This is a genomic window from Rossellomorea sp. y25 (assembly GCF_038049935.1).
GTDB lineage: Bacteria > Bacillota > Bacilli > Bacillales > Bacillaceae_B > Rossellomorea.
The window spans coordinates 4,322,843-4,380,513 of record NZ_CP145886.1 but is presented as its reverse complement, the minus strand read 5'-3'; the positions used below and the strand labels follow the sequence as shown (position 1 = coordinate 4,380,513).

The following is a 57,671-nucleotide window of genomic DNA, read 5'->3' as shown; positions in this document are numbered from 1 at the left end:
GCTTGTTCATACAGGGTTCTCCAAGGTCACCTGCAATCTCGAACTGATCAATGACGGCACACTTTTCAACTTTAGCGATCGTCACGCTTTGAGATTTGCGGTATTCCACATTGTTGTTGATGGCATAGGTGGATACCATGGCTTGCCCGACCTTACAATCACCTTTGGAAAATTCAAATTGGAATTGGATCGACATATCCAAATCCGAGTATAGAGGATTTACTTTCATGCTTATGTTATTCATCATGAAGCCCCCTTTCTTTTATTGTACTTTTATCCTATCAAATTTTATTGAATAAGGTATTTGGCACCAGAAAGCAATACAGGGGATATTTGTTTTGAATTAACGGCGATAGGTCTCGTTTTCACCATTAATATAACTCGAGGCATATTCTTAAAAGAATATTTTGAGGGACGGACCTGTGTGTTACTCTTAGTGTAGGGGAGTTTCTCCATTTAGCGGCAATGTTGATCCGAAAGAAATGAAAACCCTTACTTTGCGGGCTTCAAAGAAATAAAAAAGCCTCCAGGCTCTGGAGACGAATAGTATTAATATACAGGTGGTAATTCTTTCTTCGCGTATACAGGCGGTAATTCTGCAGCTGTTTCCACGCTCGATTTAGAATAAACAGGTGGAAGTTCTGCTGCCACATCTGTGCTCGATGGAGAATATACAGGTGGAAGCTCAGCTGATTGAATGGAAGTGGCCTGAACGGCTCCAAAAGCTCCTAAAAGTAAGGCAGAAGCGGTAGCGAATGTTAACAAACGTTTTTTCATGGGTATTTCCTCCCTTTTTCAAATAGAGTAATTTTAGGTATCATTGATTATAGAGTTATAATAATATTAAACCATATATTAAAAATGTGATGAGAGGCATTCTAGGGGCTTATGGACCATTTTTAGCACCGAAAGATAGCTCATTCGCTTTTTTTGAAAGAAAAATATAATTATAGGAATATTTTTTTAGGAGAGATGTAAATGGACTTTAGTGTTGTAGGTCAAAAGATAAAAGAATTACGTAAGAACATCGGTCTTTCCCAAGAAGAGCTGGCGGAAGGAATATGTACCCAGGCTCAGATCAGTAAGATTGAAAAAGGTGATGTGTTCCCTTACGCCTCAACACTATTCTTAATCTCAAGGAAGTTGGGTGTAGACGTGAACTACTTCTTTGATATAGGAATGACACCCCGTTTAGACTATGTACAAGAAGTCAGCAAGCAGCTTCAGATCGCAAGAAGAAGCATGAACTATAAGGAAATGAAAGAAATCGTAACCGCAGAAGAAGAGAATCCTCTGTTCTTTAATAATAATCGGAATCTTCAGTTACTTCAATGGCATAAAGGAATTTATCAATACGAACTTAATAAAAATGTGGAGAAAGCAGAGGAGATCCTGAGAGAAGCCATCTCTCTGTCCCATACGACAGATAAAATCTGGACAGAACGTGAAATTGAGATCCTTCTCACCATTGGGGTCATGTATTCTGAAGAAGGAGATTGGAAGAAGGCTCTCGAAATCTATCAGGAAGTGAAAACACATATCCTTGCTCTTCCCAATCTTCATGACTTCACGCTTAGAACAAGACTTTACTACAATATCGCCAGAGTCCTTACACGATTGAAGAATTTTGATGAGTCCATCCAGTATTGTAATGAAGCGATCGATTGGTGTGTACTGAAAGACAATATGTACCTTTTGGGAGAACTTCACTATCATATCGGCTACAACTATGAGCTTCAAGGAATCCTTAAAGACGCACAGAAATACATGCAGAAGGCACTCATCGTATTCGAGCTTCAAGGTGACGACAAGTTCATTCAATTTATCCGCAGTAAAATTGAAAACTTCACACCCATTAGAGAGTAACCGCATACAAAAAATCTAATTTAAGATTTGGGTGAAGAGACAATGGATCATAAAAAAAGAAAAAAATTCTTATTCATAAGTACTTTCTTAGTGATTTCAGGCATCATCATCATTCTCTTAGTAGCTTACTTCCTAATCCAATCCGTTAGAGAAACCTTCTACCAGAACGCCTTTGATAAAAGATATGATTTCGTCTCCTTACAAGAAGAGGGTATGGTCGATGCAGTCCAAGTCTTTCATGGTGTGAAATTGAATACGTATGTGGAAAGTGAAAGCAATCCTGCCACCATCATCTTTGAAATAAACGATGAAGTGGAGGCGAAGCTGAAAGGGCATAAGGTACATCCTGAAGAAGAAGGGATGAAACCTTACTCAGGCTTTATTCATTACAAGCTAATGAAGGATAACCAAACAGGAAAAGAAGCATTTATCGCCAGCCTGGACACGACTCCTTCTAAAGAGGACGACTCAACGACCAGCTTCAGAACCTATACAATCAATGAAAATGGAATCGTAAAGAAGAGTGACTTTACCGAGGATACGAAATCAAAGCTTGAGACTCAGTGGATAAAAGGAATCTCGGATGAAACCCATGGGTATTATACGGACTTACCTTATCAAGATGGGGCAAAAGCGTCGCTGCTCTTTCTCTCGCTTTTGGGTCTACTCTCTATTACAGGTGGTGTCTGGTTGGGAAAATCACTATTAATCAAAGAAAAAGGGGCAGCTGCATAATGTATCTGTCCTTTTACCTTTCCCGTCCAAAATAAAAAACCGACCCCAAAAAGGCCGGTTTCATCCATATCAATTCAAATCCAAATGATCCTTCAAATCACTCTGTACTTTTTGTTTCTCTTCTTCAGGAACGATGTAGTAGTAAATTCCGCCAAGTTTGGCACCTTCACCGGCAATTTGACTTTGAGAAATATCTTTTGTCGCCGATTTGTAGTTCTTCTGTATGTCGACCATCTCATCAAGGGTCAGGTTTGTTTTCACGTTCTCCCCAATGGCTCCAAAGATATCTCCATAGTTCCATAGGGACGATACGCTGGCGCCTTCTTTAATAACCGCCTGGATGACTTGACGTTGTCTTGCCTGACGACCGAAATCTCCACGTGGATCTTGTTTTCTCATACGAGCATAAGCAAGAGCTTTGTCGCCACTTAACGAAAGCTGGCCTTCATTAAAGGTATAGCTACCAGAAGAGAAAGTGAATTCATTATTTACGGTTACTCCACCGACAGCATTTACAATGTCCTTGAAACCTTCCATATTGATCTTTGCATAATAATCAATCGGAATATCCAGGAATTCTTCTACTGTGTCCATGGCCATTTCGACGCCACCGAAAGCGTAAGCATGGTTGATTTTATCTTCCGTTCCCCTGCCTACGATTTCGACGAGTGTATCACGAGGTATACTTATCATCTTCGTTGTTTTCTCGTGAGGGTTCACCGTCACGACAATCATAGAATCTGAACGACCTTTGTCGCCATCTCTTTCATCTACTCCTAACAGTAAAACAGAGAATGGGTGTTTTTTATCGAATTTTACTTCTTCCGTTCGCTTCTCAGACTTCGGACGGTCAATATTTTCATTCATCGTTTCAGCTGTCTTATTCAATGAATGATAAATTGAATAGGCGTAACCGCCGACAGCTACTAGTAATAGAAGAACGATGATTCCGACGACTTTCGGCCACTTGCGCTTTTTGTGATGTTTATCTGCTCTCAAAATGTTTCCCACCTATAAATAATAAATTTTACACATAAGAAAAATATACTAGAAATAACGGCAAAAGGGAATACATTAGTAAATTTTTGTCTGTTTATGTCAGAAGTATCAGAATACAGGAATGAATTGTCGACTGACACTCAAAAACTTGGATTTATTTGGTATTATTAGAGGGGAGAATAAAATAGGGAGGGAGTCATTTGATTAAAAAAACCGGCATAACCATCTTATTCATCATCCTTTCATTCAGCCTGGTAAAAATGGACACAGCAAAGGCAAATGTAAACCGGATAAGTGGAGAAAATCGCTTCGATACAGCTGTGCAGATTTCGTTATGGGGATGGGATCAATCCGACACGGTGGTGCTTGCAAACGGACAAACGTTCCCCGATGCCCTGGCAGGGGGACCGCTCGCTTATAAAATGAGTGCACCGATTCTATTAATCTACAAAAATCGTTTACCCTCTGAAACGTTGCAGGAAATCGAGCGTTTAAAGGCAAAGCACGTCTACATATTAGGTGGAACCGGCGCAATCGATGCAACCATTGAAACACAATTGAAAAAGAAAAACATGAAGATTACAAGAATCGGAGGAGACGACCGTTTCCAAACAGCCGCCAAAATCGCCAGTTACTTACCTTCCAAGAAAGCAATCGTAGCAAACGGACGGAACTTCCCGGATGCGCTGGCAGTCGCTCCTTACGCCGCCAAAAATGGCATCCCGATTGTATTGACGGAATCCAGCACTCTACCGTCATCTACCCTGAAGGTAACAGAGCAGAAACAAGAGACCATTATAGTCGGAGGTGACGGAGTGATCTCTGCCAAAGTAGAATCAAAACTCCCCGGCACAACCAGATATGGCGGTGTCGACCGTTATGAGACCGCTAAGAACATAATAGAAGGTCTTCCGATGAAAAAGGAAAGAGCTTATGTAGCAACGGGGACAAACTTCGCTGATGCCTTATCGGGGTCTGTACTGGCAGCAAAAGAAAACGCACCAATACTATTAGTGAAGAAAGAGGCTGTTCCTTCAACAATAAAAAGTCTGGTAAACTCTTATGACTCATTCTCCATTCTTGGAGGGAACAACGCCGTCTCGTCAGGTGTCGAGGAAAAGTTAACAGGAAGCCTGGAAGAGTTTCGTTTCCAAGGAGTTCATATCAATGCCACTGAAGAATTCCTTCGATCTTCCTTAGGAGATCCACAGCGAATCGATGAAAGTAGATTCAGCTTTGACTGGTATGTCTATAATCTGGATCCCAAGAAGTACATCCAATACGGTGTATTTAAAGGGATAGTGGTGGCGGTCTATTCAAACTCGGATAGCTGGGTGTCACGATCCGGACTTAAGCTTGGTCTCGGCAATACAGAAGTTGAAACCAAATTAAATCAAATAGGAGCCAGTCACAATCAGACTAACGACTATTATTACGATGAAATGCTTATTCGTACTTATTATGATAAAAATGATGGGAATACACTTTCCGGGCTCTTACTCATGAGAGAAGATTTCACGATCACAAATCCGGACGTGAATATAACGGAACTAAGAAACAGCATGGAGAAGCAGATCCTCGACCAGGCAAATGCATTACGGGCACGACATCTTGTGGCACCCCTTCAGGCGGATGCTAAAGCTCAAGAGGTAGCCAGAGCCCACAGTAAAGACATGGCCATAAGAAACTTCTTCAGTCATGATAACCCTGATGGTCTATCATCCTTTCAAAGGATGGATCAGGCTGGAATCTCATATTCATCGGCAGGGGAAAACATCGCGGGGGGACAGTTCAATGCCATCGCTGTTCATGATGCCTGGGTCAACTCATCCGGCCATCGCAAAAACATCCTGAGTCCTCTCTTCAAAAAGCTGGGGACAGGAGTATACTTCGGCGGGGAGTATGGCGTGTACTATACTCAGGATTTCTTCACTCCATAAAAAAATAGGCCCCGATGGCGTAAATGTCATCGGGGTCTATCTTTCTACAAATCATAAAATCTCTTAAATCCATCAAACTTCGATTTCCAATAAGAGTTACTTAAGCTGGAAACCTGGACGCCGTTGTCCCCGGCATGGATGAATTCATTGTTTCCGATATAAATGCCTAAGTGAGAAATGCCTTTTTTATATGTATTTTCGAAGAATACAAGGTCACCCGGCTGAGGTGTATTCACGTAGTAGGAGCGACTGTAGTATCCTTCACTGGATAGACGCTTTACACCATTGGCACCGGCTTCTTTAAAGACATAATAGATGAAGCCGCTGCAATCAAAGCCGCCGGCCGATGAGCCTCCCCATACATAAGGGGTCCCCATATGAGACGTTGCCTCACTTAATAATCTATCAACGGAAAAGGACGAAGATTGGCTTGGTGCCGGAGCTGCTGGGGGCTTGACTGCCTCAGCCGTTCCCTTCACCTTCAGGACCTGTCCGATGCGCAGGAAATCACTCGAAAGATTATTCCAGCTTCTTAACTCACTTACACTCACACCAAATGTTGCACCAATATGAGACAGGGTATCTCCCGACTTAACGGTATAGCTTGTCATGGAGCTATCTGGTTTAGGCGGAGCAGGTTGTGCCGGTGCCGGAGTGGCAGGAGCCCCTGATTTCGACACTTTCAGGACTTGTCCAATCGATAAGAAATCACTCGAAAGTCCATTCCAACTTTTAAGTTGGGCTACCGTCACACCAAACTTCATCCCGATATGAGACAACGTATCCCCAGATTTCACTGAATAACTTGTCACCGAACCGTCTTGTTTAGGTGGAGCCGGAGCGGGTGCCGGACTGCTTGGAGCAGGCTGGGAACCCGTTTTCGATACTTTCAACACTTGACCGGGATAGATCAGATGATTATTCAAACCATTCCAGCTCATTAAATCGGCAAGGGAAATCGAATGCTTACCGGCAATCTGTCCTAATGTATCCCCGGACTTAATCGTATACGTTTTAGCGGACGTCTGCCCTGTGTTTTGCTTTGGAGGCGCAGGTGCTTGTGGCGATTGGGCGCCGCTCGCGGCAACCTTCAATACCTGATTAGGAAAAATCATTTCTGACTGCAGCTTGTTCCAACTCTTCAAGTTGGCAACGCTTGTGTCATATTTGTTTGCGATCAGCCAAAGGGAGTCGCCTGATTCCACCTTGTGAGTGCTTGCCGAGGCATAGCTAACAAACGAAGACGAGAGTACAGCCGTAGCTGCTACAGAAACCAATGTCTTTTTCACGTACACTTCTCCTTTATTGTCATAGTTTGATAGATAATACCGTCATTTTATCACATAATTTGGTGGAAAAAACTAAATTATTCCTAAAATAGTAAAAAATTATTCCTTTTCTACCAGGAAGTCTATGATTCCTTTGGCCCAGGCTGTGTGTCCCTGCTCATTCGGGCTGCTGGCATCATCCAAGTACGTTTTAATCTCTTCATCTTCTACACCTGGCCAGTTGGACCAGTGATCAATAAACGGAATATCATTCTCTTTCGCGTATTCCTGAATTTGAGAAACCTGTACAGCGTAATTTTTAGGCTGATAAATAGGCTGTGGGGGTGTAAGGACAAATGCTGACCCAGGTGATAACTCTTTTACTTCATCTATGATCGTGCTGATGCTTTGAAGAGTGTCCTCGATCGTAACGTTTCCATTATCTTTAAAGACGAACGGCTCAAAAATGACGAGCCCAGGCTGTAAATCCCCTACTTCTTCATATCTTTCCTCACGCACGAACTCAAGTGTATTGGTTTCAAAGGATAGACTCTGAATTGAAACAGTGTCCCCGTACTCGTCTTCTAAAGCGTTCGCTACTTTGTCGTTCCATCCTTCCTCAATGGAATCCATTTCGGTTGATCCCATCAGAACAATATTGAAGGGTTCTCCAGTTTCTAGCTTCTCTTTATAAAGGGAACGGGCATCTTCCGGCCAATTGACCGTAGTAGGCAGATAATCCCCTTCCTCTGTTTCAAGGGATGTGGGCTCACTCTTATCAGATTGACCTTGCTTCTCCGGACTTGAAGACGAATCCGCAGACGTGGAACCCGTTGTCATCGACTTCCAGTGAAGATTCCCATAAACAATAACCCCACCACATAATATAAGTAGGAAAAAAATAAATACCTTTTTCATTACGAACCTCCTATGAGTAAATAACTTGGAAAATGGAGCCAAATTCGAATAGCCCCTTCCAATAATAAACAATCTGTTGTTTAATAGATAAGTAACAAAAGATTTCAATTATATTAAAATTATGACAAGATTCCCTAAAAATAACAAGAACTTATGATATAATATGACGAGATTTTTATTTTTTAAGAATTATAGGAGGCTATCATGGAAGAAACCATCAGTTTAAAGGAGCTCATTCAGACGTTGAAGAAACGCATGAGTCTCATCATCATACTGACCCTAATGGCAGTATTGGTAAGTGCGGCCATCAGCTATTTTGTCCTCACACCAATCTATCAATCGTCTACTCAATTGCTTGTGAATAAATCGAATCAAGATCAACAGAATTCATTTAATGTAGGGGAAGTGCAAACCAACCTACAATTGATCAATACATATAATGTCATTATGAAGAGCCCGGCTATTCTGGATATTGTGATCGATGATCTTGAGTTGGATATGACGACTGGAGCTCTAAATGAAAAAGTAACGGTTCAAAGTGAAAAGGATTCCCAAGTCGTGAACATCTCCGTACAGGATGAAGATCCTAAACAAGCGGCGGCTATTGCGAATAAGATTGCCGAAGTCTTTCAAACAGAAATTGTAAAAATTATGAACGTGGATAATGTGAGTATCCTTGCAAAGGCTGAACTTGGAGAAAATCCATCTCCGATTAAACCACAACCGTTATTAAATATTGCCATTGCGCTAGTAGTCGGTTTAATGGCCGGAGTGGGGCTTGCATTCTTATTAGAATTCTTGGATAACACAGTGAAAACAGAGCAAGACATCGAGAAAGGTCTCGAGCTTCCTATACTAGGGGTGATCCCGACGATCTCAGACAGTGAATTTCAGAAGGTAGCTCACCGTCAGGAAAGAACGTCAAGACGCAGAGGTGAAAGTGTCGGTGTTTAATAAACAGAAGAAATCAATGAACGCAAATATACGTAAGCTAATCGCGAAAGCGAATCCAAAGTCTCCCGTATCGGAGCAATTCCGTACAATTCGTACGAACATCCAATTCTCATCAGTCGATCAGGAATACCGTTCAATCATGGTATCATCTGCAGGTCCAGGGGAAGGAAAGTCCACAACTGCCGCGAATTTAGCAGTAGTTTTTGCTCAGCAGGGTAAGACCGTCCTGTTAGTTGATGCAGATATGAGGAAGCCAACCGTTCACTATACCTTTAACTTCCCGAACACAACAGGATTAACGAATATTCTATCGAGACAAGTGACACTGAAGGAAGCCGTTAAAGACAGCGGTGTGGACAAGCTTCATATTCTCTCAAGCGGTCCGATCCCACCGAATCCAGCTGAGCTATTAAGTTCAAGGGCGATGGAGCAATTCTTTGTCGATGCTTATAACGAGTATGATTTGATTATATTTGATACACCACCCGTACTTGTAGTAACAGATGCACAAATTATGGCGAACCAGTGTCATGGAAGCATCCTTGTCGTTTCAAGCGGAAAGACAGAAATGGAACCCGCGAAGAAAGCAAAAGAGCTATTGCAATCGACAAAAGGAAAGCTGCTTGGATGCGTACTTAATAATAAGAAAGCTTCAGAAACAGACTATTATTACTATTATGGAAATTAAGGTTTATTCGACAAAATTCACCCCTTTACAAATATACCTAGTGGTGTAAAATGGTAGTCGGTGTAGAATTAAGTCGAAAGAACTAGAAAGAGGAGGAGTTAGTAATGATTGACATACATAGCCATATCCTTCCGGGGATAGATGATGGTGCCAGTACGATTTACGACAGTATCGATATGGCGAAGCAGGCTGTCTCAGAAGGAATTCATACAATCATTGCGACTCCTCATCACCGTAATGGAAAATACGACAATGTGAAGTCGGACATCCTTCCCCTTGTGAAAGAAGTGAATGATCGGTTAAGGGAAGAACACATTAACCTTCAAGTACTTCCCGGACAGGAATGCCGCATTTATGGTGAAATTTTAGAAGATTACCAAAAGGGTGACATCTTGCCTTTAAACCAAGTATCCCAATATCTTTTCATTGAGTTCCCATCGAGTTCAGTTCCGCGGTATGCGGAAAAGCTTCTCTACGACATTCAGGTAGCAGGTCTGACCCCGGTCATCGTTCATCCAGAGCGTAATGCGGAGTTGATTGAACGACCGGAAAAGCTTTATAAGCTTGTACAAGGAGGAGCCGCAACTCAGCTAACAGCATCCAGCCTTACAGGATACTTCGGCAAGAACATCCAGAAATTCTCACAGCAAATGATCCAAGCCAACCTGACACACTTCATCGCATCAGACGCTCATAACATACGTAATCGCACCTTTAAAATGGAAGAAGCGATGGATTATATAGAGAAAAAGTACGGAATAGACATGGTCTATTACTTTACAGAAAATGCAGAATTGCTGATCGATGGAAAAAATATTTATAAAGAAATACCTGAATTGATCAAAAAGAAGAAGTTCCTCGGAATCTTCTAAAAGAATCAAACACAGGTAATCCTAAGGTACTATTGTCGTTATTAAATCAGAATCAAAAAGGTGCGCACAGACAACAGTAGAATTTTGGGAATGTCTCCTTACCATTATCATTGGAGGCACTCGATCACACCGTGGGCGGAGAGGAAACTTTGCCTTAGACGCTCGTCGTCAGTGGTGGGATGTGAGGAAGGGTTAGATGCCCACATCTACTATAATAATAGAATACAGTAAAGAGAAACAATGAAAACGCTTTATGTATTTTATTCATATTATGGTATAAATAAGTTTATATGTAAAATCAAGGAGAATGCACGCTTGAAAGATTTTAGTTCCATGTCTAAAAGTATCAAAAAAGCAATAAGATATATTTATCAGGATGTACCGGTAGAGCGACTAGAAGAAATAAGAAAACTAATCAACCAAGCCATTGAAAAAAGATTAAATGATCAAAAGTAAACCTAGATACCTAAGGAAAGGATATACATTTGTATCTTTCCCTTAGGTATTTAATTTGTCAAAATAACTTAGAAAAGAAGGGATTTATGTGAGTTATACAAAACGGGTATCATTGCTGATGCTGCTGGATTCTTTGATCGTGTTAACAGCAATTTATTTCGGTTATTATCTCCTTCATCCAACGTTCAGCCTGTACACGTTACCTACACTCGTCTTTAGCTCATGCGCATTACTGGCAAGTCACCATGTATTCGCATTTCTAGATCGTCTTTATCAGAAAGCATGGGAATACGCAAGTGTCGGGGAATTGGTTGCGATCATTCGAGCGATTACATTTTCAATCGTGGCCACTGGTATTCTACAGTTTTTTGTGAACGGGGATATATATGTTCGGGTACTAGCAGTCACTTGGATGCTTCATATCATACTTATAGGTGGATCACGATTCTCATGGAGAATGTACAGACACTATTACATAAAGCCGAAACAGGAAAAGAAACGGGCGTTAATCATCGGGGCTGGGTCAGCAGGGTCCATGCTGGTCCGACAATTGATAAAGAGCCAGGATACGGATTTGCTTCCAGTTGGATTTATTGATGATGATCCTAAAAAAATGAAACTTCAAATTTATGGTGTCACAATACTAGGCGGCACCAAAGATATACCAACATTGGTTGAAAAGCATCAAATTGATAATATCATCATTGCCATTCCTTCTCTTCGCAAGGGTCAAATACAAGAAGTGTATCAACAGTGCAGTAAAACCTCTGCAAAGACACAGATCATGCCGATGATTGAAGATATCGTTTCAGGTAAAGTTTCCGTCAATCAATTCCGGGAAGTACAGGTGGAGGACTTGCTTGGCCGTGAACCGGTTGAACTTGACACTGAGAGCATCTCGAAGAAAATTTCAGGTAAAACAGTACTAGTTACAGGTGCTTGTGGTTCAATCGGCTCTGAGATTTGCCGCCAAGTGAGTAAATTTAAACCTAAGAAACTTTTATTATTAGGACATGGTGAAAACTCTATTTATACAATCGATATGGAACTAAGAAATAGATACGGAACAGAATTGAAAGTTGTCCCTATCATCGCGGATATACAAGATCGAAACCGGATTTTTGAAGTGTTTGAAGAGCATGCACCTGAGGTAGTGTACCATGCGGCAGCCCATAAGCATGTACCGTTAATGGAATATAATCCGAAAGAAGCGGTTAAGAACAATGTAATTGGTACAAAGAATGTGGCAGAGGCCTCAGATACATTTGGGGTGAATACGTTCGTTTTAGTTTCTTCTGATAAAGCAGTAAACCCTACAAATGTGATGGGATCTACGAAACGCATTGCTGAGATGGTCATTCAAAAATTGAACAAAGAAAGTCAAACAAATTTTGTTGCGGTGCGCTTCGGGAACGTATTAGGCAGCAGAGGAAGCGTAATACCATTATTTAAGAAGCAAATTCAAGCTGGCGGTCCGGTTACGGTTACTCATCCTGACATGACAAGATACTTTATGACAATCCCAGAAGCGTCCCGTTTAGTCATGCAGGCTGGAGCTTTAGCGCGTGGTGGAGAAATATTCGTCCTGGATATGGGAGAACCAGTGAAAATCGTTGACCTTGCAAAAAATCTTATTAAGTTATCTGGTTATAAATTAGAAGAAATTGGGATTAAGTATGCGGGGATTCGTCCTGGTGAGAAGATGTATGAGGAATTATTGGGTGAGAATGAAGTCCATGGTAAAGCTGTGTTTCCAAAGATTTTCATTGGGAAGACGGTGGAGTTTGAGTATGAGAGAGTTTCGAACTTAGTAGAAAACCATGCTGAGTTTGATCCTGAGTATTTAGCTAATTATGTATTGGAGTTAGCGAATAAGAAAGAACGAGTATTAGTTCAGAATGTAAACTAAGGGGTAGAAGATATGCAAAAAGTGAGAAAAGCGATTATTCCAGCTGCTGGACTTGGAACAAGATTTTTGCCAGCTACGAAAGCTCAACCGAAGGAAATGTTGCCGATTGTAGATAAGCCTACGATTCAATATATTATCGAGGAAGCTGTGGCTTCTGGTATTGAGGATATCATTATTGTGACGGGTCGAGGTAAGAGAGCGATTGAGGATCATTTTGATAAGTCCTATGAACTGGAAGAAACGCTAGCGAAAAAAGGTAAGTATGACCAGCTTGAAGAAGTACAGGGGATTTCGAAGTTGGCTAATATTCACTATATCCGCCAGAAGGAACCTCTTGGACTAGGTCATGCAATCTCATGTGCTAGTCGATTTATTGGGGATGAGCCATTTGCGGTATTGCTCGGAGATGATATTGTACATGCTCAAGAGAAACCTTGTCTGAAGCAATTAATCGATGTGTATGAGCGTTATAATTCGTCCGTCATCGGTGTTCAGGAAGTCCCCAAGCAGGATGTTTCAAAATATGGTGTGATCTCGATTAATCATAATGGAATTGAGGATGGGGTTTATCATATCCATGATTTGGTTGAGAAGCCGAAGATTGAGGAGGCTCCCTCTAATTATGCGATTATGGGTCGTTATGTTCTGAGGCCGGAAATCTTCACTATTTTAGAAAACCTTACTCCTGGTGCTGGTGGGGAGATTCAGTTAACTGATGCTATAAAAGAGTTGAATCTTATCCAAATGGTTGTGGGATTTGAGTTCGATGGTGTGAGGCATGATGTTGGAGATAAGTTTGGGTTTATAAAAGCTACATTGGATTTTGCGCTTGAGCGTGAGGATTTGCAATCGCAGGTGGTGGACTATTTGGAGAGTTTGGTTGGTGTCAAAAGGGGTGAAGGGTGAGTTCTTTTACCCCTCTCGTGAAGCAATTTGTTAAATATTTCGGCTTCTCGTGACTTGGATTGATCTATTTTGTGACGGAAATGTGAAAATATATTTGTTATAACTGAGAAGTTAGAAGAGATAGGTTTCCAAGGGATCTATTTCTAAGAGTCCTCATTGTTCTAGGGATTAAGTACCTTAATTATAAAGATTGATTTTTAATGTATATTTATTTCGGATTTATTATTTAGGGACTTAGTAGTTGGTTGGAATGATTCGGATGTTCCATTTAATTCCTATTTAACTAAATGATTTTTTAAGGAGTGTTACAGGCATGTATATGAAAGTGAAAAGATTAATAGATATTATTCTTTCTTTAAGTGGTCTTATACTATTATCCCCGGTTTATTTAATTCTAATTATTGCCATTAAGTTGGACTCGAAAGGGCCAGTTCTTTTTAAGCAGAAGCGTATTGGTATTAACAAGACACATTTCAATATTTTAAAGTTCCGTACTATGAGAATAGATACTCCTAACGACACTCCTACTCATTTATTGGAAAATCCTGAGCAGTTCATTACCAAAATGGGTAAGCTCTTGAGAAAGACCTCACTTGATGAGTTACCTCAAATTTGGAATATTTTTGTTGGACAAATGAGCATTATTGGACCTAGACCAGCATTATGGAACCAATATGACCTTATTGCTGAACGAGAAAAGTATGGTGCTAATGATGTTCCACCTGGTTTAACTGGGTGGGCGCAAATAAATGGCCGTGATGAGCTTCCAATTGAGGTTAAGGCTAAATTAGATGGTGAGTATGTAGATAAACTTGGTATTTGGATAGACGTTAAGTGTTTCTTAGGAACAATAATTAGCGTTGTAAAGAGTGATGGTGTTATAGAAGGGGGAACTGGTCGCAAAAAGGAAGTTGCTAGTAGTAAGGAGAGTACTTCTAAATGAAAAAAATTCTTATAACAGGAAAAAATAGCTATGTAGGAAAGAGTTTTAAGAGTTGGCTTGGAAATTATCCTGATAAGTATTCAATAGATTTTATTAGTCTTAGAGAAAATTCATGGAAAGAAGAAGACTTCTCTGTTTATGATGTAGTGCTTCATGTGGCTGGAATTGCTCATGTCTCAACAGATCCGAAAATGGAAGATATATATTATAAAGTGAATAGGGATTTAACAATAGAAACTGCTGAAAAGGCAAAGGCTGAAGGTGTAAAGCAGTTTATTTTTATGAGTAGTATAATTGTATACGGTGATAGTAGTAGTGAAGAAAGAGTGATTGATAAAAATACTAAACCTACTCCTAGTAATTTTTATGGAAATAGTAAATTGCAGGCTGAAGAAGGTATTAAATCTTTAAATAGTGAAAACTTCAGAATAGCCATTATCAGACCACCAATGATTTATGGAAAGAATTCAAAAGGTAATTACCCTAAACTTGCTAAAGCAGCTCAGATACTACCATTATTTCCTGATGTAGAAAATAAGCGTAGTATGCTGCATATCGATAATCTTAGTGAATTTATTAGACTTATCATTGATCATGAAGAAAGTGGATTATTCTTTCCACAAAATAAAGAATATGTTAGCACCAGTGAAATGGTAAAGGTTATTGCTGGATTTCACAGTAAGAATATTAAATTGACAAAGATGTTCAATCCAATTCTTAACCTGATAGGAATTAAATTTGGAATTGTCAACAAAGTGTTTGGAAATTTGGTATACGAAAAAAGTATGAGTTTATATAAAGAAAATTATCAAGTAAGAGATTTTCGTAAAACAATAGAATTGACGGAGAAATAATGATGGAGGGTTGAAGAAATATGAAAAAGCATATTTTAGTTATATCACAATATTTCTACCCTGAACAATTTAGGATAAATGATATATGTACTGAATGGGTGAAAAAAGGTTATAAAGTTACTGTTATTACTGGTATCCCAAATTATCCGCAAGGGAAATATTTTAAAGGGTATGGACTTTTAAAGAAAAGAAAAGAGACATACAACGGGATAAGTATTATTAGAATCCCACTGGTTCCAAGAGGGAATAATTCAATAATGCTTGCCTTGAATTATATTTCATTTGTGGTCACAGGATTATTTTGGAATTTATTCACAAAAATAAAAGCAGACTATGTCTTTATATTCGAAGTATCTCCGATGACTCAAGCCTTACCTGGTGTATGGTACGCAAAAAAAAGAAAGATACCATGTTACTTATATGTTCAAGATCTTTGGCCAGAAAATGTCGAGATTATCACAGGAATTAAGAATAAATATGTTATTGGTGCCATTGGTAAGATGGTTGATTATATATATAAACACTGCACTAAAATCTTCACAACATCAAATAGTTTTGTAGATTCGATTGTAAAGCGTAATGTGAATAGACATAAAGTAGAGTACTGGCCACAATATGCAGAAGAGTTCTATAGGCCTCTGAACAAAAAAAGTATTGTTGAAATTCCAAGTGATGATGCATTAAATGTAATATTTGCTGGTAATATCGGGAATGCTCAAGGTTTGGATATCTTACCAAAAGCAGCTTTACTAATTAAAGAAAAGCAAGTAAATAGAAAAATTCGATTTAATATAGTTGGAGACGGACGATATAAAGAAACTTTAGTTAAAATGGTTGATTCAAAAAATGTATCGGAAATGTTTAATTTTATCGAAAAACAACCTGCATACAGAATCCCTGAATTTATGGCTGCTTGTGATGCCGCTTTCCTTAGTTTAACAAATAGCCCTCTTTTCTCTATGACAATTCCTGCAAAGTTACAATCATATATGGCTTGTGGAATTCCAATAATTGCATCTGCAGAAGGTGAAACATGTCAGATTGTTAAAGATTCAGGTGCTGGTTTTTCTAGTCCTGCTGGTGATGCAGAGAAACTATCAGAGGTTTTCATTGAATTGTTAACCAAAACTGATGAAGAATTAATACAGTTGGGTCAAAATGCTAAAAACTACTACGATTGTAACTTTAACAAAGAGGATTTGTTAAATAGAATGGATTCGCACTTAAGAGATAATCATAAATTGGAGGAAAAACAAATTGTTTAAAAATAAGACACTACTAATAACCGGTGGTACTGGTTCTTTCGGTAATGCTGTTATGAAAAGATTTTTAGATACAGATATCAAAGAAATTAGAATATTTTCACGAGACGAAAAAAAACAAGATGATATGCGAAAAGTTTATAAAAATGAAAAACTTAAATTCTACATAGGAGATGTAAGAGACTTGTCAAGTGTTAAGAATGCTATGCATGGTGTAGATTACATATTCCACGCAGCTGCATTAAAGCAAGTTCCTTCTTGTGAATTCTTTCCTTTGGAAGCTGTTAAAACTAACGTAATTGGAACGGAGAACGTTCTTAACGGAGCTATTGAAAGTGGTGTTAAAAAAGTCATATGCCTTTCTACTGATAAAGCTGCATACCCCATAAATGCAATGGGAATTTCTAAAGCAATGATGGAAAAGGTGTTTGTAGCCAAGGCGAAAACGGTAGATCCAGAAAGAACCTTAATTTGCGGTACTCGATATGGAAATGTAATGGCTTCAAGAGGTTCTGTAATTCCATTATTTATTGAACAGATTAAAAGTGGCCAACCCTTGACGGTTACTGATCCTAATATGACAAGATTCCTTATGAGTTTGGAAGAAGCTGTAGAGCTTGTGGTATTTGCTTTTGAAAATGCAGAAGCCGGCGATATTATGGTGCAAAAATCACCGGCATCAACTATTGGAGAATTGGCGCAGGCACTTAAGGAATTATTTAATGTTGATAATGAAATAAAAGTGATTGGTACCCGTCATGGTGAAAAACTATATGAAACATTGCTTACAAGAGAAGAGCATGTAGTTGCAAAAGATTTAGGCGGATTTTATCGAGTCCCTGCGGATCAAAGAGATCTAAACTATGAAAAGTACTTTGAAGAAGGAGATCAAAAGTTATCTTCTGAAGATGAATATAACTCTCATAACACAGAACGATTAAGAATTGAAGCGATTAAAGATAAGCTTTTAATGCTTGATTATGTTCATGAAGAGTTGAAAGGTTGGAATAGAAGATGAACATATTAGTAACTGGATCAAAAGGTTTTATTGGAAAAAATCTAATAGCTGAATTAAGAAATCGCAACTATACAAGTATTCAAGAATATAGCAGGGACACAGATCCAACTCTACTAAATGAGTATTGTAAAAATGCAGATTTTGTATTTCATCTTGCTGGAGTAAATCGCCCTAAGGATCAATCTGAATTTATGGATGGAAACTATGGTTTTACATCTATATTATTAGAAACGCTAAAAAAGCACCAAAACAACTGTCCAGTAATGATTTCATCTTCTGTTCAAGCCAATTTAGAAAACCCTTATGGCATTAGTAAAAGAGCAGGTGAAGATTTACTTTTTCAATACAGTAATCAAACAGGAGCAAAAGCGCTGATATATCGTTTCCCTAATGTCTTTGGGAAATGGTGCAAGCCTAATTATAATAGTGCAATAGCTACTTTTTGTCATAATATTGCTAATGGGTTACCGATAAATGTAAATGATCCGAACGTCAAGATGAATCTAGTATATATTGATGATGTTGTTGAAGAGCTTATTAATGCTTTACATTGTAATGAAAATAAAATTGATGATTTTTGTGAGGTTCCAGTAGTTCACACTAGTACTCTAGGTGAAATTGTTAATTTAATTTATTCTTTTAAGCAAAGTCGAGAAGAACGAACAATACCTGATATGTCTAATTCACTTTCTAAAAAATTATATAGTACTTATTTGAGTTATTTGCCAGAAGATCAATTTAGTTATGAACTAAAAATGAATGTAGATAATAGAGGTTCATTTACAGAGTTTATTAAGACTCCAGAAAGAGGTCAAGTTTCAGTTAACATTTCTAAGCCTGGCATTACAAAAGGTAACCATTGGCACCATACAAAAAACGAAAAGTTTTTAGTTGTAAGTGGACATGGAGTTATTCGCTTTAGAAAAATTGATTCAAGTGAAGTTATTGAATATTTTGTCAGTGGAGAAAGGTTGGAAGTAGTTGATATACCTACGGGATATACACATAACATTGAGAATCTTGGTGACACAGATATGGTCACAATTATGTGGGCGAATGAGCTGTTTGATCCTGAAAAGCCGGATACATACTACCTGGAGGTTTAGAATATGAAAAAATTAAAAGTTATGACAGTCGTTGGTACAAGGCCTGAAATTATAAGATTGTCGGCTGTTATTAATAAATTAGAAGAATCAAGTGCAATAGAACATATACTAGTTCATACAGGGCAAAATTATGATTATGAATTAAATGAAGTATTCTTTAAAGATTTTAATTTGAAGAAACCAGACTATTTTCTTAATGCAGCTACCGGAACTGCGGTAGAAACAATAGGAAATATCCTAGTTAAAATCGATCCAATTTTGGAAGAGGTCCAACCAGAGGCTTTATTAGTACTAGGTGATACCAATAGCTGCTTATGTGCAATAGCCGCAAAGAGAAGACAGATTCCGATATTCCATATGGAAGCTGGAAATAGATGCTATGATCAAAGGGTGCCAGAAGAGACTAATAGAAAAATTGTTGATCATACAGCAGATATTAATTTAACGTATAGTGATATTGCTCGAGAGTATCTGTTAAGAGAAGGGCTACCTGCAGATAGAATCATTAAAACTGGAAGTCCAATGTTTGAAGTTCTCAACTCAAGAAAAATCGATATTGAAAAATCAGATGTTTTAGAAAGAATAAAACTTGAAGAAGGGAAATATTTTTTAGTTTCAGCCCATAGAGAAGAAAATATTAGTTCAGAGACTAATTTTCTAGATTTAGTAGATAGTTTAAATGGGATAGCTGAGAAATATAATTTCCCTGTTATTATAAGTACTCATCCGAGAACTAGAAATATGATTAATTCTAAAGGAATAGAATTTAACCCTTTAGTAAAGACATTAAAGCCATTAGGGTTTAATGATTATGTAAAACTCCAAATTAAAGCTAAAGCAGTTTTAAGCGATAGTGGAACGATAAATGAAGAGTCTTCCATTCTAGGCTTTAGAGCTTTAAATATAAGGCAAGCTCATGAAAGGCCAGAGGCAATGGAAGAAGCATCAGTGATGATGGTTGGTTTAAAGAAAGAAAGAATTTTACAAGGTATCCATATATTAGAAAAACAACAAAAAAACACTTTAAGAATTGTTAGCGATTATACTATGCCTAATGTGTCAGAGAAGGTACTTAGAATAATATTATCATATACAGACTATGTAAATAGGGTCGTTTGGAGAAAGTGAATATCTGTAATGGAGGCATAAATGAAAAAACTTTATTTATTGGCAAAACTCATAAAGAAAATTCAAATCCCTGCAATCAGAAATTCTAAAATTGATAAGACAGCCAGAGTATGTTCTGCTTCTCATGTTATAAATACTAAGTTAGGAAGGTATTCCTATATAGGTAATTCTTGTACCGTTGTTAATGTAACAATAGGAAGCTTTAGCTCAATTGCCGATAATTGTATTATTGGTGGTGCAAGTCATCCTATAGATTGGGTCTCAAGTTCACCTGTTTTCCATGAAGGACGTAATATAATGAAGAAAAACTTTTCATCTCATGAGTATAAAACCGTGGAAGAGACAGTTATTGGAAGTGATGTTTGGATTGGTAATAACTGTTTGATAAAAAGCGGTGTTAAAATAGAAAATGGAGCAGTTATTGGTATGGGTTCAGTCCTTACCAAAAATGTTGGAGCATATGAAATTTGGGCGGGTAATCCAGCAAAAATAGTACGTAAACGTTTTGATGACGATATAATAGAAAAGCTTTTAGAGAGCAATTGGTGGGAATGGGAAGATAATTCATTAACAAATGAAGCTCAGTATTTTAATGACGTTAAAAATTTTTTGAAGTTAGGAGAATAAATTTTGAAAGTATTACATGTATGCTTAGCATCTTTTTATATCGATAATTATTCATATCAGGAAAACGTGTTGCCAAAGCATCATAAACAAATGGGATTAGATGTAGAAATACTAGCTTCTCTTGTGTCTTTTGATAAGGATGGTAATAGTTGCTTAATAAAATCAGGTGGTTCTTATATTAATGAATATGATATTCCAGTGACTAGATTAGATTATAAAAAGTCAAAGTTTAGCAAAAGATTACGCCAATACCAAGGTACATTTGAAGCAATCAAAAAGTCTAAACCTAATATAATTTTCATACATGGCTGTCAATTTTATGATATAAAATATGTAGTCAAATACGTTAAAGAAAATCCATTGGTGAAAGTGTTTGTTGATAATCATGCGGACTTTTCAAATAGCGCTAAGAATTGGATATCCAAAAATTTTCTTCATAAAATTATATGGAAACACTGTGCGTGGAAGATAGAGCCTTATACGACAAAATTTTATGGAGTGTTGCCAGCTAGAGTAGACTTTTTAGTAAATATGTATAAGTTACCAGAAGAAAAAGTAGAGCTGTTGGTTATGGGTGCTGATGATGATGAAGTAGAAAAAGCAAAAAGTGAAAACTCAAAACAAATAATCCGAAAAAAATATGGCATTGAAAAGAAAGACTTTTTAGTCATGACGGGCGGGAAAATAGACCATGCAAAAAAACAAACTCTACTGTTAATGCAAGCTATAAAAGAAATTAATAATGATAATATTAAACTAATTGTTTTTGGTTCGGTTGTAAATGATTTAAAGGAACAAGTAAATGAATTTTGTGACGGTAAAAGGGTCCAATTCATTGGTTGGCTTGAAAATCATGAAAGCTATAAACATCTAGCTTCAGCGGATTTAGTTGTATTTCCTGGACGGCATTCAGTCCTATGGGAACAAACTGTAGGCTTAGGAAAGCCCATTGTCGTAAAATATTGGGAAGGAACTACACACGTTGACCTAGGAGGAAACTGTAATTTTTTATATGAAGATTCAATTGATGAAATTAAGTTAGTAATTAAGGAATTATATAATAATAACGATCAATTTTTAAGCATGAAAGAAGTCGCCGAACAGAAGGGTATACATGAATTTTCATACAAGGATATTTCTAAGAGATGCATACAGTATTGAACGAGTAAAGTTGGTGTATTAAATAATGTATTTATATATCTTAATATTCTTAACAGAATTGTATCCTGTAGTGAACAATCTGTTAAATATTACTTATAATAGTACCGTTTATAGGGCAATATCAATTCTTACTTTTGTAATAATAATATTATTATTTCTAAGAGATATAATAATTAAGAAAACTATTTCCAAAAAGCTTGTTATGATCATTTTAATAGCTTTTATCTTGGTTTCCTCTATACTATTGTCAATATCTATTTATGGGAATGTTGATAGTTTTGCGAAAACCAAGTATTTAATAGTGGTGATAAGAGCAGTTCCGATGATATTCCTTGCTTCAATTCTGGTTAATAAACCTAAAAGCTGGCAATTGGGAAAATTGAAATTAATAAATATTTTAATTTCAATATCACTATTAAAATACCTATATCTAAATAAATCATCATTTTTTTTAGCCCATACATTAAACTTCGGTGGAGTTAATTATAATGATTTTTCTTACATTGCTGCTCTAAATATAGCATTGAGCTATGTCCTCCTATTTGATTTATATGTAAATAATACAACTAGAAAAGCACAACAAAGCATTTTGGTGTTAACAAGCATAGTTATATCATATACAGCTTTATTTTTCTCAGGTGGTAGGGGAGCAATGGTACTAAGCATAGTTTTCCTACTCTTATTCATTTTTAATGTACTAAAGCAAACAAAAATCAATATTAAAAAGGCAAGTAAACTAGTGTTTATTGTATCATTATTACTAGTTAGTGTAACTTTCATTGTTCTTAACAATGAGACTCTAAAGGACGGTATTTTTCGTGGTTTTAGTTTCTTGAATTTTAGTGGTAGTGGCTTAATCGATTGGGAAAATACATCTGGACGATTATTTATATATAGGGATTCATTAGAGCTTATTAAAAATAGCCCTTTTTGGGGTCATGGAATTGGATCTGTTTATTTGATTCACCCTTCTGCACATTTTTCTCACAATTTATTTTTAGATTTATTTATAGATGGTGGAGTATTTTTAATATTTTTTAGTATATTACTTATCATTTACGTATTAAAAAAATCGATTAAAAATTCATGTGATATTAAATATTATTTTTCTCTTAGTTTATTTTTGTTTTCCTTTATAAATTTACTTTCTGGAAGTAATTACTTGATTGAACCAATATTGTGGTTTTCTCTTACCTATATTCTTTTGTTAAATAACAGATATGAAAAGGAAGTTATACCAGCAAAAGCTCAACTATAGAGTTATTACTTAAAGATGGTCTCTAAAGTTACTCTAAATTTTCTTGGACTTAGGTAGTCAGATTATTATAAATTTTATTATTAAACTATTCCAGCTGGAAATTAAAACACTGTTAAATTTTAAGTAGTATTAAATAGAAGTCAAGCTATTTTTCATTTTATAGTGAATCCTGAAAAGAATTAGCTCAATTTATAAATTTATTTCACAAAAATAATCTATATTAGATAATTAAGGTTTCAGGTGGCTCAAGTTGAACGATAAATTCATAAGTAGGTGTTTATGTTGAAAAATATTGCTTTTTTGGTTTCTTCAGCTGCAACTGGTGGTGGGATACAAAAATCGTTATCATTAATATCAAAAGCACTGAATAATGAAAAGTTTTCAGTTACAATAATATCACTATTTGATTATGAAGAGATTAAATATGACTTCGGTCCTAAAACTACATTTTTAAAAGGATCATTGAAAGGAAATGTGGATCTAAAAAAAGTATTTTTCAAAACATACTTTCAGTGCAAAAGACTTCTTTCATCTGCACATTTTGACACACTTGTAATTGAAGGGTTGGGCCTTGTCCCTTTCATACCAACTAAGTTTTTGAAAGACAAGTCGTTGAAAGTTGTAGTCCGTGACCATACCGGTATGAGCAATTATAGTAGATACGGCTTAAGTTGGTTAGGTCTAAAGCAAACGATGAAGTATTCTGATAGATTCGTTGTTTTGACAGAGGAAAATGAGCGAGAGTATGCGGAAATATTTAATGGCGAAAAAAATAAAATTAAAACCATTCCTAATGCACTTGATCCTAACATTATAAACTCACCGTATAATAATAATAGTAAAAAGATTCTGTATGTTGGGAGATTAAGTTATGAGAAGGGTGCCGATTTACTGGTTGAATCATTTGGCAAAGCTTTGGATTTGATTAATGATGATGAATGGCAATTAGATATATATGGTTCAGGGCCTGAAATGGATAATATCCAAAAGCAGATATCCCAACAAAACTTAAATACTAGAATAAATTTAAAAGGGTACAACAGAAATATATATAGTACTTACAAAGAATACTCCTTTTTAGTTGTACCTTCCAGATTTGAGTCATTTGGACTGATTATGTTAGAAGCATTAAAGGTAGGAATTCCAGTAATAGCTTTTGATTGTAATTATGGCCCTAGGAGTATAATAAGAGATAAGGAAAATGGTCTTCTCGTACCCCAAAACGATATCAATGAATTTTCAAAAGCAATTAGTAAGTTAATATTAAATAAAGATTTAAGAATATCTCTTTCAAATAATACAAATACTTATTTGGATAAGTATAATTATAGAAATGTAATAAGTGAGTGGGAAACATTACTTTAAGAAATAGGTGGAAATATGAAAGTAATCTTTATAAGTAGATACGGTAGTAAGAATTTAGGTGACGAATTAATTGTACGTGAGCTAGAAAAATTATTGATAGATTATACAGAAGCGATATACAGGTTTGATTATAATTTATCATTTTATAATACTTTAGATGAATCTTTTCAATATAGTCAACATCATCCCAAATCTACAAAGAAAAAGAAAAGTACTTATTTAAAATTTATATATAGAAAATATTTAAGGAAAACCTTTATGATTTCAGTCTTTAGAGATTACCTTAATAAGAAAAAAGCAATTAATAATAAAAATTTAGCTACATATCGTGAAAAAATTAAGGATGTTGATGCTTTAATTATTGGTGGGGGAAATGCCATATTTGATACAGAAAAACACTCTTCATCAGCATTCTATTTTGGTTTAATATTGAAAGAAGCTAAAAAGAGAGGGTTACCTATTTTTGTGATAAACGTAGGTATTGGTCCTTTCGAAACTAAATCTCAAATTAATAATACTATTGAAGTACTGAATATGGCCGATTATGTAACTGTAAGAGATAAAAAGTCATATGATCTTATTAGTGATTTAAATAAAGGTCAAAGGAAGTTATTTCAAACAGTTGATCCAGTAATTTTCTTACAGGGCATTGACAAATTAAAGGGCGAAGTAAAAACAATCGGTATTAATGTTATGGATATAAGGTTGGCAGAATATACAGATGATACTTACCAGGAATATCTATTTAATCTAGGGAAATTAATAAATTATTACCTTGAAAATACCAATTACAAAATTTCGGTGTTTTGTACTGAGAAGTTGGATGTTAAAGCTATAGAGGACTTAAGACTAAAAGTAAATACCAATAGTAGTAGATTGCAATTTGAGAATTTTATGGATCTAAAGAATACTTTACTATTATTTGATAAACTAGACTTATTAGTTGGAACTAGAATGCACTCAACAATAGTTGCCTTATCTAAAAACATACCTTTCATTGGAATTAGTTGGCAACAAAAGGTTACCGAATTTTTTAAACTGACGGGGTTTGAAGAAAATATGGTTACTTTGAATGGTTTTATAAGTGATTATTTATGTGTGACCGATAGAGTAGATAATCTAGTAGAAGAGTATAGCATTAATATAAGTAAAATGAACGAAAAAAAAGAAGAGCTGAAATTAATGTTTGACATTAATAGTGAGGTATTGAAACAAATTGAATTATCGACAAAAATGATAAATAATATTAAATCCTAATGTATTAATACATAATCTAGTAATTATTACTTAATGTTTAAGAAAGTATTTTAACTCTAGAATAGATGGAAGGAAATTCAAATGAAAGACAATTTGATTTATAATCTAGGGGCGTCTATCCTTACATTTCTTCTAACCGTATTTATTACTTTTTGGATGACTCCCTTGATAATAAATAATTTAGGGACGGAAGCTTACGGGTTTATTCCGCTAACTCAACAAATTATTAGCATTTTGTCGGTTTTAACTTTTGCTCTAAGCTCTGTAATTGCTAGGTTTTTAACGATATCTATTTCACAAGGTAATATTAGAAAAGCAGAAGAGTATTTTAATACTTATTTAGTTTCAACGCTTTTTGGGGCGATATTAATAATAATTATAGTAATGGTAGTAATAAATAAGATAAACAGAGTATTAAATGTACCTGATTATTTATTAATTGATGTAAAACTAGCAATCTTTTTTGGTGGGACTTTAGTTATTATTACATTTGTTAATTCTCTTTTCTTAGCTGGTCCGTTTGCAATGAATAAATTATATATTACTAAAGGTATTGAAGCAATAAATGCTATTACTAAAGCAATTGCTATACTATTATTGTTAACCATATTTTCACCTAAAATATGGTACATAAATTTAGGGGCAATGGTAGCAGGTGCTGTTTCACTGATTACAAGTTTTTACTTTTTTAAGAAGCTCATACCAACAGTATCCGTAAACTTTAAGAGGTTTAATTTTAGCAACTTAAGAGAATTACTAAGTGCCGGTATATGGAATTCAATCGGACAAATTGGTGTTATATTATTTCTTTCAGTTGAGATTATACTTGCGAATATTATTTTCGGTGCATCAAAGGCAGGAGTTTATGGAGCTATGTTACAGCTTCCATTATTATTAAGAACAGTTGCTAATATTACATCTTCCGTATTTGCACCTGTTATAATAAATAATTATGCCAGTAAAAACATAAATTCACTAATAAACTATTGTAATAAATCAGTAAAACTAAATGGTTTGTTGATAGCTTTACCAGCAGCTTTAATTTGTGGATTTGCAGGGGTAATATTAAACATTTGGTTAGGTCCTGAATTTGTAACACATAAATGGCTTTTAATATTAAATTCCGCATACTTAATTGTTACACTTAGTCCTTTACCTTTAAATCATATATTTACAGCTGTTAATAAACTGATGCTACCAGGCTTAGTAACGATCATGTTAGGGGTTATAAACCTTTTGTTAGCTATCCTACTATCTATTTATACTAATCTGGGCCTATACGGTATCGTTTTAGCAGGTGCTATCTCATTAATAGGTAAAAATGTTATTTTTATTCCAATATATAGTTCTGTAGTAACTAATCAACCATTGTGGAAATATTTTGTCGGTATGATATATCCAATTATTGGTGCATTTTTTATTACCATAGTAAGTTTTATTTTACAATCTTACTTTCAGATAATAAGTTGGTGGGATTTGGTACTTTCAGGAACAATTATTACTATAGGATATATATTATTTTCTTTTTTCTTGCTCTTTAACAAAGATGAAAAGAGTTATTTGTTAAATATTTATAGAGCTGCAAGAAAAAGAAATTAATTATAGGTTATGTAATATAGTAATATAAAACATATCATTTAATTTTGCTAGGGTGTGTATAAAGTAATGAAAATTACAATTGCTGGAACAGGATATGTGGGTTTATCAAATGCTATATTACTGGGTCAACACAACGAAGTAATTGCATTAGATATCTTACAAGAAAAAGTAGATATGATAAATAACAAAAGGTCTCCAATAATAGATTATGAGATTGAAGAATTCTTAGCAACAAAAAAATTGAATTTAACCGCAACAACAGACAATTATAAAGCATTTAAAGATGCTGAATATATAATCATCTCTACACCTACCAATTATGATCCTAAAAAGAATTATTTTGATACCAGAACTGTAGAAGCTGTTATTGCTAATGTTGTATCTATAAATCCAGATGCAGTTATGGTTATTAAATCTACAGTCCCGGTAGGTTATACAGAAGCAGTACGAGAAAAATTTAAGACAGAAAATATTATCTTTTCTCCAGAGTTTTTAAGAGAAGGTAGAGCATTATATGATAACTTATATCCTTCAAGAATTGTTGTTGGGGAACAGTCTGAAAGAGCAAAAGTTTTTGCTGACTTGTTAGTAGAAGGTGCACTTAAAGAAAATATTGATGTTTTATTTACGAATTCAACAGAGGCTGAAGCTATTAAACTATTTGCAAACACCTATCTAGCAATGAGAGTTGCTTTCTTTAATGAGCTAGACTCTTATGCAGAAATCAGAGGTTTAAATACTAAACAAATTATTGATGGTGTAGGTTTAGACCCCCGAATAGGTGATCATTATAATAATCCTTCATTTGGTTATGGAGGATACTGCCTCCCAAAAGACACGAAGCAATTACTGGCTAACTATGAGGACGTACCAAACAATATCATGACAGCTATAGTTGATGCTAACAGAACAAGAAAAGATCATATTGCAGATATGATAATTAACAGAAATCCTAGGATTGTTGGAATTTATCGACTTACAATGAAAATGGATTCAGATAATTTTAGGCAATCCGCTATACAAGGAGTTATGAAACGAATTAAATCAAAGGGAATTGAAATTGTTGTGTATGAGCCAGCACTTCATGAAGAGACATTTTATAATTCTAGAGTGGTTAATGATTTTGAAGAATTTAAGAGGATATCAGATGTAATCGTTGCGAATCGATTGTCGGATGATCTAAGCGAAGTAGAGGATAAGGTGTATACTAGGGATTTATTTAGTAGGGATTAATAAATTTAACCCGCCGAGCTATTGGTTTGGCGGGTTATTTGACGTTCTTTATCCATTTTGAACCTTAACCTCTAAAAGTTGAACCGTCCCGATGCTTCCTTTGATGAACACAAATAAGATTGCGAGGGACACACATTTTAGTTATGAGAAACGTACCGGCCAGCTAACCATCCGTAAAGAAAAGAATGCTAAGTTATTTTATTCCCTACCAAAAAACCCTCAACCACCCCATTAAACTTCCCACCATACTCCCAAAACATAAGATGCCCACCCAACACCTCTACCTCCGCTTTAGGAGCCAGCTTTCTCAAACTGGAACTCGCTGCTTCCGCCCAATGCTCGGCAACAACAAACAAAGTCGGCACGGCTTCACTGCTCTCAGCCGCCTCCACACGATAATCAGAGAAAAGCCCCGAAGAAAACAAGTTGGCAGCAATATAGTAAGGGGGTTTCAGTGATTGCTCGACAATCCACGTCAATTCTTCTTCCTTCAGCTCCCGTTGGACCATGACGCCCTTGGCATAAGCAGCAATGAAATCCCGTTGTCCTTTTGGATTGCGAAGATAGTTTGTGTACGCCGCAGCCATGTCATCAAGCTTGCCTTCCACCCACTCCTCGTCTTGTTGAACCGATAAAGATTTGGGCGGCATATCAATGAGGACAAGGGATTTGATGTCATCCGTACCGAATTGGCGGATATATTCCCAAACCGTTAAGCATCCGAATGACCAGCCGACAAGCGTTACATTCTCGACTTTTAATTGCTTCAATACCTTATCGAGATCTGTTCCATGCGTGACATAGTCATTCCCGTGAACCGTCATGGTTGATCGGCCGTGGCTTCTCGGATCGATTACAATCGTACGGTGAGTTTTTGAAAAATGCTTCACCTGCTCGGAAAAGACTTCAGTCGTAAATGTAAAACCCGGAATAAAGACAATGGGTTCTCCGCTGCCGATATCCTGAACAAATAATTCGATGCCCGGTTCCACTTCAATATACGTGCCACTTGGGTTCATGGCTGCATCCCCCTGATTCTTTAAATTGGTTTCTACATTATATTCGTTATGGTGATATTTCATATCAGAAATTATTGATCATCAGGATAGTAGGGAATCTGTCCCTCGGTCCCGTATTCATTTTGCTCCAACTTTCGAGTTCTGGCCCCAACCACCTCTATTACTTGAAATAACCCTATATTATTAAGAAAGAAGTCCTGATTCCATTATATTCATAAGGAGAAAATGCCTCTAAATATCGATATCACCCACCGTTTATCCTGTTTTATGTCCCGATACAGTACCAAATGTAGACCCTTTATAATTTAAACAGAGAGACTTGGAAATGATTGGAGGGCTGAAGTGAAGAGTCCATACAGTCATGGTAGTGTCTCTGAATGAAGTTGAGAAGGGGGATACATATTGATGAAGAAGAAAATAGGAAACTCAGCGCTCGTGCTGTCACTCTCGACGGGTTTACTTATTAGCCCGTTATCTTCTGTCGGCAGTGCGGAGGAAGGGGGCAAACCTGATACACCTTTGTTGATTGAGGAGATGCAGCGGCTGAATAAGGAGATGGGGTATCCATTTCAGGATTTGCGCGTTTCAAGCGACATTGATTTAGAGAGCAATGAAAAGAAGAACGTCATCATAGAATTTCTCCATGAGCCACCTCCAGTGAAAGCCTCCAAGAGCTCCAAGTCAAAACGGTCAACTACCATACATCAAGCGAAAGAAGCAGTCGAGAAAGATCATCAAGCATTTAGATCGCAATTTTTAATGAAGCGAGGTAAAGGTCTTTCAATAAAAGTAAATAAAGAATTTAAGCATGCCTTTAATGGGGTTGCCATTGAAATTCCGCAAAACCAGATAAAAGAGCTGCTAGATTCAGAGATTGTGAAAAAGGTATATGTGGATGAAGAGATATCGATTGATCCTCCTCCACCAGTTGAAGCGGCAAGTGATGAAGAGAAGTCTTCCCCTGCACGGGTGGAAACACTTCCTCAAATCGGAGTGGACAAGCTTCAGGAAGAAGGAATAACGGGTGAAGGCATTAAGGTGGGTGTATTAGATACGGGAATCGATTACAATCATCCTGATTTAAAGGATGTGTATCGAGGCGGCTATGACTTTGTCGATAATGACGATGATCCGATGGAAGCGACGTATGAGGACTGGAAGAAGTCCGGAGCCCCGGAGACAAGGGGAGGCCAAACGTATTATACGTCCCATGGTACCCATGTTTCGGGAACCATCGCCGGACAAGAGGCCAATACAGAGAAAGCGTATAGTGTTCAAGGGGTAGCACCGGATGTTGAATTGTATGGATACCGTGTACTGGGTCCTTATGGGACAGGTCCGATGTCAGGGATTATGGCCGGGGTGGATAAAGCGGTTGAGGACGGAATGGACGTGATCAATCTGTCCCTTGGAGCGGCCACCAATGATCCGTTTGACCCGTTATCCGTCACAGTGAACAATGCGATGCTTGCCGGGACGGTGACGGTCATTTCTGCAGGGAACAACGGGAATAAGATGTATACCCTTGGGACTCCGGGGGCGGCACCGCTTCCAATCACCGTGGGGGCAAGCAGTTCACCCATGACAATCCCGGTATCACAGGTTTTATTCAAAGGTGAATCAGAGGTGGATGCAGAGCTGGAAATGATGGCAAAGTCCTTTACCGACGACTTGACACTTTTAGAAAATAAAGAATTTGAGATTGTTGATGTGAAGAGGGGTCTTCCTTTTGACCTGGCAGGGAAGGATTTGGCCGGGAAGGTAGCGTTGGTCGAGTTCGGCTACTTGCACCCGAAAGGTCTCATGAAAACCTTTAAAGAAAAGGGAGTCAAAGCGGTATTGTTCGCGAGCAACTCAGAGAATCATACAGGTTTTTTCATGGGGGAAGGAGCTGATTTCATTCCGGCCTTTTCGATGAAAAAATCAGCATTGGAGTTTATTCGCAGTCAGGAAAGACCGACCATCACCTTCAATGAAATGGGTGAGTACACCACAGAAGGGGATAAACTGGCCGCATTCAGCAGCAGAGGTCCGTCTTTATTTACATACGACATCAAGCCTGAAATTACAGCCCCAGGCGTCCATGTCTATTCGACGGTCCCGGCATATACGGCGGACACGAAGCAGAGGGAAGACTACACCTATGCATACGAACGATACTCGGGTACATCCATGGCGACTCCACATGTGACAGGGGTCGTAGCCTTGCTGCTCGATCAAAATCCTGACTTGACCCCGGCACAAATCAAAACCATCATGATGAACACGGCGGATCCCCTTAATGGCGATTACAGCGTGTATGAAGTGGGAGCCGGAAGGATGGATGCGTATGAAGCCGCTCATTCAGATCTTACGATGACAGTCCATCATGTAGCGAAGTCGGTAGATGGGAATGGAGAGATCATTGACATTCCCAATGCTACTGGAAGCCTGAACTTTGGCGGGATTGTGCTGGAGGATGAAGACAAACTGGAGAAACAAACGATCACCATTGTGAATAATGGAAAAGAAGTGAAGACGTTAAAGGGTGATGTGAATTTCACCGAAAAATCAAAGGACCCTGTGGCAAACGGAGTCAAACTGACGACAGAGAATCAGGTAACGATCAAGCCGGGTGAATCAAAATCCATTGAAGTACAGCTGGAAGTCCCAGCATCTGCTGAGAAAGGTCCATATGATGGCTACATTCAATGGGTGAATGAACAGGATGGGGGTGAAATCTATCAAATCCCATTCGGTGCCAGGGTATTGGGAGAAGGTCTTGCTAAACCGAAGCTGTCCCACTCTGTGATCACACAGGATACGCAGCCACATCCATACATTCAGAATAAAACCGATATTATCACAGAATTCTTTGCTCCTACGATCTACAGTATTCTGGTCCTTTTAAAAGATTATGAAACAGGTAAAGAACTTGGAGTTGTCGGCTGGTACCTCCCTTCTGATATTGAAGAAGGAAAGGATTATGTCATGAAATTCGATGGGAGCTACAACCCCATTGCAAGTTTTGGGCAACAAATAGCACCAGGAAAGGTGAACGCGAAAGAAGGGAAATACATTCTCGAAATCCAGGGAGCATCCTTTGATGGAAACCGATACATCGAACAGGAAGTCATCACGATTGATAACAGCGTTGCTTCCATTGATTTGAATCGAAAGGGAGGCATCTATGAGGTCGATCCCGGCAAGAGTATGAAGATCAATGGGAAAGTGAAAGGGAATGAAGTATGGAAATATGAAAACGTTGGATTTAAGTCACTGAAAGAGGATACCCCTTATGAAAAGGTGAAAACGACGGGTAAGGATAGAATCAATCTCGACTTGGGTCTTGAAGGAAGCGAGAAGATGAAGACGGTGAATCTACTGCCTGTGAATGTTACGAAGAATGCCTATATGTGGCATCCCGATTATCAATACACCTTGATTGAGAAAGGTACACCATATGCCTATTTAGGTTCAGAGAAGATCGTTGATGAGCAAGAAAATCTTTCAATGGATTTGACGTTGAAAAACGTCAAAGAGCTGACTACATCTCAGTATACGTTCACCTACCCTCATCATTTGGAAATGGAAGAGGTTTCGCTCCATCCTGAATTAGAAAAGGCAGCTCAAGAAAAGGGAATGGATGTAACAGTCGAAACGCTGGAAACCCAATTGAATGAGGAATCCACAACCGTCACCGTTCAGGTTTCCACCGCATCAGAAAAACCATTAAAGATCGAAAAGGAAATGGAGATTTTAACACTTTCCTTTAACCAGAAAGCAGGCTCATTCCATAAAGGTCCTCTGGAAATCCAGTTGAACGATGCAGACTTGTCAGGGGGACCGGAATTATTGACCGTTCATGGAATGGTGAATATCATCCCTCCCACTTCTGAAATGAAAGGATATGGAATCGCAAACTTCAGCTGGAGTCAGGTGCAAGAAGCAGATATGGAGAAACTTGACGTCGTCGTAAAAGCAACGGATGAAGAAGGAAAAGAATACGCTGGTACCATGACGGAAACAGGACACTATTTCATTGATGATCTTCCGGCCCAAGAAGAGTCCTACATGGTGGAACTCAAGATTCCTGGACATTTCCGGAGCATCCAGACCATCCCCAACATGAACGATATAGTCGGTAAGCACATATATGGCTCACAGCAGCAATTAAGCAATATCTATTATACAGGCGGGGATGTCAATGGGGACGATGTCATCGACGTCCTGGACGCAGTCGAAATCAAGGACAGCTGGAAAACATCCAAAAACCGCAGCGCCGACATCAACTTTGACGGCATAGTAGACGACCGGGACATGTGGTCGGTCTTCGTCAACTACGAAGCACGAAACACATGGGCGCCCAATCCGCCAATGCCAAAACTTGAACATGAGGGTCAGACATTGGAAGACATATTGGATGAACTGGGAATACGTTAACGGGACGTGGGGACAGGCACCTTGTCCCACATGATTTTAGAGAAGAGAAGCACGGGATTATTCCCGTGTTTTTTTATGGGGTGAGGGAGCAACAATGAGGACCTGTCCCTTGATCCCCAATGTTAATAAGGTCTAATCTTGTCAATTTCATCCCTCAATTCACTATTTTCCCTCCAGAGTTTCTTATTCTGCGAAGTAAGATTTTTCCATATCAAGGATTTGCTGTTGCAGTTTTTTATTTTCATTGAGCAGTCGATCCTGAGCACCCCAAATGTAGTGGAGAATTATCTATGAAAAAAGGGAAATACGGATCTTTTTATGGGTTTAATAGCTTTCCGAAATGTCGTTATACCAAGCAAGTGTCTTGATTTTGGGGTCAGACCCACCATTCCTATGATTTCCCTTATTTATAGGATTTGCTTTATTCCCATCAATCATTGCACAAGCGAGGTTCAATGAATTTAACGAACGAACCAATCTAGACATTTGATTGGAGGACTATAGGGATTCCTCCGGGAGGTTATCTGATGATGTAGTGAGGGTGAAAATCAGAGAGTGTCTGGGCAAATTCGTAATTCCCCAATTTAAGATCCTGTCGAAAAGGTTGAAAGGGATAGGCTGTTGAAGAGAGTGAAGAGGATTGAAGGAGTGTCACAGCAGCAGGCTGCAAGGATTCTGGGGATTGCGGTTCGTTTTTGTATAAGGTTGAGGGGTAGAGTGGGAAGCGTCCCATCTACCCGAAGCTACTGCATATATAAATTTTGGTCCTTAATTTTTACTATTGATGATATTTTCAACCACTTCATCGTTAATGCCCATTAACCCATACGTGGTTTCCATAAAGAATTGTTCATTTTCCTTTCCTTCTTTTAGATATTGAAACACAGGAACAAGTTGGAAGAAATGACGATTAGATTGAGATGATAAATCGAAGTCAGCTTCAATTGTAAATGTATCTCCTGCATCTACAACTATCTCAGAATCCAGCGGTTTCTCATTTACCATGATATTCTTATACGTAATTTCTTCATTAGGATTATAAAGCTTCTTAATCGTTATAGGTTTATTGGTGTTATTTTTAAAAGTACCATTAAAAGTGGTGTTAGGATAAGACGCATTATAACTTCCCTCTGCTATAATGTCTTGATTATCGCCATTTGGTTTTACCATTACCGTAAATTCTCCAATTTTATGTACTTCTGGTTCTCCTTCTTTAAAGAACAAGGAAATTTCCGAAATTGTTTCAATTCCTTCGGTAGCACCTGGACTAATGTTTACTATCAAGTTACCAATGCGCTTCTGATTCCCGATTTGATCACCTTTAGCAACTTCAAAATCCTTTACTTTGAATAAGCCTTTACCATTAAATGAGACACTCACTAAATCGTCTAGCTTTGAATTCTTTCCTTTTTCAACATAAACTAAATTGAAAACCTTAACTTGTGTTTCATCAGTAAAAACCACATTTCCTCTCCATTTTCCAAAATGAACTTCAGATGCTTTTGGAGGCAGAACCTCATCTTCAGTAGAAGCTTTAGAATTTTCTCCAGATAATAAGGTATATGCTACATAAGAAGCAATAAGGACAAAGGTTAAAGTTATTAATACCCATCTCGTTCTTGATTTCATGAGTTATCTGCCTCCAATAATTGTTTATCTGTATACTACACGCAGGTACTGGTCCCTAGTTGGTTCATAAGCGTAATGATAGCTAGTATGAACTACTGCACCACCCATTTTCTCTTGATACTTAACATAGTACTTATTGAAATCTCCGTATAAAGCTAATCTGTTGTCTCTAGAAGGATCAGCTGGAATAGAAATTGTTACAGAATAACTTTTTGAGTATGAACCAGAAAGGCCAAGTTGTACCTTGATTGTATCCTTTATTGTAGCATCAGCACTACCTGATACCGTTAGAGTAGTAGTTGTCGTTGAACTCCATCTGTAGTTATCTGCACCTTGCCAAGTACTGGTTAGATATTTTACGAATTTATAAACTTCACCATAACTTGAAATCTTCGTTGCATGTCTTGTGTAATTTACACATGCGATACAATCTGGCTCTACAGCTGCATCTGGACCTGTTGCCTTATCAATTGAAACCTTTTCCTGCGCTTCTGTCGCTGTAACCTTTATTTGTTCACCCAGTTCAACTGATTGCCCATCAATTACATCAGTTTCTACACTTGATCCAGAACTTGCAAAAGCGGCATTACCTGTAAATAGCATTGCGATCAAAGAAACCGTACCTAACATCTTAAGTATTTTTTTCACCTAATTCTCCTCTTTCTATATATTATTTGATGTTTCTTAAAACTATCCTCCATTCCTCTAGTTGAAAATATTGTACAATACAAAATTTTCTGGAGATTTCTCCATTTCCAGTTATTTCATTCGTTATAGTCGATGAAAGATTCTATATTCATGGGTTTTGAGCAAATAATATAAAGATACTTATGTAAGAACCTTTTACCGGATAATTAATTTATTTTGGAGATATTCGTTAGGTGTCGATTTACTTTCCTTAGCCATTTCTTCGGCATACTGTAAAACTACTCTATGAATCTCCTGCCAGCCGAATAAACTGGGACCTAATTTAAACTGGGTTATACACCGATTATCCTCATGGGCCATAGTTTAGGTGTGAATAAAGCCATCCATTATCTATCTGAAGAGGTGCCCCGCCTATTACTGGTTTAATACTCGCATCCCCTCCTGATCTGGTGGGGCTCTCCAAGCGCTATGACCCTCATCGAAACGACATGATTCACGAAGCAAAGACGAATGTGAATAACGGCGAACCAACGAAGCTTCTCTCACATCTTCACGATGGATGGCTTGAAACCAGCTCACAAACGTACCTGGAGCGTTGCTTAGAAGGATGTGAGGCGGATAATCTCCCTATCTTGGAAAATCCAGATACCTTTGCCGCGCTATCTACCTTACGCATCCCTATTTTTGCGTTCATGGAGACGTAAACGAAGTAAACATTCACACACCGAATGAAGATTTGGCGTTGATGAAGGAAAAAGCGACAGCGTGCCAAAAGTTCGAATATATGGTTTTGGAAGGAACCAATCACAACTATGAAGGAAATGAACAGGAGATGGCGGAAGTGGTTGTGAATTGGATGGAACGGCAGTTTAAGGTTGGAGCGTTTTGAGTGCCTTTTAACAAATGAAACAACCTGTTGGGACGGGGGGACAGGCACCGTGTCCCAAATGATTTCTAGAAGAGAAGGAAGCGAGACACCTTATAAAACGATTTATAGGTAACCCTACGCATCTACTTTCTCCCGGAAAATTACTGAACTAGAATGGTAAGCTCATATGTAGCTTTTCACCGGTAGCGGACCATTCCCAAATGATCCGAAATCCCCTCAATCTTAGGCGTAAGAAAGTCTATATACACCTGATCCCGCCTTATTTCAAACATATGCAAGGCGTGTTTGAAATAAGGCAGGGCTTTTTCATCGTCACCAACCAGCTCATAGTTATAGCCTATCTGGTAATGCAATTCGCCTAATCCCCACAGAAGCTCTTCTTCCAGACACCATTTGATGGCATCGAGGCAATAAGCCGTCGAATCCTCGAGTTCCCCCATGCGTGTCAGCACTCTGGATATATTGTAATACAGGCGCGCTTTAATCGACTTATCCTGTAGTAGCTCAGTGGTATGGAGGGCCTTCTCGACCCGGCATATCGTTGGATGGAAAAGTGAATGGTGCCGATGCTTGAAAGAATCTGCATTTCTCTTTCGGACATCGCTTTTTTATCATTAGCCGTCAGCTGATAGGCGTGATGCAATAGATCGAAGGAGGTGTCATGATCCTTCTCGACCTCATATTGATAAATCCCTTTGTGCCAGTATAGAAGCTGTAGCTTATCTTGATCCTTATAGAACAACGGGTTCTTTTCCTCTGTCTTGACCAACTCCATCATCTCTTCGAAGCGTCTGTTGACCCGCATGTATCGTAATTGTTTCTCTACTTCCTTCATATAATCCAGTCGCGTGGTGGTCCCGATTTCAAAGAAATAGTTCACATCGACGCCCAGTTTGACTGAGATTTGGTATAGGGCCGTTGCACTTGGGTAAATATCTCCTTTTTCGATCCGGCTGATGAGCGCCTGGGTACAGATTCCTTCAGCAAGCTCCCCTTGGGTGATCCCGACAGATTTTCTCATTTCCTTGATCTTCTTTCCGATTACGGAGTAATTCACCGTGCCACCTCCCAGCTCAGATTTCTATTTTTATAGTTTAACAGAAAAGATGTCTTTTCATGGATAGCAATCGATCGTGGATGGGACGTGGGGACAGGCACCCTGTCCCACGATTACATAGAAGGAACAACCACCATGATTCCATTTAGCTGAATAGTAATAATATTTTAAAAATACCCAAAGCAATTATAAAAAAAGTCGAAACGATTTTGATACGCTAGTTCTAGCTTATAAAAAACACGATGTAAGGAGAATGAGTAAATGGATCAGGAAAGGTATGGTTTATCCAGAAGAAAGTTCTTAAAGGACGCAGGGAGGATCGGCGGCGCTTCTGCTGTGCTCGGAGTGACCGGTTCCATGGGATTGTTTGGACCCCAACCGGCAGGTGCGAAAGAACATCAAACGAATAAACACCACACGAAGCAACCGGGAAAAAACAGTTCTTATATGCTGCTGAACGTACGTTTAGAAAGCGGATATCAGTATGAAGGTGGAGAGGTCGTCGCTACAAGCACGGTGTTGAAAAACATCCGCATCGATCAAGGCAAAATCACGAAGATTACAGATACGGGTGTACCATATGAAAAGCACCTTGATTGCTATGACGCCGATGGAAGGCTGCTTCTTCCTTCTTTTAAGGAAATGCATATCCATCTGGATAAAACCTATTATGGTGGTCCTTGGAAAGCGGCAGCCACCAGGAAAAATGGTATTTTCTCCATGATCGAATTGGAACAGTCGCTGCTACTGGAATTACTTCCGACTGCCCAGGAGCGTGCAGAGAAGCTGATTGAGTTGATCCTCGGGTATGGTTCCACCTTTGCGAGAAGCCATTGTAACATCGATCCGGTAGTAGGCCTTAAGAATCTGGAAAAATTGCAGCTTGCCTTAGCCAACTATTCAGATAAGTTAGGGCATGAGATTGTGGCATTCCCGCAGCACGGTTTACTCCTTTCTGATTCTGAAGGACTCATACGTGAGGCTATGCAGCTTGGCGTGACACATGTCGGCGGACTCGATCCAACCAAAGTCGATGGAGATATGGAAAAGTCATTGCAAACCATGGTACAAATTGCGGCTGATTATCAGGCCGGGATCGATATTCACCTTCATGAGGGAGGGGAAACCGGTCTAAAGGCGATACGCAGATTAGCCGATCTGACTGAGGAAGCGGGCCTTCAAGGAAAAGTAACCATCAGTCACGCGTTCGCCCTTGCAGACTTGGCACCTGGCGCTGACGTGGAGATGGCGAACCGCCTGGCATCATTGGGCATTTCCATTGCCTCCCATGTACCGAACGGGAAAGGCGTCATGCCGATTCCGATGCTTCAGGAGCAGAATGTAAACGTCATGCTTGGAAATGACAGTATCACCGATCATTGGTCACCATTTGGGATCGGGGACATCCTTCATAAGGCACACCGGGCTGCCGAACTGTATGGCTGGTCCAGTGAGTACAAACTGTCACGGGCACTTTCTCTGGCAACCGGAGGGATCACACCATTGAATGAGTCGGGTAAACAAGTATGGCCGAAGGTGGGGGATGAAGCAACAGCCGTCCTTGTTCCTGCAAGCTGTTCCGCTGAAACGGTGGCCCGCCTGCCTAAATGTGATGCCGTTCTCTATAAGGGGAATGTGGCATCCGGTTCTCTTGATGGTGTGAAGCCGAATGGAAAGAACCCAAAAATGAACGGATAATGGATTGAATTTTACACGCTACGAAAATATCATGGTGAGGAGGGGACATGAATGATTCAAAATATTGGAATACCGGGCTTGATATTGGTTTTAGTCATTGCGCTTATCATCTTCGGCCCATCCAAGCTCCCTGAAATCGGAAGAGCCTTCGGATCGACCTTAAGGGAATTTAAAAAGTCTACGAGGGAATTGGTTTCAGATGGCGAGTCTGAAAGCCGCGAATCCAAAACCAACAATGAAAAGTAAATGAATGATCGATCGATGGTAAGGTGCAGGTATTCGTTACTTGCACCTTCTATTATTTTAGGGAGTAAGGGTTTATACCATTAAGCTTTACTAAAGATTTTTTCCCAACCAGAGGTGTATGTATGGAGAAGATGGATTTGAACTTAATTGGACATTTGGAAGAATTGCGCAAACGACTGATCATCACACTTGCTACATTTGTGGTGTTTTTTCTGATTGCTTTCTATTATATCCGGGATCTATATGAATGGTTCATCCAGGATTTCCCGATCAAGCTAGCCGTTCTGGGACCGAGTGACATCCTATGGGTGTATTTACTGCTGTCGAGTGTCGTAGCCCTTGCCGGAACCATTCCAGTGGCCGCTTATCAGATTTGGCTCTTTGTCCGGCCAGCCTTACATGAACATGAGCGGAAAGTGACCCTTGCCTACATCCCGGCATTATTCATCCTTTTCATTCTGGGCATCTGCATGGGATACTTTCTGATCTTTCCCATCGTTCTTGACTTTCTATTGTCTTTATCCGGGGATATGTTCATGGAGTTCTTTACCGTGGAGAAATACTTTCGCTTCATGATCAGTATGACGCTGCCATTTGGTTTCTTGTTTGAACTGCCGGTCGTCATCATGTTTCTCACAAGCATCGGGGTATTGAACCCTTATCGCTTACAAAAGACGAGGAAGTATGCTTATTTCTTTCTGATTGTGACGTCTGTTTTGATTACGCCTCCTGATTTTTTATCAGATGTTCTCGTGATTGTTCCTTTATTGTTGTTGTATGAATGCAGTGTGGTGTTATCGAAGGTGGTTTATCGGCGGAGGAAGGGGGACGGGGGGACAGGCACCGTGTCCCAATAGATTTGTTTAAACAAACGTTTGATTAGAAAGTCCAAAGCCCTCCGCTTGTGCGATTTAGATCTAAACGACCGTTTGATTAAGATAGGGACAGAGGAACTGCTCCAAAAGTAAAAAGACGAGGGGATGATTTCCCTCGTCTTTTTTTGAATTCTGGGACAGGGAACCTGTCCCCGTGTCCCTAATTCACACCCAATTCTTCCAAGATGTCCTCAAGTGTGACTCCTTCACTTTCTGTTTGTGGCTCAGGAGGATCTTGGACATCCGGATTCTGCAGTAAGTAGTTCTGGACTACCCAATTAAGGTCTTTGTTGTCTACTGTTCTATCGAAATTGATGTCCGCATTGCGATTCGTTGAATGCCAGTTCTCTTTGATGAGCAAGGCATCGAGAATGTCAATGGTATCATCTTGGTTCACATCGCCTGGTGTTGGATAGAACGTAAATAGGTTTATTTGTTGACCAAGGACCTCATCACCCATTTGTACACCGACTCCCGCTGATTGATGTACGGTAAAATGTCCCGGTAAGGAAATGTCTAATCGGAATGGTTCTGATGTGATAGGCAACTTAGATAGGACAAAATCGCCATATCGATTCACACTGCCTGTTCCGTCATATTCGGTCCCGTCTGGATACTGGAGGTTGATGGTGGCTCCCACGGTTGTCCAGTCTAAACCGAAGCTTACGCCACGCGAACTAACCCTTCCGATAAGCTCCGAATAAGTTGGAACAATGTTGATGGATTCTGAAGCAAAAGGAATCGTTTTTCCCTCATCAAGATGGTTCGTGTACGTAAAGGTTGGCTTCATTTCTCCGATGACTTGGAAACTGGAATCTTTTACTTTGATTTCGAGGTCGACTGCCTTTAGCTCTCCGCTCATGGGATGATCAACATCCAATGTAACGTTGAGATTGTTTCCTTGAAGTTCTGAATTCACGACGGGGTTAGCGTCATCACTCAACTGCACATTCGGTCGAACGTCCACGACGTCAAAATACTTCGCGAAATTCGGGATAGTCCATTTTCCTGATACCAGATCTTTTACGTTGTCTACGACTAGAGTGGTCGTGAACGTGTCTCCCATGTTTACCGTCGATGCGTTAGAATCCATGTATCCGTATGGCATTCCTTCTTTAATAAAATAATAGGTCTTCTTTTCACTCCTATTATTAGCTGCGTCATTTGCAAAGATAGCATAGCTCATAAAAGGTTTGTTCGCGTCCAACGGTACCTTCAGAGAAATGGATCCATCAGCTGCCACCGGCAGTACAGGGTTGTAATTGTTATTGATGGAATAATTGATTGTATTCAAGCTTTGATCTACGTTCATCCCCGCACTTATCATTTGATCAATTTCAGAATCGTGCACTTTCACGGCCAACGTGTATTCTTCTTGATTGGCTGGATATTCAATGACAGGGGACGCGTTTTCATCTAATGCACTCCACAAGGTTGGGTTCTTAGGATCTATGAAAATATTCATTTCCTGTGTAAACACTAGATCCCGCTTACTGGTTCCGATTGCTTTGATTTTATAAAAACCTGGCTGTGCTTTCGTAGTCTTTGAGGCGATCGGTTGTTCTTCCTCATCGGTAAATCGGAAGTACTCTCCATTAAATACGTCGCTGACCAGATAATGTATGCCGTCGTAAGCAGATTCAAGATTAAGTGACCCCAGGTAACCCAGGTCTTCCCCGGTGTTCCCTTCTGTTAAGACAAAGTCTATTTTTTTCATAGGTGACTTGAAGCTGAATTGAAGATCCACCCATGATTTAGCAAAGTAGTTCCGTTTCACATGAACATAAGGGGGTGAAATGGCAGGAGAAGAAAGCTCAGTGAAATGGAAACCGCTTTCCATGGTCCTGAAGGCAAATGGAATTCGATAGCTTTCTTCTTGGTCTACTTTGTTTTCAAACGTAATATAGCCTTCATACATGCCAATTTCAGCAGTCTTTGGAACGGTTAAGAAAACATTTGTCTTTGTTTCAGAATTCGATTTTACTTTCACTATATCGTCGACGATCACTTGTACGCCATTTTCTTCAGCATCCAAGGAAGTTTCAGTGAATTCTACTGAAACATCAAACTGTTTTTTCTTCTTTCCCTTATTCTCAATGGTAATCGATCTTTGTGTACGAACATGTCCTTCATCTGGAAAATAAGAGCCGAAGCTGAGCCCGCCGGTTATTTCGTCTAACTCTACTTTCTCTCCATGATCGATCATAGGGGTCTTATCCATGACTTTCAATTCTACCTCTGAATGAATGGCCTCGTAAGGACTTACTCTCCCTGCCCCGATATCAAACACACTATATTCACCATTTAAAGGAACCGATGTATTCATTAAGAGTGTTTTAATATCTGCCGGTTGAAGGTCAGGGTTATTCTGAAGCATAAGAGCTGCAATTCCCGCTACGTGTGGGGCAGCCATGGATGTACCTGAATAACGGTCATAGGCAAATTGGTAATCGGATGAGGCAGCGTTGAACACGGAATAGGCCGGTACCGTAGAAAGAATGCTTACCCCTGGTGCCGTCACTTCTGGTTTGATATCGATATTTTCCCTGGAAGGGCCCCGTGAGCTGAATTCGGCAAGTTCATCCTCTTTCGTATAACTCACTGTGTAGTTTGAAAACACGAGTTTTGCCTCACCAGAATGAAGAAGATCCTTTAGCTCCAGTCCATCTTGATTGTTCATGTAAAAGGTGGGAACATAACGGTGATCTTCCCCCGTATAGTAAGAAAATTCTTCTGCTTCAGGGTCATTATGATAGACTAATAGCGCTTTCGCACCGTGTTCCTGTGCATAGACAATTTTATCTTGTGTACCAATGACTCCACGATTGACCAGTACGACTTTTCCTTCAACATTTTTCCCATCGTAGTCACTTCTTTTTCCATCCCCAAGGTCTACAATGTCAAACGACTGGTTCTCAAACGAGCGTAAATCGGTGACGAAATCATTGGCGTATTCTTGCAGTTCAATAGATACATCTTTTCCGTCTGATGCTGTAAAGTTTACAATCGGCAGGGAAGTGGAACTGGCACCTACAGTCAGTGCATAGGCAGCTGCCCCGGGTGTACCCAGTGAGTACGCCTTTGAACCGGTGTTTCCTGCTGAAACGACGGCCACAACTCCACTCAATACGGCATTGTTAATGGCAATGCTCGTTGGATCAAAGGGTTCATTCGCGGTCATCCCTAAGGAGAGGTTGATGATATCCATCCCATCTGAAACGGCTCTGTCAATCCCGGCGATAATGTCTTCCGACTGCCCAGATCCATAAGGACCCAATACCCGGTAGCCGTACAATTGAACATCAGGGGCAACACCCTTCACAGTCACTCCACCGGTGTTTTTACCTTGAGCTGCGATGGTACCTGATACATGAGTTCCATGAGAGGTATAGTAAAAATTAAAATTGTCTACAAGGGGACGTCCCGATGCTTTCCAATCCTCATAGGTCGTCTCCATGGGATCATCGTCGTTATCCACGATGTCATAACCACCTGCAAACGCATCCTTTAGATCCGGGTGATGGTAATCAATCCCCGTATCGATTACGCCCACTTTTACTCCCTTTCCTGTGATGCCTTCCTCATGGAGTCGATCGATTCCTAAAAACGGGATGCTGTCTGCCATATGTGGTGTAAAGGGCTCTTGATTGTTTTCTTGTTCTTGTTCTGGTTCAATCGAAAACGTATTGTTTTTATAAATGGCTTTAATCTCATCGAGCTCTAATAATGTCTCAATCTTGTCGGCTGCCAATGTTACCGCCATTCCATTAAATGCTGTCTGATAGGTTTTTTCTATTTTGATGTTGTTCTTTTTAGCATAGGCTTTAAATTCTTGATGCTCACCTTGTACCTTCTCCCTGGCTTCCTTCGTTGAAAGATCTATCCCTTGTAATGCAGAGGTAAGTCTGGAGATTTCTTCAGGTTTTGATTGGAATTCAATGATGACCGTTGTGTCTGCTTCTATCAGTAAGTCCCTCGGTTCAAAACCTAGTAACCCTTCATTTTGAGTCGCCTCTAATTTTTTTAAAGCCTTTCGTTGCTCTTCTGACAAGGAAGATAATAGGTCTACAGTGGAATCCTTTGAAGCCGCCTGGGTATTCTCTATTACACTAGTAAAAGGTGTGTAAATGGATAAAAGGAGAGTCGCTGTAACTAAAAGGTATGTACTCTTTTTAAGCTTTGATTTCTTTCTTGACTGAAATAATCTTGGTTTCATCAAATTTCCCCCACATCAACTAAATTAAAATCATGTCTTCTTCATGTTCCGGCTACTTTGGTTCTATTAGGAAGATGATCGATCTAAAGAAGCAATGAAAATTCTTCAAAGCAGGGAAACGATTAGTAGTCCAGAAATAGGTATCAACTGAACTGTATTGGTGCTATTAAAAATGTCATCACCACCCTTCAAGTATTTTGCTGGAAAACAAGTATGGATGAATGGTTGTAGTAAGTATTGAGGTAAGCAGGGAGACTCGCTGAGGTGGACGTACTAGTTTTATAGATCATTTTCTATAATTGATTGAATTGTATACTCACATGAATTCTATTACAATTGGGGTATTTTTTACCGACTTAATATCTACAAAGTATGTCATAAGCCTTCTGGTGCTTACAGTTTTGGCTGTTGTACATTTCCATAGAATCAAAATAAGAGTTTCACTTGGGGTTTTAGCGAGATGGGACATGGGGACAGGCACCCTGTCCCAAAGAAGAGAGAAGGACAGGGGGACAAGGAACATGTTCCCCTGTCCTATTTGAATTCTGGGACAAGGAACCTGTCCCCCTGTCCCACTGTAAAATTTAAAGATTAGCTGTTCATACTTTACAACATCCTCCAGAGCGATTGATTCCTATATCCGTCTCGACTAAATTAAATCTAATCAGTCTGCTTTTCTCAATTATTGTAAGCGTTAACAAATTTGGGATTGGTGGTTTCGAATTGGAAGAGGGGGTGGGTTAGAACGAGGCAGTAAGTCTGTGAATCAATCATAAATGGAGGGTGAGTGAAGGAATGAAGAACGGTAAAAAAAGGATTATTGGAAGTCTCATGTTTTTTGTCTTGTTTCTTTTTCCCTTGGCAGTATCGGCGGAAGGTCCCACTTCTTCTCATTGGTATCCGGAAGAGCTTCTGGAGTGGTCTCCTGAGCAGGATCCGGACGCAGCCTACAACAGGTCCATGGTTCCTCTGGCAAAACGGGTGGAGTCAAGTGACAGGAACAATGCTCCACGCGTTGTAGCTTTATCTGCTTTAAATCCTCATACGAGCGGTGTACCTTCTCAAGGAGGTAAAGAGTTTTATGCGAATACATTTGCCTTTTGGCAATATGTGGACGTAATGGTGTACTGGGCAGGCTCTTCCGGGGAAGGTATCATCGTGCCCCCGAGTGCTGATGTGATTGATGCTTCTCACCGTAACGGTGTACCGATATTAGGGAATGTCTTCTTCCCGCCGAAAGTGTATGGCGGAAAAGAAGAGTGGGTCGACCAAATGCTGACACAGCGGGAGGATGGTTCGTTCCCGGCTGCCGACAAATTGCTTGAAGTGGCGGATTATTATGGATTTGACGGATGGTTTATTAACCAGGAGACCGAGGGTGGAGACGGGGAACAAGCGGAGAAGATGCAAGAGTTCCTTCTCTATCTTCAGGAAAATAAGCCAACGGACTTTGAGATTATGTGGTATGACTCCATGGTGAAATCAGGCGATATCGATTGGCAGAACTATTTGACGGATGAGAATACGTACTTCCTGCAAGATGAGGACCGACGTGTGTCCGATAGTATGTTCCTGAATTTCTGGTGGAGAGGTGGAAGTCAGGAACGCTCGTACGAAAAGGCGTTGGAAATCGGACGATCTCCTTATGATTTGTATGCGGGAATTGATGTGGAAGCCAATGGGACTAAGACCTCTGTAAAGTGGGACAATTTAGTCAAAGAAGACGGCTCTCTTTGGACATCCCTTGGTATTTATCGCCCAGATTGGGCATTTAAATCATCAAATGCTATGAACGAGTTTTATCAAAAAGAAGAAGCGTTTTGGACAGGGGACCCTGAAGTGAACTGGCCAGGGATTGCAAGTCATTTTACTAAAAAGACAACGATCCAGTCGCTTCCATTCACGACGAATTTCAATACGGGAAGTGGAGAATTCTTCGCCATTGACGGGGAGAAGTCATCCGAACAGGAGTGGAATAACCGAAGTCTCCAAGACATTTTACCGACTTGGCGTTGGAAAGTGGACGGAGAAGGTGAATTATTGAATCCAGCCTTTGATTGGAGTACGTCTTACTATGGTGGAAGCTCATTGAAAGTTCATGGAAACCGTGATGAGACCAGTAAGACCACCCTGTCCCTTTATGAAACAGATGTGGTGATTACCAAAGATACGAAATTTTCGATTACGTACAAAACGGATGAAAAGAAACCGGAGATGGACGTGCAACTGGACTTTGATCGAGATAAGACTTCATTGATGGAAGTGAAAAAGAAGAGTCGCGGGGGGTGGGTCACACAAACGTTTAACCTGACGAAATTCAAGGGACAACATCTTTCTGCCGTTTCCCTTCACTTCGATAAGGTGAAAGAACCTGGGGACTATGAAATCCATATTGGAGAAATCAAGATTTACAACGATAAAGAAGAAAAAGATAAGCCGAAAAAGCCAACGGGGCTTGAGGTCTCTCAAACTCATTTCAATGATGGGCTATATGCGGATGTCCGGTTGTCATGGAATGAGATGGATGACGTGAAACAGTATGAGGTGTACAGACTTTATTCGGATGGCTCCAAGGAGTGGGTAGGGGCAACCCCGAACCATGTCCTTGCCTTGAATGACTTGAAAAGGGATGGAAAAGAAGCAGCCACTTCTTATGAGTTGGTACCAGTCAGTGAGGAGCTTGTAAGAGGGGAAGGCAGTGTGGTCACGATGGATTGGCCTGCCTACCCAAAACCGGAAGCAGACTTTCGGGTCGATCAAACGGTTGTGCGACCGGGGGATAAGGTCCAGTTCTTTAGCGAAGCTTCAGAAGTAACGGAAGAGTGGGAATGGCAGTTCGAAGGCGGTCAGCCGGAGGTTAGTTCAGAGGAGAACCCTGTCGTTCACTATCCCGAAGAGGGGTTATTTTCCGTAACCCTGACGGCTCGGAATACCTCGGGAGAAGATGTCATGACGAAACAAGCTTATATTTATGTCTCTGAAGACGCGGATGCGACTAGAAATGTCGCCTTGAATAAATCGACTGAATCAAGTGGTGCCTGTGCTCCAAGTGAAGGGGCAGACAAGGCTGTTGATGGGGAAGTGGAGAATAACAGTAAATGGTGTGCGCTTGGTACGGATCAGTGGATGGTCGTTGACTTGGGGGATACACATCATCTATCCAAATTCATCGTGAAACATGCTGAAGCAGGAGGAGAATCCCCGGCGTTCAACACGAAATCCTTTGTCATAGAGACAAGTATGGATGGAGAAACGTGGAAAGAGAACGTAAGCGTGGATGATAATCAGGCCGCTGTAACCGAGCATACGATAGCAGTGACGGAAGCTCGCTTCGTTCGTTTATCGATAAACGAACCTACCCAAACAGGGGACCAAGCTGCACGTATTTATGAGTTGGAGGTTTATGGATATTAGTAGTGTAGTAGGGATGTAGAATGGAATGCTGCCAAAATCGCCTGTCGATTTTGGCCTTTTTATAGGTGTCGACCATCGTTTGGGATAGTCAAGCGATAGAGATAAGGAGTGACAAGAAGCTGGAAGGGAAGCGGTCATACAGAATACGCCGCTACCGATGATCAAATGTCAATCTGATAGAAAGTCTACTTGAGGGTAGAACATGTTCCGTAAGGCAATTAGTCGGAATGGAGTGTAACGAGTACGAATATGCTAGGCATCAAGATATAACTTCAACTGGATTAAGTGAATAAGATCAATTGAATAAGGAGGATATCATGAACCAGCCACTATTTCTACAACCCGTATTTCAAGAGAGAATTTGGGGAGGTACGGCTTTAAAAGAGCGATTTAACTACAATATTCCATCTGATGAAACAGGAGAGTGCTGGGCTATATCCGGCCATCCCAATGGGCAGAGTACCGTAATCAACGGAGAGTTCGCAGGAAAGACCATTGGTGAGCTTTGGGAAGAACACCGTGAGCTATTCGGCAAGCACCCTTCCCCCGTGTTTCCATTATTAAAGAAGATATTAGACGCGAATGCGGATCTTTCTGTGCAGGTTCACCCGAATGATGCTTACGCGAATGAACACGAAAACGGTGAACTGGGTAAAACCGAATGTTGGTATATCATTGATTGTGAAGAGGGTGCTGAAATGATCTTCGGGCATACAGCTCAAACGAAGGAAGAATTCGTTTCCATGATTGAAAACGGTAAGTGGAGTGAACTTCTCCGACGCATTCCTGTGAAGCCTGGTGACTTCTTCTATGTTCCAAGTGGCACGATCCATGCCCTGTGCAAAGGAACGTTGGTCCTCGAAACACAGCAAAGCTCAGATACGACCTATCGTGTGTATGACTATGACCGAAAGGATGGGGGAGGGAACACCCGGGAACTGCATATCGATAAATCCATTGAAGTGACGACGATCCCGCACAGGTTTGAAGCTGTTAAGCCAGTTGTGGAAACGCGTGAAGGAGTCGAGTCCACTAAGTTTGTGGAAACGGAATACTTTACCGTATACAAATGGCAAGTAGACGGGCATGCCGCATTTCTGCAGGACCAGCCATTTCAGCTGGCAAGTGTATTGAACGGAAACGGAATGCTGAAAGTCCATGGAGAAGAATATTGTCTGACAAAAGGAGATCATTTCATTTTACCCGCGGATGTCGAGACGTGCGAGATCGAAGGACGGGTCGAGTTGATTGTATCTCATGTTTGATAGGTTGTAAGAATGGCGCAGAGCTTATAGGCTTTGCGTTTTTTATATTTTGGCATACCTCAGGGGAACAGAGAATGGTAGGTTGATTGTTTCGTGAGAACGACACCGTTCCAGAACATGACCCTCATCCACCCATCCACAAAGGTGTCATTATTAAAGTTTTCATGCGTTTATTAAAGGAGTTGGAGTGAACATATTCCAACTCCTTTTTATTCTTTATATGATGGCTTTAAGAGTAAATGTAAGCGATTTCTAGAGAGGGTGGTATAAATGGGATTTCCTGATGGTTTTTTATGGGGGGCGGCTTCTTCGGGACCACAGATGGAGGGAGCGGGGAGTAGTGAAGGAAAGGCTCAGAATGTTTGGGATTACTGGTTTCAGAAGGAGCCCGAACGTTTCTTTCAGCAGATGGGGCCGGAAGACACTTCAGGCTTTTATGCACACTATAAAGAAGACATCGTCACGATGAAGCAAATAGGCTTTAATTCCTTTCGAACCTCGATTTCATGGTCCCGGTTATTGCCTGATGGCATTCAAGTGAACGAAGAGGCGGTTGCCTTTTACAGGGATGTATTTAAGCGGCTGAACGAAAGTGGGATTAAGCCCATTGTCAATTTGTTTCATTTCGATATGCCCTTTCGGTTGTACGAGAAAGGCGGTTGGGACAATCGGGAAGTGGTGGATGAATTTGAGTTTTACGCTAAGGTGGCATTTGAACGATTCGGGGACCTTGTAGAGGAGTGGGTCACGTTCAATGAGCCCATTGTACCTATAGAGATGGGTTATTTAAATGATAAGCATCTGCCGGGAGTATTCAATCTCAATCGAGCCTTTCAGGCAGGCTTTCATACGTTGATGGCCCATGTGAAAGCAGTGAGGGCATTTAAGGAGAGGAACAACTCGGGCAAAATAGGGATCATTTTGAACTTAACGCCAAGCTATCCCCGTTCTGATAGCCCTAAAGATGTGGAAGCGGCTATGTGGGCAGATGTACTGTTTAATCGGAGCTTTTTAGATCCGGTAGTGAAGGGAGAGTTCCCGGAGGAGTTGTTGTCCTTCATCGAACAAGAACACATTCACGTTCGTTCCTTTCCTGGAGACCTCCAACTATTGAAAGAGTATACCGTGGACTTTCTAGGTGTTAATTATTATCAGCCAAGGAGGGTAAAGGCAGGCTCACCTGCTTCGGCCGGCACACTTGATCACTATTTCGAACCTTATCAATGGGACGGAGCGAAAATGAATCCACATCGCGGATGGGAAATATACGAAAAAGGCATGTATGATATTGCCCTGACAGTAAGAGACCAATATGGGAACATCCCCTGGTATATCGCAGAGAATGGGATGGGAGTGGAAGGTGAAGCAAGGTTTAGAGATTCTTCAGGGATGATTCAGGATTCCTACCGGATTGAATTCATGTGCAATCATCTAAAGTGGCTTCACAAAGGAATAGAAGAAGGCTCAAATTGTTATGGGTATCATGTATGGACCTTCATTGATAACTGGTCATGGCTGAATGAGTACAAAAATAGGTATGGCCTCGTTGAACTGGATTTGGAGACCGGAAGAAGGAAAAAGAAAAAAAGTGCAGACTGGTTCAAGGTACTTGCCGAATCAAATCAGCTTCCGGAATGAGGTGAAGAAATGGAGTTTCTATTAACCATTGATATCGGGGGGACCTTTATCAAACTTGCGCTGATTTCCATTACGGGTCAGCCGGTTGAGAAAGAAGAAGTATCAACCCCTCAATCAATCGAAGAGTTTTGTGACGTGATCGACCAATATTATAAGCGCATGAAGAAGTATTCTTTGATTGGCTTAAGCATTAGCAGTCCTGGGAGTGTGACGGACACTGGACATGTCTTAGGCTACAGTGCTGTGCCATTTATACATGAACATAATGTCAAACATTTGCTCAGTAAGAGGTATGAGTTGCCGGTTTTCATGGAGAATGACGCCAATTGTGCCGCCCTTTCAGAGCTTTGGAAAGGGGCGGCAAGAGAATGTGAAACGTTTGCCTGTATCGTATGTGGCACGGGAGTTGGCGGGGCTCTTGTTATGAACAAGAAACTCGTCAAGGGAGCCAATCTTCATGGCGGCGAATTCGGCTACTCGATTTTAGCAAGTGACACTCATGAAAATGTTTATGAGACATGGAGTGAGATGGGTTCATCCTCTGCCCTTTCAAGAAGGCTGAAGCATCAACCCCCTTATTTCGAAGGGTGGACGGGACCGCGGGTATTTGAACAAGCTGGCAAGCACCATGTAGAAGCTCGGAAATCATTGGATTCCTTTTTTTCTACCCTCGCCATCGGAATCTTCAACATCCAGTACATAGTGGATCCCGAGAAGATTTTGGTAGGGGGAGGCATTACCAGACAGCCTGATTTTTTAGAAGAGCTGGAGCAACGGATGGACCGGTTATTGGAAGCGAAGCCTATTGCCAAGGTACGGCCCTCCATCTCTTTGTGTCACTATCTGGATGAAGCTCAATTAGTCGGAGCTGCGTATGGGTGGCTGAGAGAATACAGAAAGGAGGATCTTCGTGTTTAGTCGACTTGGTGATTTGTTTACAGATGCGAGCCTGTGGATCTGGAAGGCGATTCAACTTAATCTTTCATGGTTGTTACACATAGTAATGGGTGGTGTGGTATTGGGGATCTTTCCTGCCACCGTTTCGTTATTTGCCATTACGAGAAAGTGGTTGCAAGGTGGACGGGATGAACCTTTCTTCAATGAATACCATCATTATTACAAACGGAATTTCTGGAAGGTTAACAGTCTGGGCTGGATCTATTTTAGTGTAGGTCTGTTCTTATCAGTGGATCTCTATCTTGTTACTCAGTTAAAAGGCATCATGGCTTTATTCAGCACGGTGCTCATTTTATTCATATGTATCCTGTATGTATTCTCATTTCTGTATTTCTTTCCCTATTACGTTCATTTTGATCAGTCGTTTAAGCATTACCTGTACCAGCCGTTCATTATGACGATCATTAGCTTCAAGCAGAACCTCATCCTCTCCATCGGCTTAACGATGGTAGGATACCTGATTTATCAAATGCCCGGGTTGATTCCTTTTGCCCTGGGTGTCATGCCTGCCTATTGGGTGATGAAAGTATCGATGAACCGCTATAAACAATTGCACGTCGAAATGATTGGAGGAGAGTCATGATGAAGAACAAAACCGCTCATATTATTTCTCATTCCCATTGGGACCGGGAATGGTATATGTCACTCGAGGAACACCGTTATTACTTAGTCAAGCTGTTTGATGATCTATTAGAGCAATTGGCACAAGATCCGGGTTTCCACAGTTTTCACCTGGATGGCCAAACGATTATGGTCGATGACTACCTGCAGGTGCGTCCTGATAAAGGAGAAGAAGTCAAACGATATATCCGTGAAGGACGTTTGATCATCGGTCCTTGGTATATCTTGCAGGATGCATTTCTTACGAGCTCTGAAGCGAATGTACGGAATTTGCTTTATGGAATGAAAGATACGAAGAAATTCGGGCAAGAGGGGACGCTGGGATATTTCCCTGATACCTTTGGGATTTACGGTCAGGCCCCGCAATTATTACAGCAGGCAAACATTGATGTGGCTGCTTTCGGTAGAGGGGTGACACCGACAGGGTTCAATAATCAGGTTCATCACAATGATGAATTCTCTTCCCCATATTCAGAAATGAAGTGGCAGGCTCCCGATGGCTCGAATGTATTGGGGATCTTATTCGCCAATTGGTATTCCAATGGAAATGAAATACCTGCCGATCAAGGGGAGGCTGAAGAATTTTGGAAAAAGAAGCTTTCAGACGCGGAGAAATTTGCTTCGACTTCCCAATTGTTATTTATGAATGGCTGTGACCATCAACCTCTGCAAAAGGATATTGTGGAAGCCATTGCGACGGCCAATGAGCTCATAACGGGCGTCACATTCAAGCATTCAAGTTTCAAGGAGTATATAGACGAGGTGAAGAAGGAGCTGCCGGATGAGCTTCAAACCATTCACGGGGAACTCAGGAACCAAAAAACGGATGGATGGTCGACCCTTGTGAACACGGCCTCTGCGAGGATCTATTTAAAGCAGGCGAATGACCGCTGTCAGACTCTATTGGAGCGAGTATTGGAGCCGATGGGGCTCATGGTAGAAGACAAAAAACTTCACCGTGATTTTGCGGAATTTTATTGGAAGATGCTGATGGAGAATCATCCTCATGACAGTATTTGCGGATGCAGTGTAGATAGCGTCCATCGGGAAATGGAGACCCGTTTCGAGAAGGTTGAGAAAGGGGTTATGAGATATGTAACGGAGCAGGCGCGTGAGATTGCATCGGGTATCTCCACAACACATCATCACCCCGACGCGATTCCCCTTATTCTGTTTTTCACGGATGGAAAACCTTCTACACGGGTCATTCGGGAAAAAGTGATGGTTCAGAAAATCTATTTCGATGAACTGGATTTTCGTCAGATCCCGAATAAGTTGAAAAGCATTCCACTCCCTTCGTTTGTCATGGAGAGAGGGGATGGTTCAACGATCCCTGTCCATGTGAAAGAAAAGGGTATCTCATTCGGTTACGACCTCCCTGGAGATGGATTCAGAAAACCTTATTATGCGAAGGAAATAGACATAACCTTTGCATTAGAAACCTCGATTCATATTGGGTATGAAACGTGTTATTTAGTACCTGTTGAGGATGCGCCTCATGAGGAGAATCTTATGTGGCATGCATCAGAACATAAGCTTGAAAATGAGCATATGTGCGTGACCGTTCATGAGAACGGAACCTATTCACTTTTGGACAAACAAACGGGCTTCCATTATGAAAACCTTGGTATGTATGAAGACATGGGGGATATCGGGAACGAGTATATGTTCAAAGCAAGCAGTGACGGTATCGCCTTCACGACCAAACAGCAAATCTCTACCTTGAACATTGTAGAAAATAACCCGTATCGTGCATCCGTTGAGATCGAGTCCAGGATATCTGTCCCGAAGCAAGCCGATGAACAATTAGACATTGAGCGGCAGGACCTGGTCTGGCACCCAGATCGTCAAGCGGGACGACATGAGGAAGAAGTGGTCCTGACCTTTAAAACATTGCTCATTCTTGAAAAGGGTTCTAAAGGGCTGAAGGTCGAAGTGACCATCGACAATCAAGCAAAAGACCATCGTTTGCGTGCACTGTTTCCCGTTGGAACAGGGAATCAGTATCACTTTGCCGATAGTGTGTTTGAAGTGGTAAAGCGTCCAAATCGACCGGAAAGTCAGTGGATCAATCCCGCTTTCGATCACCATATGCAAAGGTTTGTCAGCTTGAATGACCACGAGAAGGGGTTGACGATTGCAGGGAAGGGTCTTCATGAATATGAAATCGTCGACGGGAAATCCATTGCGGTCACACTGCTCCGTTCCGTTGGGGAGCTCGGGGACTGGGGGGTGTTTGAAACACCGGAAGCACAGTGCCTTGGTCTTCATAAAGCGGAATTTATGGTGATCCCCCATGGAGGAAATGTCATAGAGTCACGTGCTTTCAATGAAGCCTATCACTATCCCTTGACTCCGACGGTTATTCAAGTGGAACAAAGCGGAGGCAGCAATGAACAGACTGGCAATCTACTTAAATGGTCCGGTGATGCTTTAACCTTGACCGCATGTAAGCCTGCAGAGGAAGGAATGGGGACCATTGCAAGGTGGTTCAACCCGACGGATGAACCGCAGGAACTGAGAGTGGAGGGAGATGAAGTCTATCTTTCTACGATTCTGGAAGAAAAGAAAGAACTTCTTGGACTCGGAAACGCAGTGAAGGTCATCCGCCCTAAAGAAATTATCACTGTTTTAATTCAAACTGACGAGGAGTGATTGACCATGAGTGAAAAAGTAATACCAGCATCGTTTCAAACGATTATAAATAAAGTAAAGTCGGCCTATAGCCATGATCCGGAAGTCTATGAATTATTCGAAAACTGCTTCCTGAATACGTATCAAACGACATTGAAGAAGGATGAGGATGGAACCTTTGTGATAACGGGTGACATCCCGGCCATGTGGCTCCGGGATTCATCGGCCCAGGTACGTCCCTATTTGGTTCTTGCGAAAGAAGATGCGGAGATTGCCGCTATGCTGAAAGGGGTCATCGAGCGCCAATGGAAGTATATTCTTCTGGACCCTTATGCGAATGCCTTCAACCGGACGGCAGACAATCAAGGTCACCAGGCCGATCGTACGGAGATGACTCCTTGGATCTGGGAACGTAAATATGAAGTGGACTCCCTCTGTTATCCCATTCAATTGACGTACCTTTATTGGAAGGCGACAGGCGATGGGAGCGTATTAAATGACCGACTAAAAGAAGTGCTGACGGTCATCCATGATGTATGGAAAGTGGAACAGGATCATGAGGCAGAATCTCCGTATCTCTTTGAACGGGAGAACTGCCGCGTATCGGATACTCTCCTGAGGGAAGGAAAAGGCGGGTACTCCGTGAAGACAGGTATGACGTGGTCCGGATTCCGACCTAGTGATGACGCGTGCTTGTACGGATATCTTGTACCGGCCAACATGTTCGCAGCTGTGGTACTGGAGTATGCAAAGGAAATGCTTGAGGAAATGAAGGAAGATCAGCTCGCTCGTCAAATGGAGCAGCTTTCGGTTGAAATAAAGAACGGTATCGAAACATTCGCTAAAGTGGACCATCCGGTCTTCGGGGAAATCTATGCGTACGAAACCGATGGGGACGGACGATACAACTTGATGGATGACGCCAACGTACCAAGCCTATTGGCCATCCCGTATCTTGGATATACAGATGTTTCTGATGAAACGTATGGAAATACCCGTAAGTTCATTCTAAGTCGCCATAACCCATACTTCTATGAAGGGAAGAAGGCGGAAGGAATCGGAAGCCCCCACACACCTGATCATTATATCTGGCCTATCAGCCTGGCCATTCAGGGAATGACGGCGACTTCTAAAGAGGAAAAAGGAAGGATCCTCGAGATGTTCAAGAATACACACGCATCCACCCTCTATATGCATGAGGGCTTCGATGCCGATCGTCCGGAAGAGTTCACTCGTTCTTGGTTTGCGTGGGCCAATTCCATGTTTAGTGAATTCATTCTAAGCGAAATCGGGATTTTCGTACCGGAAAGTCCATTGGCACGTATCCGTAAAAATTCTTGAATGGAGGTTCCATATGTTTTATCCTATCCAAAAGCTAGAAAACAGATTGAACGAGTTGGATCGCCTGCGATACCGGGATATAAGGGGCATCGACTCTTTCCGTCTTCATGAGCCCCCAAAAGGAAAAGAGAACATTTTCCCTGAAGGCTATTCAGATCAAACGATGACCGTAAACGATACCTGGTCAGGAAGGGACAAATATCTGTGGCTGAATACGTCCCTGTCTATCCCGGAAGAATGGGAAGGAAACAAGGCTGTCCTCTTCCTTGATCTGGGAAGGACAGGAGGAGGGAACAACTCAGGATTCGAGTCCCTCCTCTATGTGAACGGGAAGCCGTTCCAAGGAGTCGATTCCAACCATAAAGAAGTCATCCTGCCTGCATATGACTCCCTCGATATCTCCATACAGCTTTGGTCAGGACTGGAAGGTGGCGGTCAGCCTGCTGACCAGTATTACCGGTTAAAGGAAGCCTGGTGGGGGTACCTGGATGAAAAAGTGGATGATCTTTTTTTCAAAGCCAAGGCGATACTGGATTCTATTAAGCAGCAAGATGAGAACGACCCTGTTCGTTCCAACCTTTTGGCCATCCTTAACCGGGCATTCCGTGAGATCGACTGGTCGGACAGGGGCGGTGAGGCCTTTTATCAAACCCTTTATGCTGCCCGTTCTGTCCTGTTACTGGAAGTGGATAACCTTCCCAAGCATTCGGATGTATCCATTCATGCCATCGGCCACTCCCATATCGACCTTGCCTGGCTGTGGCGTACAAAGCACACGAA

Annotated in this window: 47 protein-coding genes (2 of these 47 running past the window's edge); 36 read left to right on the top strand and 11 right to left on the bottom strand. The window is 40.3% G+C overall.

Features of this window, described 5'->3' with window-relative positions; translation table 11 throughout:
• Positions 1-247, bottom strand: the 5' portion of a protein-coding gene (locus AAEM60_RS21800) for a hypothetical protein (RefSeq protein ID WP_341357154.1). Its footprint begins 80 nt before the window's first position; the window shows 247 of its 327 coding nt (coding positions 1-247); it begins with the start codon at positions 245-247; the stop codon falls past the left edge of the window.
• Between the two features lie 302 nt (positions 248-549).
• Positions 550-777, bottom strand: coding sequence for a hypothetical protein (locus tag AAEM60_RS21795; RefSeq protein ID WP_299744213.1), 228 nt, complete (start codon positions 775-777; stop codon positions 550-552).
• A gap of 201 nt (positions 778-978) precedes the next feature.
• On the opposite strand from AAEM60_RS21795, the gene AAEM60_RS21790 reads away from it, so the two are divergent.
• Both AAEM60_RS21790 and AAEM60_RS21785 read left to right on the top strand, forming a co-directional pair.
• Positions 979-1,866 carry a tetratricopeptide repeat protein gene (locus tag AAEM60_RS21790; RefSeq protein ID WP_299744216.1) on the top strand — a complete coding sequence of 296 codons (888 nt, stop codon included), beginning with the start codon at positions 979-981 and terminating at the stop codon, positions 1,864-1,866.
• A gap of 42 nt (positions 1,867-1,908) precedes the next feature.
• Positions 1,909-2,601, top strand: coding sequence for a hypothetical protein (locus AAEM60_RS21785; protein ID WP_341357153.1), 693 nt, complete (start codon positions 1,909-1,911; stop codon positions 2,599-2,601).
• A gap of 69 nt (positions 2,602-2,670) precedes the next feature.
• Here AAEM60_RS21785 and AAEM60_RS21780 read toward each other — a convergent pair whose 3' ends face one another.
• Entirely contained in the window at positions 2,671-3,600 is a 930-nt protein-coding gene (locus AAEM60_RS21780; protein WP_341357152.1) for a LytR family transcriptional regulator, read from the bottom strand.
• Positions 3,601-3,800: 200 nt separating this feature from the next.
• Here AAEM60_RS21780 and AAEM60_RS21775 point away from each other — a divergent pair, with 200 nt between their 5' ends.
• The gene (locus AAEM60_RS21775) at positions 3,801-5,540 is read left to right on the top strand and encodes a cell wall-binding repeat-containing protein (protein WP_341357151.1); all 1,740 of its coding nucleotides are present in this window, start codon (positions 3,801-3,803) and stop codon (positions 5,538-5,540) included.
• A 44-nt stretch (positions 5,541-5,584) separates the two neighbouring features.
• Here the strand turns inward: AAEM60_RS21775 and AAEM60_RS21770 are convergent, their stop codons facing one another.
• Positions 5,585-6,829 carry a LysM peptidoglycan-binding domain-containing protein gene (locus AAEM60_RS21770; RefSeq protein ID WP_341357150.1) on the bottom strand — a complete coding sequence of 415 codons (1,245 nt, stop codon included), beginning with the start codon at positions 6,827-6,829 and terminating at the stop codon, positions 5,585-5,587.
• Between the two features lie 99 nt (positions 6,830-6,928).
• Positions 6,929-7,726: an SGNH/GDSL hydrolase family protein gene (locus tag AAEM60_RS21765; RefSeq protein ID WP_341357149.1), complete on the bottom strand. Its 798-nt coding sequence runs from the start codon at positions 7,724-7,726 to the stop codon at positions 6,929-6,931.
• A gap of 204 nt (positions 7,727-7,930) precedes the next feature.
• Here AAEM60_RS21765 and AAEM60_RS21760 point away from each other — a divergent pair, with 204 nt between their 5' ends.
• From AAEM60_RS21760 to AAEM60_RS21670, 19 genes are all read left to right on the top strand, one after another.
• Positions 7,931-8,680, top strand: coding sequence for a YveK family protein (locus AAEM60_RS21760; RefSeq protein ID WP_341357148.1), 750 nt, complete (start codon positions 7,931-7,933; stop codon positions 8,678-8,680).
• Positions 8,673-9,368, top strand: a complete 696-nt coding sequence (locus tag AAEM60_RS21755) for a CpsD/CapB family tyrosine-protein kinase (RefSeq protein ID WP_341357147.1) — start codon at positions 8,673-8,675, stop codon at positions 9,366-9,368. The genes AAEM60_RS21760 and AAEM60_RS21755 overlap by 8 nt, the downstream gene beginning before the upstream one ends.
• 104 nt (positions 9,369-9,472) lie before the next feature.
• Complete coding sequence (locus AAEM60_RS21750; protein WP_341357146.1) at positions 9,473-10,240, top strand: CpsB/CapC family capsule biosynthesis tyrosine phosphatase; 768 nt, start codon at positions 9,473-9,475, stop codon at positions 10,238-10,240.
• Between the two features lie 315 nt (positions 10,241-10,555).
• Positions 10,556-10,696 (top strand): hypothetical protein, encoded by a 141-nt coding sequence (locus tag AAEM60_RS21745; protein WP_341357145.1) that lies wholly within the window; start codon positions 10,556-10,558, stop codon positions 10,694-10,696.
• Between the two features lie 88 nt (positions 10,697-10,784).
• Entirely contained in the window at positions 10,785-12,605 is a 1,821-nt protein-coding gene (locus tag AAEM60_RS21740; protein WP_341357144.1) for a nucleoside-diphosphate sugar epimerase/dehydratase, read from the top strand.
• 12 nt (positions 12,606-12,617) lie between these two features.
• Entirely contained in the window at positions 12,618-13,511 is an 894-nt protein-coding gene (galU, locus tag AAEM60_RS21735; RefSeq protein ID WP_341357143.1) for a UTP--glucose-1-phosphate uridylyltransferase GalU, read from the top strand.
• Between the two features lie 313 nt (positions 13,512-13,824).
• Entirely contained in the window at positions 13,825-14,454 is a 630-nt protein-coding gene (locus AAEM60_RS21730) for a sugar transferase (RefSeq protein WP_341357142.1), read from the top strand.
• A complete protein-coding gene (locus tag AAEM60_RS21725) occupies positions 14,451-15,308 on the top strand; it encodes an NAD-dependent epimerase/dehydratase family protein (RefSeq protein WP_341357141.1) in 858 nt (285 codons plus the stop codon). The genes AAEM60_RS21730 and AAEM60_RS21725 overlap by 4 nt, the downstream gene beginning before the upstream one ends.
• Before the next feature lie 20 nt (positions 15,309-15,328).
• Positions 15,329-16,573 carry a glycosyltransferase family 4 protein gene (locus AAEM60_RS21720; protein WP_341357140.1) on the top strand — a complete coding sequence of 415 codons (1,245 nt, stop codon included), beginning with the start codon at positions 15,329-15,331 and terminating at the stop codon, positions 16,571-16,573.
• On the top strand, positions 16,566-17,588 hold the full coding sequence (locus AAEM60_RS21715) for a polysaccharide biosynthesis protein (protein WP_341357139.1): 1,023 nt from the start codon (positions 16,566-16,568) through the stop codon (positions 17,586-17,588). The genes AAEM60_RS21720 and AAEM60_RS21715 overlap by 8 nt, the downstream gene beginning before the upstream one ends.
• Positions 17,585-18,694 carry a capsular polysaccharide biosynthesis protein CapF gene (locus tag AAEM60_RS21710; RefSeq protein ID WP_341357138.1) on the top strand — a complete coding sequence of 370 codons (1,110 nt, stop codon included), beginning with the start codon at positions 17,585-17,587 and terminating at the stop codon, positions 18,692-18,694. Before AAEM60_RS21715 ends, AAEM60_RS21710 begins: the two co-directional genes overlap by 4 nt.
• A gap of 3 nt (positions 18,695-18,697) precedes the next feature.
• Complete coding sequence (gene wecB, locus AAEM60_RS21705) at positions 18,698-19,822, top strand: UDP-N-acetylglucosamine 2-epimerase (non-hydrolyzing) (RefSeq protein ID WP_341357137.1); 1,125 nt, start codon at positions 18,698-18,700, stop codon at positions 19,820-19,822.
• 21 nt (positions 19,823-19,843) lie between these two features.
• Entirely contained in the window at positions 19,844-20,449 is a 606-nt protein-coding gene (locus tag AAEM60_RS21700) for a CatB-related O-acetyltransferase (RefSeq protein WP_341357136.1), read from the top strand.
• Positions 20,450-20,452: 3 nt separating this feature from the next.
• The gene (locus AAEM60_RS21695) at positions 20,453-21,610 is read left to right on the top strand and encodes a glycosyltransferase (RefSeq protein WP_341357135.1); all 1,158 of its coding nucleotides are present in this window, start codon (positions 20,453-20,455) and stop codon (positions 21,608-21,610) included.
• A gap of 25 nt (positions 21,611-21,635) precedes the next feature.
• Entirely contained in the window at positions 21,636-22,868 is a 1,233-nt protein-coding gene (locus tag AAEM60_RS21690) for an O-antigen ligase family protein (protein WP_341357134.1), read from the top strand.
• A 279-nt stretch (positions 22,869-23,147) separates the two neighbouring features.
• Positions 23,148-24,233, top strand: coding sequence for a glycosyltransferase (locus tag AAEM60_RS21685; protein WP_341357133.1), 1,086 nt, complete (start codon positions 23,148-23,150; stop codon positions 24,231-24,233).
• A 15-nt stretch (positions 24,234-24,248) separates the two neighbouring features.
• A complete protein-coding gene (locus AAEM60_RS21680; protein WP_341357132.1) occupies positions 24,249-25,490 on the top strand; it encodes a polysaccharide pyruvyl transferase family protein in 1,242 nt (413 codons plus the stop codon).
• Between the two features lie 81 nt (positions 25,491-25,571).
• Positions 25,572-27,089, top strand: a complete 1,518-nt coding sequence (locus AAEM60_RS21675; protein WP_341357131.1) for an MATE family efflux transporter — start codon at positions 25,572-25,574, stop codon at positions 27,087-27,089.
• Between the two features lie 66 nt (positions 27,090-27,155).
• Positions 27,156-28,322, top strand: coding sequence for a nucleotide sugar dehydrogenase (locus tag AAEM60_RS21670; protein ID WP_341357130.1), 1,167 nt, complete (start codon positions 27,156-27,158; stop codon positions 28,320-28,322).
• A 188-nt stretch (positions 28,323-28,510) separates the two neighbouring features.
• On the opposite strand, the gene AAEM60_RS21665 is transcribed toward AAEM60_RS21670, so the two are convergent.
• Positions 28,511-29,341 carry an alpha/beta hydrolase gene (locus tag AAEM60_RS21665; RefSeq protein ID WP_341357129.1) on the bottom strand — a complete coding sequence of 277 codons (831 nt, stop codon included), beginning with the start codon at positions 29,339-29,341 and terminating at the stop codon, positions 28,511-28,513.
• A gap of 405 nt (positions 29,342-29,746) precedes the next feature.
• Here AAEM60_RS21665 and AAEM60_RS21660 point away from each other — a divergent pair, with 405 nt between their 5' ends.
• Positions 29,747-33,763 (top strand): S8 family serine peptidase, encoded by a 4,017-nt coding sequence (locus AAEM60_RS21660; RefSeq protein WP_341357128.1) that lies wholly within the window; start codon positions 29,747-29,749, stop codon positions 33,761-33,763.
• A 768-nt stretch (positions 33,764-34,531) separates the two neighbouring features.
• Here the strand turns inward: AAEM60_RS21660 and AAEM60_RS21655 are convergent.
• Positions 34,532-35,392: a hypothetical protein gene (locus AAEM60_RS21655; RefSeq protein WP_341357127.1), complete on the bottom strand. Its 861-nt coding sequence runs from the start codon at positions 35,390-35,392 to the stop codon at positions 34,532-34,534.
• A 24-nt stretch (positions 35,393-35,416) separates the two neighbouring features.
• The gene (locus AAEM60_RS21650) at positions 35,417-36,040 is read right to left on the bottom strand and encodes a hypothetical protein (protein ID WP_299744286.1); all 624 of its coding nucleotides are present in this window, start codon (positions 36,038-36,040) and stop codon (positions 35,417-35,419) included.
• A gap of 488 nt (positions 36,041-36,528) precedes the next feature.
• Between AAEM60_RS21650 and AAEM60_RS21645 the strand changes: the two genes are divergently transcribed.
• Positions 36,529-36,744, top strand: coding sequence for a hypothetical protein (locus AAEM60_RS21645; protein WP_341357126.1), 216 nt, complete (start codon positions 36,529-36,531; stop codon positions 36,742-36,744).
• Positions 36,745-36,782: 38 nt separating this feature from the next.
• Positions 36,783-36,929 carry a hypothetical protein gene (locus tag AAEM60_RS21640; protein WP_341357125.1) on the top strand — a complete coding sequence of 49 codons (147 nt, stop codon included), beginning with the start codon at positions 36,783-36,785 and terminating at the stop codon, positions 36,927-36,929.
• A gap of 176 nt (positions 36,930-37,105) precedes the next feature.
• Here the strand turns inward: AAEM60_RS21640 and AAEM60_RS21635 are convergent, their stop codons facing one another.
• Entirely contained in the window at positions 37,106-37,369 is a 264-nt protein-coding gene (locus AAEM60_RS21635; RefSeq protein WP_341357124.1) for a hypothetical protein, read from the bottom strand.
• Between the two features lie 5 nt (positions 37,370-37,374).
• A complete protein-coding gene (locus AAEM60_RS21630; protein WP_341357123.1) occupies positions 37,375-37,986 on the bottom strand; it encodes a helix-turn-helix transcriptional regulator in 612 nt (203 codons plus the stop codon).
• A gap of 261 nt (positions 37,987-38,247) precedes the next feature.
• On the opposite strand from AAEM60_RS21630, the gene AAEM60_RS21625 reads away from it, so the two are divergent.
• The 3 genes from AAEM60_RS21625 to tatC all read left to right on the top strand — a co-directional run bounded on the left by AAEM60_RS21625 (position 38,248) and on the right by tatC (position 40,787).
• Positions 38,248-39,684: an amidohydrolase gene (locus tag AAEM60_RS21625; protein ID WP_341357122.1), complete on the top strand. Its 1,437-nt coding sequence runs from the start codon at positions 38,248-38,250 to the stop codon at positions 39,682-39,684.
• Between the two features lie 51 nt (positions 39,685-39,735).
• Entirely contained in the window at positions 39,736-39,930 is a 195-nt protein-coding gene (locus AAEM60_RS21620) for a twin-arginine translocase TatA/TatE family subunit (RefSeq protein WP_299744311.1), read from the top strand.
• 122 nt (positions 39,931-40,052) lie between these two features.
• A complete protein-coding gene (tatC, locus tag AAEM60_RS21615; RefSeq protein ID WP_299744314.1) occupies positions 40,053-40,787 on the top strand; it encodes a twin-arginine translocase subunit TatC in 735 nt (244 codons plus the stop codon).
• Positions 40,788-40,965: 178 nt separating this feature from the next.
• Here tatC and AAEM60_RS21610 read toward each other — a convergent pair whose 3' ends face one another.
• Complete coding sequence (locus AAEM60_RS21610; protein WP_341357121.1) at positions 40,966-45,021, bottom strand: S8 family serine peptidase; 4,056 nt, start codon at positions 45,019-45,021, stop codon at positions 40,966-40,968.
• A gap of 795 nt (positions 45,022-45,816) precedes the next feature.
• Here AAEM60_RS21610 and AAEM60_RS21605 point away from each other — a divergent pair.
• The 8 genes from AAEM60_RS21605 to AAEM60_RS21570 form a co-directional block, all read left to right on the top strand.
• Positions 45,817-48,435 (top strand): discoidin domain-containing protein, encoded by a 2,619-nt coding sequence (locus AAEM60_RS21605; RefSeq protein WP_341357120.1) that lies wholly within the window; start codon positions 45,817-45,819, stop codon positions 48,433-48,435.
• 317 nt (positions 48,436-48,752) lie between these two features.
• A complete protein-coding gene (manA, locus tag AAEM60_RS21600) occupies positions 48,753-49,700 on the top strand; it encodes a mannose-6-phosphate isomerase, class I (RefSeq protein ID WP_341357119.1) in 948 nt (315 codons plus the stop codon).
• A gap of 270 nt (positions 49,701-49,970) precedes the next feature.
• Positions 49,971-51,338 carry a glycoside hydrolase family 1 protein gene (locus tag AAEM60_RS21595; protein ID WP_341357118.1) on the top strand — a complete coding sequence of 456 codons (1,368 nt, stop codon included), beginning with the start codon at positions 49,971-49,973 and terminating at the stop codon, positions 51,336-51,338.
• A 9-nt stretch (positions 51,339-51,347) separates the two neighbouring features.
• Complete coding sequence (locus tag AAEM60_RS21590; protein ID WP_341357117.1) at positions 51,348-52,256, top strand: ROK family protein; 909 nt, start codon at positions 51,348-51,350, stop codon at positions 52,254-52,256.
• Complete coding sequence (locus tag AAEM60_RS21585) at positions 52,249-52,878, top strand: YesL family protein (RefSeq protein WP_341357116.1); 630 nt, start codon at positions 52,249-52,251, stop codon at positions 52,876-52,878. Before AAEM60_RS21590 ends, AAEM60_RS21585 begins: the two co-directional genes overlap by 8 nt.
• Positions 52,875-55,571 (top strand): alpha-mannosidase, encoded by a 2,697-nt coding sequence (locus tag AAEM60_RS21580; RefSeq protein WP_341357115.1) that lies wholly within the window; start codon positions 52,875-52,877, stop codon positions 55,569-55,571. Before AAEM60_RS21585 ends, AAEM60_RS21580 begins: the two co-directional genes overlap by 4 nt.
• Before the next feature lie 6 nt (positions 55,572-55,577).
• A complete protein-coding gene (locus tag AAEM60_RS21575; RefSeq protein ID WP_341357114.1) occupies positions 55,578-56,891 on the top strand; it encodes a glycoside hydrolase family 125 protein in 1,314 nt (437 codons plus the stop codon).
• A 13-nt stretch (positions 56,892-56,904) separates the two neighbouring features.
• On the top strand, positions 56,905-57,671 hold the beginning of the coding sequence (locus tag AAEM60_RS21570; protein ID WP_341357113.1) for an alpha-mannosidase. The gene runs 2,383 nt beyond the window's last position; only the first 767 of its 3,150 coding nucleotides appear in the window; it begins with the start codon at positions 56,905-56,907; its stop codon lies off the right edge, out of view.

What these genes read in the sequence shown, in the direction of transcription:
- AAEM60_RS21795 (WP_299744213.1), bottom strand. Translation starts at nt 777, where the DNA reads ATGAAAAAACGTTTGTTAACATTCGCTACCGCTTCTGCCTTACTTTTA.
- AAEM60_RS21790 (WP_299744216.1), top strand. Translation starts at nt 979, where the DNA reads ATGGACTTTAGTGTTGTAGGTCAAAAGATAAAAGAATTACGTAAGAAC.
- AAEM60_RS21785 (WP_341357153.1), top strand. Translation starts at nt 1,909, where the DNA reads ATGGATCATAAAAAAAGAAAAAAATTCTTATTCATAAGTACTTTCTTA.
- AAEM60_RS21765 (WP_341357149.1), bottom strand. Translation starts at nt 7,726, where the DNA reads ATGAAAAAGGTATTTATTTTTTTCCTACTTATATTATGTGGTGGGGTT.
- AAEM60_RS21760 (WP_341357148.1), top strand. Translation starts at nt 7,931, where the DNA reads ATGGAAGAAACCATCAGTTTAAAGGAGCTCATTCAGACGTTGAAGAAA.
- AAEM60_RS21750 (WP_341357146.1), top strand. Translation starts at nt 9,473, where the DNA reads ATGATTGACATACATAGCCATATCCTTCCGGGGATAGATGATGGTGCC.
- galU (WP_341357143.1), top strand. Translation starts at nt 12,618, where the DNA reads ATGCAAAAAGTGAGAAAAGCGATTATTCCAGCTGCTGGACTTGGAACA.
- AAEM60_RS21730 (WP_341357142.1), top strand. Translation starts at nt 13,825, where the DNA reads ATGTATATGAAAGTGAAAAGATTAATAGATATTATTCTTTCTTTAAGT.
- AAEM60_RS21725 (WP_341357141.1), top strand. Translation starts at nt 14,451, where the DNA reads ATGAAAAAAATTCTTATAACAGGAAAAAATAGCTATGTAGGAAAGAGT.
- AAEM60_RS21720 (WP_341357140.1), top strand. Translation starts at nt 15,329, where the DNA reads ATGAAAAAGCATATTTTAGTTATATCACAATATTTCTACCCTGAACAA.
- AAEM60_RS21710 (WP_341357138.1), top strand. Translation starts at nt 17,585, where the DNA reads ATGAACATATTAGTAACTGGATCAAAAGGTTTTATTGGAAAAAATCTA.
- wecB (WP_341357137.1), top strand. Translation starts at nt 18,698, where the DNA reads ATGAAAAAATTAAAAGTTATGACAGTCGTTGGTACAAGGCCTGAAATT.
- AAEM60_RS21700 (WP_341357136.1), top strand. Translation starts at nt 19,844, where the DNA reads ATGAAAAAACTTTATTTATTGGCAAAACTCATAAAGAAAATTCAAATC.
- AAEM60_RS21690 (WP_341357134.1), top strand. Translation starts at nt 21,636, where the DNA reads ATGTATTTATATATCTTAATATTCTTAACAGAATTGTATCCTGTAGTG.
- AAEM60_RS21685 (WP_341357133.1), top strand. Translation starts at nt 23,148, where the DNA reads ATGTTGAAAAATATTGCTTTTTTGGTTTCTTCAGCTGCAACTGGTGGT.
- AAEM60_RS21680 (WP_341357132.1), top strand. Translation starts at nt 24,249, where the DNA reads ATGAAAGTAATCTTTATAAGTAGATACGGTAGTAAGAATTTAGGTGAC.
- AAEM60_RS21675 (WP_341357131.1), top strand. Translation starts at nt 25,572, where the DNA reads ATGAAAGACAATTTGATTTATAATCTAGGGGCGTCTATCCTTACATTT.
- AAEM60_RS21670 (WP_341357130.1), top strand. Translation starts at nt 27,156, where the DNA reads ATGAAAATTACAATTGCTGGAACAGGATATGTGGGTTTATCAAATGCT.
- AAEM60_RS21665 (WP_341357129.1), bottom strand. Translation starts at nt 29,341, where the DNA reads ATGAACCCAAGTGGCACGTATATTGAAGTGGAACCGGGCATCGAATTA.
- AAEM60_RS21660 (WP_341357128.1), top strand. Translation starts at nt 29,747, where the DNA reads ATGAAGAAGAAAATAGGAAACTCAGCGCTCGTGCTGTCACTCTCGACG.
- AAEM60_RS21655 (WP_341357127.1), bottom strand. Translation starts at nt 35,392, where the DNA reads ATGAAATCAAGAACGAGATGGGTATTAATAACTTTAACCTTTGTCCTT.
- AAEM60_RS21645 (WP_341357126.1), top strand. Translation starts at nt 36,529, where the DNA reads ATGATTCACGAAGCAAAGACGAATGTGAATAACGGCGAACCAACGAAG.
- AAEM60_RS21635 (WP_341357124.1), bottom strand. Translation starts at nt 37,369, where the DNA reads ATGGGGGAACTCGAGGATTCGACGGCTTATTGCCTCGATGCCATCAAA.
- AAEM60_RS21625 (WP_341357122.1), top strand. Translation starts at nt 38,248, where the DNA reads ATGGATCAGGAAAGGTATGGTTTATCCAGAAGAAAGTTCTTAAAGGAC.
- AAEM60_RS21620 (WP_299744311.1), top strand. Translation starts at nt 39,736, where the DNA reads ATGATTCAAAATATTGGAATACCGGGCTTGATATTGGTTTTAGTCATT.
- tatC (WP_299744314.1), top strand. Translation starts at nt 40,053, where the DNA reads ATGGAGAAGATGGATTTGAACTTAATTGGACATTTGGAAGAATTGCGC.
- AAEM60_RS21610 (WP_341357121.1), bottom strand. Translation starts at nt 45,021, where the DNA reads ATGAAACCAAGATTATTTCAGTCAAGAAAGAAATCAAAGCTTAAAAAG.
- AAEM60_RS21605 (WP_341357120.1), top strand. Translation starts at nt 45,817, where the DNA reads ATGAAGAACGGTAAAAAAAGGATTATTGGAAGTCTCATGTTTTTTGTC.
- manA (WP_341357119.1), top strand. Translation starts at nt 48,753, where the DNA reads ATGAACCAGCCACTATTTCTACAACCCGTATTTCAAGAGAGAATTTGG.
- AAEM60_RS21595 (WP_341357118.1), top strand. Translation starts at nt 49,971, where the DNA reads ATGGGATTTCCTGATGGTTTTTTATGGGGGGCGGCTTCTTCGGGACCA.
- AAEM60_RS21590 (WP_341357117.1), top strand. Translation starts at nt 51,348, where the DNA reads ATGGAGTTTCTATTAACCATTGATATCGGGGGGACCTTTATCAAACTT.
- AAEM60_RS21580 (WP_341357115.1), top strand. Translation starts at nt 52,875, where the DNA reads ATGATGAAGAACAAAACCGCTCATATTATTTCTCATTCCCATTGGGAC.
- AAEM60_RS21575 (WP_341357114.1), top strand. Translation starts at nt 55,578, where the DNA reads ATGAGTGAAAAAGTAATACCAGCATCGTTTCAAACGATTATAAATAAA.